The following is a 57,671-nucleotide window of genomic DNA, read 5'->3' as shown; positions in this document are numbered from 1 at the left end:
CAGTCGTCCACGCCGCATCGCCCATGCGGATGTAATCATTGCCCGCGTCCCCGAAGATGCGGTCGAATCCCGATCCGCCGTCGAGGGTATCGTTGCCGTCGCCGCCATGGATCGTGTCGAACCCGGCGCCGCCTGAGACCTTGTCACTGTTCGCGCCGGCGTCGATAAGATCACCGCCGAACCCGCGATACCCGCCGCCATTGGCGTCGAAAAATACCGTGCCGTTCGACTCGTCGCCACCATGGAGGGTGTCCTGGCCGCCCTCCCCCGTGATGGTGTCATTGCCGCCCAATCCGCGGATCAGGTCGTCGCCTTCGAGCCCGATCAACACATCGTCCAGGTCCGTCCCGATCAGCCTGTCGCCGTGATCGGTCCTCATCTTCGTGACGCCGGTGGACATGCCAGGCCTCCCCTGTCGATCTGGTGTATCGGTTAACCAATAGACGGCTTTCGATGTAGCTTATTGCACCGCACAAGACAACAAAAAGGGCGCTCCAATCCGCAAACCGTGACTTGGCATATGCGGTGACGGAAGTCATACTCGGCACAGGCGGTGGGGCTAATCTCTCAAGGGAGACGACGATGCCGACACATCCCCATATCACCGCAAACGAACAGTTTTTCGCCGCCTATGCCGCGCAGGATGTCGGCGGGGTACGCCAGCTTATGGCGCCTGACGTCATCTGGTTCATTCCCGGGCACCACCCCTTGGCCGGCACAATCGCAGAGTATTTACTATTGGCATTCCATAATCATATCATCGCCCGGTAGATATGCAGAAATAAGAAACGACCATGCAGGCGCCCTCAGATCAACGCATTGTTTTCACGATCGACGAGTTCCTGAACTACGGTCCGGGAGGCGTGCCGCTGATACCGGAGATCGCTTATCTCGGGTGGTGCCGCACCGAACGCGCCGATCGCAACCATCTGGCACCGCACAGCCATCGCGGCGTTTTCGAAATCACATTAGTGCTGGAGGGGGAGGTCGACTGGATCGGTGGCGGAGAATTCTACCAACTGAGGCGGGGAGACGCTTTTGTCACTCTGCCAGATGAAGTGCACTATTCGCGCGACCACTCCCTGCAGCCTTGCTCTCTTTACTGGCTGCTGCTTGGCGATCCGGAAAGCGGGTATAACTGGCCAGGCCTAGATGCCGATGTCGTTGCAGATATTGTCGCGACATTGAGGACGCTACGCAGCCGCAGTTTCAAGGCGCGCACGGAACTATATGAATCGTTCAAAATGCTTTTCGACATCCATCAGCGTCCGGGCGCAGCGGCAGAAGATATAGCCTTGAAACGTGTCGGAGCAAGGGCATCGCTTCATAGCCTAATGGTCAACCTGGTACAGTCCATCCGTGATGACGTGTCTTGCCATACACCGGATACTTCAACTTTGGAGCACATTTCCCCAACGATCAATCTCTTGCGTTCCCGACTAGGTTCCCAAGCCTCCGTTGCAGAGTTGTTGCAGCTAAAGGGGGGCAGCCTTGACCGGCTTAATAAGGAATTCCTCAGCAGCACCGGCCTTTCACTGGCAGAATTTCGTGCCCGAGAACGCATCCGATCCGCCCGTGATCAGCTGATCGGCGGCATAAAACCAGTGAACTTGATCGCTCTGGACCTCGGATATTCCTCAAGTCAGCATTTCGCCACGGCTTTCAAACAGGCGACGGGATTCACCCCGAAGGAATATCGCAAGCGCCATCGGCCTGTCGAAACCCGTGATCAGGTGCGCGGTGCAGGATGAGATGCAATTGTACATAAAATGCATTCAGAATACATGTACAAAGTATTGGATGGACATTGTACTTGACCGCTTGACATCTTCACTCGCTCATTCAATTTAATATCAATCACTCATCTTGTTATGCAGTGTTTGAATTCTGGCGTTAACAAGAATGATTCGTGTTCAGGCAGAGGTGGAATGTCAAAATTTGATTACACATCCGCAGTGTCGCGCCGCGCGGTCCTTGCCGGCCTGGCGTCGACGCCGCTGGCCCTTCCAGTCGCCGCCGCAACTCCCCCACCACGTTTGGGCCTCGCCCACTGGCTTACCTCAGAACGCCTGCCGGCTGTTCGCTACCAGGGCCCAATACGTTTCCATATCGCGGATGTTCCCGACGATCCCTATTTTTTGCTCGGCAACCATCGCCTGACCCTTTTCGTGCATGCCAGCGGTCACTACCGCATTATAACCGGCGATCGCGGCTGGGCGCGTCTGAATGCCGGCAAGGCGCGTGCGGCCGGAGACAATGGCGCGGCGCTTACAGTCGACGGCACGGTCTTCGATCTCATAGGCCTCGACAGCACGGCGGCAAATGCGGCTGACAAGGTTTTCGGCGTCGGCAGCGCGCGGTTTTCCTACACCCCCATGGGCGGTGTCAATCTGCTGCGCGCGGTTTCGGTGGCGCCTTCCCTGACACTCGGGTCCGGACCGGCTGCCTTCCAAATCCAAGTCACACTCAGAAACCTTTCGCCCAAGCGCAAAACCGTGGTTTACGACGAATGGGTTGGCACACGCTATACGCCCGTCTTTCCGCCCTGGGACAACAGCCTCGAACGCGTGAAGCTCACGGCGGTCGACGAGACCTCGGCCGCAGCACGTGTTGCGATGACGCGGAATTACCTTCAGGATCTCGAGGCGCTTCCGGATGCACCGGCGACCGGAATGAGCTTGTTCGACGTGCGGCCGCCGGCCCTTGCCATGGCCGTGGCTGACGGGCCGGCACCTCTGGCCGGTGGCGGGCGGCTGGCGATGCGGCGTGAACTGGAGCTGAAGCCTCACGCGACAGAGACCTTCGTGTTGGTTATCGGTGCCGCCGATGCGGGGACGCCTGACGCGTTTGCCACAAGCGTCGCGCCCCTACTTAATATGAAGGAAAATGAGTTTGCGGAGGCGTGGCAGCAGCTTGTTCCAGATTTTTCAGCCGAAGGCGATGCACAGCTCCGTGCCGAAATGCAATGGAATGTCCATGCGCTTGAAGCCATGGCGACCTACAAGCAGTATTACGACGAGACCATAATTCCGGAGGGCACCGACTACGATTATGACTGGGGTTGGGTAGCCAGCAGCCGCGACCTCTGTCAGCACGCGCTGCCGATGTGCCATATTCGTCCGGAATTAGCGCGGTCAGTCCTGCGCTATGTCATGAAGCGCACCCTGCCCGATGGCGAAATCAAGCTGGTCGATCAGGGATATGGATGGGTGCCGCAGGCAAGCTATATCAACAGCGACGCACAGCTGTTCTTCTTCCTGATCCTTGCCGAGTATCTGAAAACGACGGCAGACTACAGCGTTCTGACCGATGAGCTGTCATGGTACCCTGCGGAAAGTGCGGGCCAGGCGTCCGGTGCCAACCATGTTCGCGCGGCTTTCCAATATCTGCGTGAACGCGTCGGCACCGGGCCGCACGGGCTTATCCGGCTGTGGAACTCCGACTGGAACGACATGTTCTACTTTTGGCCGACCAGCACACCCTACAATATTCTGTTCGACCAGGCCGAGTCACATCTGAATACGGCCATGGCATTGACGATTTTTGAAGACCTGGCGCCCGTCATGCGTAAATGCGATGTCGGCCTGGCGGACTGGATAGATGCTTACCGCATGCAGCTGATGACCGCTTTCCGCGCTGATCTCAACGACAGGCGGTTCCCGGCTCGTGCCTATTTCGCCGACAAGGGGCTGATAGGCAAGGACGATATGTGGCTGGAACCCCAGGGTTACGCCATGATGATAGACGATATGCCCATGTCCTGGCGCTTGGGTATATGGCAGGACATTCAGAACCGCCTGATGCGGGGAGAGGCCTTGGGCGCGCGGCAGATCGAAAGAACATCCAAACAAGGTGACCTGTTGCCGGGACAGCGTGAAAACGGCGGCTTCTGGTATGCGCTTAACGGACCGGTTATTCTGGGTCTTGTGGAAATCGACAAGCCTGCCGCGGCCGCCTTGATAAAAAAGATGTCCTTCGCAAACTACGCGAACCAGTTCCCGGATCGCTGGATCGGGCAATGGAGCGCCCCAGACTCCTTTGAATCTTCCCTGGCGCCGAAGCCGGGATGGAGCGGCTTCGGCATCTATTGCGCCCACGCCCACGCCTGGCCGCTGCACGGTTATCTCAAATTGAACGGTTACGGGGCCGGAACGGACCCGGCACGTCTGGCGGGGCTTTAAGATGTCAGTTTCAATGGTCTTTTCCTGTTCTGGGCTCGTGTGGTCACAGCGACGGTCTTCGCGTCTGCGCTATCCGGTGTTGCTACTGGCTCTGGCCGTGAACCTGGCCGCCGTTCTGGCAATAGCTCCGACCGTTAAGGCCGACACAGTCGATGACTATATTCGGGCGCAAGCTACGGCCCAGCACCTACCGGGGGTAGCATACGCCGTCATGCGCGACGGCAAGGTGATCAAGAGCGGGGGCTATGGCTATGCAAGCCTGGAGCTTAAGACGCTGGTCAATACGCATTCGGTATTCGAAACCTGTTCGGTAACCAAGCAATTCGTCGCCGCCGGCATCATGCTGCTAGTGCGCGACGGCAGGCTGAGCCTGGACGATCCGATCGGCAAATATATCGATGGCGCCCCTCCGACATGGAACGACGTCACGATCCGCCACCTGCTGACCATGACATCGGGGATCAAGGACTATGTCAACGATGCGCTGACGCCGGGCGGTAAGTCGCTGGACGAGACGCGCGACTTCCCACGCGGCGACACGACAGCCGCTCAGATCATCGACAGCGTCAAGCCTCTGCCGCTCAATTTCGCGCCGGGTGAAAAATTCTCCTATAGCAATACCGGCTACATCATCCTGGCGCGGATTATCGAAAAGGCCTCGGGCAAGTCCTGGGACCGTTATCTTTCAGAGCGGATTTTCGCGCCGCTGGGAATGGCTGATACCGGTCTCGACGCCGAAGGCCCGCTGATCGCCGGCCGGGTGGCGCGCTACGATATCGGCAACGCGGTTCAAAATCCCGGCTGGAGCAACAGTCCCTATACCAATGCGACCTTTTACGCCCAGGGCGGCGCCGGCATCATGAGTTCGGCCGCCGATATGGCGAAATGGGACGCGGCCCTCCGCCACAATACGATCCTTACAGCCCAGGAGCTGGCGCAGATGCGCGCCCCTTACCGGCTGAAGGACGGCAGTATGTCAACCTACGGCTTCGGTTGGGAATTGGATTCCTATCAGGGCCACATCCGCATGTGGCACAACGGCAGCATCACCGGCGGAAGCAGTCATTTCACGCGATTCGACGACGGCGGACTGAGCGTCGTGGTGCTGGCCAATACAAAGGCGCGAATGGATGCCATTGCCGACGGCGCGTTCGGACCGGATATCATCGCCAACGACCTGGCCGGATTCTTCGAACCCGAACTGGCGCATGCGTCATTCATCCTCGATGCTGAAGTGGCCGCGGTCACAGCAGGAAAGCCTGTAACCGTCACCGTGACCGCGACGGCGTGGGGAAAGGTGGCGCCGGACTCCGAGCTGACGATCGACATCCGCCGTGCGCCCTTTGGCGGCGGAGATGTTGTCAACCATCAGGACTCCGGAACGCTTTATTTCACGCCCGGCAAGGCGCGGGCTGTGAGCTTCAGCTGGACACCGCAGGAACCGGGCGTCTACCGCGTCTATGTCGGCGCATTTTCGAAAGACTACAAGCAACTGTACATGTGGAAAAACGCTGCTGCAGAGGTGACCGTTCCGTGAGTCAGGTGAGCACTGTTCCCAGTGCGATACCCAGTGCGATACAATGTGGGAGGCAAAGCATGAATTCTTCGATTAGAGCCATGGTTCTGGCTGTTCTCGTCCTGTTGGGGTCTAATGTTCAAGCGATTGCGGAAGAGCAGACGCCGCAACCCGCCGTCACAGCAGAAGTCGTAACGATTCACTCGAAGATTTTGGGCGAAGACCGTAATATCATTATTTATGACCCTGAAAAGTTCGGCAGCAACCATTTGCCGTCCTACCCCGTCCTGTACATGCTGGACGAAAACGACTTCAACATGGTGTCCGGAACGGTACGATATCTGTCAGCCTATTCGCCCCGAATGTCGCCCATGCTGGTGGTTGGCATTGATGGCGGCTCGACCCGCATGCGCGACCTGACGCCAAACCATTCGCTTATCGACTATCTAGGCCGAACGGACACGAACCCGAACTCTGGCCTGAAGGATAGTGGCGGTGGTGAGCGGTTCGCCCTGTTCATGCGCGACGAAGTCATGCCCTATATTAAGGCGCATTACCGGACGGGCGTATTCAACATGCTGGCCGGTCATTCGGTCGGCGGTCTTGAGACCATCTACTGCCTCAACGAACATCCGGAAATGTTTGACGCCTATTTTGCCATAAGTCCCGCTCTGTGGTGGGACAAGGGTTCGTTGATTTCGCGAACGGAAGCGAAGCTTTCCGCGCTCCCGGCCCGGAACAAGCTCCTGTTTCTTGCGGATTCCCCAGAAGACGGACCATTTACGACCTATATCGCCAAGTTCGACGAGGTCATGAAGACGCGGCCCAAGTCCCTGACCTATCAACATACATTTTATCCAACGGAAAATCATGGAACCATCGTCGCCAAGGCCTATTACGATGCCATCCGGTTCGCATACCCGGACTGGGATGTCGGTGACGACAGCGTAAGCGCAAAGCGAATTGAAGGCCATTTCGCCAAGATTGGCCAACGTCTGGGCTATGATGTGCAACCCCCAAGTCAACTGGTCGCCGATTGGGCCGAGGACTTCATGGCCAAACCAGAGACCATGACCGACGCTATCGAGCTTTACCAACTGAACGTGCGCAATTTTCCCGATGATCCCTCGGCCTACAAAAGCCTGGGCGCAGCCTACGCCCGTGCGGGCAACAAAGCCGCAGCGATCGCTGCCTACTCGAAAGCCCAAGCGCTTAATCCGAAGGATACCGACATTAGTGCGCGATTGGCCGACTTGCAAAAATGAAACTGTCCGTTTGCTTGTCGCTCTCAACGGGAAAATCGACGGTTAAGCGTCCGGTGACATCGAGCAAGAAATGGGGTCGGAAATGGGGTCAGAGACAAATTCTGAACCCTTCAAGGGGCGCTGCGAGTTTATAATGGTTCTGCCCCCGTATTTTCACATCGGCGGCGATCACACTTTGAGATTTTGTTATAATTGGCCAGTGGTAACGACTTTTCCTATGGTCCACCGACGACTCGATTTCATTGTTTTTCAAGTTTTTCGTAAAAATATCAGTTAAACCATGTGCCACTTCATCACCCTGATCGTTCCATCCGAGGACACCCCCGCGCTCGCTGCCGTCATGAAGCGTCACGGCCGTGGCGCAATGCCTGTCAGCAATCCGTCGCTCGCTAAGGCTTTGCGAAACGGCGAGCGCCAATACATTACATCACGCCATCTTTGCGACTGTGGGACAGTCCTCGGTCAAAAAGCGGACCCTACCGCCGCCGAAGCCGTGGCTGCAAGCCAGGCCACCCGTCTGCGCCACAAAGGCTGGTCCGAGGCGCGCATCGCCCGTGCGATCGCCGACAGTACGCGCGTCGAAAAAGCGCACGCCGGTCCCGATAGCCTGGATCTGTGGACCTCAATCCTTGGAGATTTGGCCAAAGACCTGCGCCTGCCGTACGCAGCCCTGTTCGTACATGGATACTCAGGCGGCATCGAAACAGAAGACCTTAAGCCTGTCCGGCGCGAGCCCGGCAAAAACAGCGATTGGCGCCAATCCCTCGAAACCATGTCCGAAGACGAGGTGACCGTTTTCGGCTTTTAACGTGATACCAAATCTCTGATCTTCTCATTGAGCATAAGTCAGTTGTCGCCCGAAGACATTCTGAAGCGTTCAAAGCCATCGAAACCCTGTTGAAGGCCGTCAGCTTACGGCGCCTGCGCCTCGGTCGAATGGTCCGGCATCTTTCGGCTACCATCATCCTGCGCCTTTCCAGCGCTGCGGGCCGCGAAAACGCTCTTGTTAAACACTCTTGGACGTTCAGCAGTTCTTCGGTCGCCGCCATACTTCCGCGCGGCATCTGATGTCTTCCATGTAATTTTTCGCTCTTTACAGTACCTAAGGTACGGCTTAATTTTGGATTTCGCACGGAGAGGTTGCCATGGCCAACTACGCCCGCCTGAATCAACTGGTTCTAAGCCAACCCGCCAACGCGACGGCTAGCGATCTGGCGGCGAGTATCACGCCCTTTCTGATCGAGGTCTGGATGGACGACTACGCGAGGTCGGCTTCTGTAAAGGACGTTGTCGAGACCAGTTCTGCGGGCTTTTCGTACCTGTTTGACGTCTCTGCCGGCAGGTTGATCGCCGCCTGGGGGGTGTCGCGGGGAAAACATACCGCACCACGCGACAAGGCACGCATGGCCGGTCATCCAAATGGCATGGGACCAAGGTACCATCGAGGCCACGCTATTCCGCATACGCTGGGCGGACCAACCGACATAAATTTGGTGGCACAAAAGGGGGAGATCAATATTGGCCCCTTCCGCGAGCTGGAGAGAAGAGCCGTGGCCAATGAGGGGGCGCTCTACTTTTCGCATTGGATATATCGGGACGCAACAAACCAAACTCCGGTCAGTGTAGAACAAGGGCTGGTGATGCGTGGGCGGGCGGTGGAACTGCGCTGGTTTACCAACTGAATGAGAGTGTGCACGCAAATGTTCGACACGCTGCGCCCACAGCCCTCTCGCCAACAATTCTAAACGCTATCGGCCAGCACCTGATACAGTTCCCGCGCTCGCTGCCGTCATGAAGCGTCACGGCCGTTGGGAACCCGTGTCTCTGCCCCCTTTAGCTCACAAGCTCATGAGCGGGCTTGCGCCCCGGGGTGACGAATGCGTCTGACCGCTGGTTCAAGGGGCCGCGCCGGTTGCCGGTTCGATGACAATCGAGATGACGGTGTCGTCCTTGAGGTAGCGCTGCGCCAGTTCCATCAGGTCGTTTGGCGTTATGTCTTCAAAATGCTTGCGCCGTTCGAGCCAGTCCGTTCGCATTTCGGGATGATTGCCCAGTCGCGACAGCACAAAGGTCCAGTAACCGATCGTCTTGCCCTCATTATCCATGGTGGCCAGCACCGGCTTGCGCGCGCGGTCCAGTTCATCCTCGCCAATAGGCTTCGTCTTCAACTCGGAGACAATGGTAGCCAACGTCCTGCGAAAGTCGCCATCCGCGCCGGTGCGGACGGTAGATAATACGCCGATCATGCCAACGTGCGAATAGACCTCGTCATTATGGGAGAAAGCCATAGGCGCATAGTCTGCCCCTTGCGACTCGCGAAGTTCGTCTTGCAGCCGGTTGCTCATGACGGCAGCAAGAATGAATTCCGCCCGCGCACGCCTGGGGTCGGACTCAAAATCGTCTGTCGGCCAAAGGGCGATACTCATGGCCTGGTCACTGCGGCCCTCGTGATGGAGCGTGACATTATGCTGGGCCGGCGGAAAGGCGACGCGCGACGCGCCCTCCACCACGGCCGGTTTTGCGGGACGCGCAGGCAGGGTACCGAATGTTTTGCCGATCTCAGCCACCACCTTGCTTTCGTCGACATCGCCGACAATCGTGATGTGGATCGGCGTATCGGTCAGGCTTTTCTGAAAAATGGCACGGACATCGCCGTAAGCGATAGTGTCGATCTGGTTCAGCCGCGTCTCATCGAAGCGCGGATCGCCGTCGTCCAGGATATGCGCCCAGTTATGCGCGCGCACGCCCTCCGGTGTCGCCTTCGAGGTCCGCAGGTATTCGGGGACCCAGGCGGTGTAGCGGTCGAAGGGGTCGGGCCGGTAGGCCGCATCCGTCGCATAAGCCAATAGCGTCTCGATCTGATAATTGATACTGCCGGGATTGGTCGTGCCGCTTAAGGTCGCCACGTCGCCGGTCAGGGCATAGCTCACCCCCACCTGATAATTGCGCATGACATCGTTGAGTTCGGTCGCACTCAGCTTGTTCAGACCGCCCGATATAAGGAAATCGCCCACCGCCAGGAACAGAGGCGGTGCGCTCTTCGGGTCGAATAACAGTTGACCGCCGGCGAAATCGACCTGCACATTGATCTGACTGGCCGCCAATTTCGTCGGCATGATGTGCAGCGTCACGCCATTGGGCCAGACGTAGCGGGTGAACCCGAAATCCTTGTCGCGGGTCTGGCTGACCGGCGCCACCTTTGCCGAAAAGAAACGGCCATAGGGCCACGACTTGCTTTTGGCCGTCGTATAGCTGTCGGCTTTTGCGCCGGACAGGGCATCATAGTCCGCGCGCAAGGCGGCATCGTCAAAACCGTTCAGGCTCTCGCCAGAGTGGGACAGGATCGGTCCATCGCCGCTGAACCACGCGCTCAGCCGGCCGTCGAGTACCGCCTTCGACGCCATGTCCTTCCTGTACATCTTCAGCAGCAGGATACTATCCTCGGGCCCCTCGACCACGACGCTAGTGTCCAGACTTGCCACCAGCCGGCCGGCCAGCGCCGTGGAATCACGGGTCGCCTGGCTGCCCTGCATGAAGCGAATATTGGCGTCGACAATCTGGCCCAGCTTCTTGATCTCTGCCTTGGTCACGCCCTGGTCGTGCAGCGCATGGATGACACCATAGGCCTGGGCAAACGCTTCCTTGGCGCGCCCCGGCTTCGGCACAATCGACAGGGCGGCAACCCTGGCGGTCTTGGGGACATCATAAAGTCCGACCGATCCCGAGAAGAAGGCCGCATCTCCCTGCAGGGCCCGCTCCCTCAGTCGCGTATTGACGATACTTACCAAATAATTGTCGATCACCAGCTCGCGTACCCTCTCGGCCGTATCGCCCCGCGCCTCCGGCGGTGCGATCCAGCTCAGGCCTATCTCTTCGGTCAGGCCTTTTTCTTCGTAGGAAAAGCTCTGCACCCCGGACGGAGGCCGTGTGCCCCATGCGGGCTCTTCCGGCATAGGCCCCCGGCCCGTCCAGTCGGAAAACCGTGCCTTGATCCTGGCTTCCATGGCATCGGCATCGAAATCGCCAACCACGACCAGCGTCACCAATTCCGGCCGATACCAGGCGTCGTAATAGGCCTGAAGCTGTGATGGGGGCGCAGACTTGATAATATCGACCGTGCCGATGGTATTGGCGTGGTCGGCATAGCGCGTGCCGGCATAGAGCCACCGGTTCCATTTGTCGTTGCGGCGCGCGACGGCGTTCGTGCGCAGGCGTTCCTCTGCCAGGATGACGCCGCGCTCACGGTCCACGGCTGCCGCGTCGAAACGGATATTGCCGGCGACTTCGCGAAGGATGAACAAAGCTTCGTCCAGCGTTTCCCCATCGGTCTTGGGCGCCTGCAGCATGTACAGCGTCTTGTTGTCAAAGGTGAAAGCGTTGGTGTCTGCACCGAAAGCGAAACCATGCCGTTCCAGCCGCCGGCGCAATTCGCCTTCGGGGATATTGATCGTGCCATTGAACGCCATGTGCTCGACAAAATGCGCCAGGCCCTTTTGCTCGTCGCTTTCCATTAGCGCGCCGGCAGACACACGCAGGTAAATCGCCGCAGTGCCGGCGGGCGTTTTGTTCGCTTGAATGATATAGGTCATGCCGTTAGGCAAGCGGCCATGGCGCGCCGTGGGGTCCGGTTTGCGCGCTGAGGTTTCCTGCGCAAACCTGATGGCGGCAACCGGAGCGCCTATGGCGGCAAAGGGGCCAAACGCGAAGGCAAGCCCCATGACAGCCGCAGTCAGATTCCTGAATTTCATATCATCCACCCCCGGTTCTGAACATATAACGGCAGTTTCTATGTCGTGTAAATGGCGCGGCGTTTTTCGGAACCTCAATGACAGGCAGGCGATTTATTACTCGGATTTCGAGGGCAGGATTGTATAAATACTTAGTTATACACTCGCTTCCTATTCGGGCGTCGACCGGTAATTTGATACCGCAGCGTCGTCCAGGTTTGCGTTGCCCAGAAACTGTAGCCAATTCATCATGTCTTCGATCGTTTCGAAAAAGGCCAGGAAACGATAGGGCATGGTCTGTTGCGCCTTGCCCGGCAACGCCTGGTATCTGGAATCCAGGCTGGCCTTTCCGTTATGCACAGGCGACTATTTTATTCTACGCCGCCATGATCTCGATAACGGTGTGGATGAAGTCCATGGGCTTGAATGGCTTCTTGATCTCCGCGTCCGCCCCTGCCCTGACCGCCGCCGAGACGGCGCGTTCCGGACTGACGCGCGCCTCCAGCCCGGCCGACATGGCAAGGATTTTTACCGCAGGCCAAGTGGCCTTGATCAGTCTTATGCCTTCGAGCCCACCCATGCCGGGCATGAAGATATCGCAAACCGCAAGATCGACGTGCCCGATATCGACATCGGCCAGGGCCTCTTCCATCGATCTGGCGACGCTGACACGAAAGCCATGGTCGCCCAGCATCTGTGCCGTGAGGCCGGCAACGACCTGGCTGTCATCGACGACCAGGGCGTGGCTGCGACGTTTACCGTCGGCGATATCCTGCTCCGCAGTCTGGACGATGGCCCTCACCTGCTTGTGCGAGAAGGGTTTACGCAGAACATAGTCGGCATTGGCCTTGCGCGCGGCATCGAGTGTTTCGCCGATCGACTCTTTCTGGCCGCCGGCCGTCATGACTGCGATGGTGGAGTCCTGTGCCAGATCGCGAATCTGCGGCAGGCAGGCCAGGCCGTTTTCTTCACCGAGGAATATATCGACAAAGATCAGGTTGGGATGATGACGGACCAGCAACTGGCATCCTTCCGTGACCGTCCGGGCGTGAAGATAGGTCCAGTCGTCATCATTCAGCATGCGGCCGATGATCTGCGCCTGGGTGAAACTATCTTCGATGATCAGCGCCAAGCCTTCGGCCATGGGTCTCTCCTGTAATGTGTCTTATATCAGGCCGTCGGCGTCGCGGCGGAAGGGTCCGGCAAAGCCGGAATCCCTGTGCCGTCTGCGGTCGGGGCCTGGTAAGCAGAATCAGATATTCTACCCAAACATGTATGCTGCTGGACGCGGCGAACTGTACGATGTGTAACGATTGCAGTGTGTTGAGGCCTTATGCCGCCTCGCCCAGAAGCAGCCCCGTCAGTTCGACGAGGTCAGACGGCGCAAAAGGCTTGGCGATCTGGCCGTCGGCGCCGAACTTGCGCGTGGCGTTCAGGGCCTCCGCCTCGCTGACCTTGTCCTCGATGCCGGCGGACATGGAAATGATGCTGACGCGCGGCCAGGTCGACTTGATGGTCCGCATCCCCTTGAGACCTCCCATGCCCGGCATGAAGACGTCGCACAACACCAGGTCGAGGTGAGCGATATCGACATTGCTAAAGGCTTCTTCCATCGAATCCGCCTGGGAGACACGATAGCCCGCGCCTTCGAGGGCACGCGACGCGATGGTACGCACAGTCTGGCTGTCGTCGATAACCAGCACGTGCTTGCGGCGTTTACCGCCCGCCGTATCCTTCACCAACGATGCCAGGACGTCCTTGAGCATGGTTTCGTTGAAGGGCTTGCGCAGGACGTAGTCGGCGCCGGTTTTGCGGGCGTTCTTCAGCGTAACCTCGATCGCCTCATGACCCGCTCCGGCGGTCATCAGGACAATCGGCACATCTGGCGCCAGCTTGCGGAAGCGATCGACGTGCAGCAGCGTATTGTGAATGCCGACGAAGACGTCGAGAAACAACGCTTGAACATTCATTTGCGTCAGGGAATCGCAGGCGTCGCGTATGGTCTCGACGTGGACTGTCGACCAGCCTTGCGCCTCCATCATCCTGGAGATGATTCGCGCCTGCGTCTGGCTGTCCTCTAAAATAAGGGCCGTCGTTTCCATGAAGCACTCCCGGATATGCCACTTTTAGGGCCTATTGATACGCTCGCATGTTTACCCAAACCTTAAGGCAAATATCGTTCTTAAAAACAACGGCAATACCAGAAAAACAAAAAATCGTTTGCATAAATATCTATACTGCGTTTATTTGTTGTAACAAAATATATAACTGTATATTGTTGGCATTCCATAAGATTAGATTAAAATTACGCTGCGTAAACATGTGAGAACAATTTTATATTTAACTATTAAATTTATTTTTTATTTTACATAATTTATTGAATTTTTATTTTTTAAACCAAAATTTGCCGCCTTCATCAACCCTTCTGCGTAAATTAACCACCGGTTAAGGTCTTTGCATCCATATAATACCTATCCGAATTTAAGGAGATACGGACATTATGGGCGGTTTTGCCAGGCTACCAGTCGGCCAGGCGGCGGACGTCACGCTCCGGGAATTGGAAAGGATCCAGCTATCCGCTAGGCATGCCGAATATCCGCTGATCGAACAGATCAAGCAGTTGGCGCCCTTTCGCTATATCGCTATCTCAGGCCTCGCCGTGAAAGGCCACGACGTGGGCACCGGCGCCTTTCTCCTCAGCGACTTCCCAGCCGCCTATCTCGCCGAGTACTATGCCGGCGACTATATGGACAACGATCCCCTCGTCGACATTTTCAAGACAGGCGCCGTCATCTCGCGCGACAGCGATGCCTATGCGACGCCCGAGGCCCGGCGCCGCGGCGCCAATGTTCTCGATGTCCTTCGTCGCCACGGCATCCCGGAACGCACGATCATCCGCGTTATCCGGGCCGGCGAGACCTGCGGCACCGTGAACCTGATCAGCGACAAACCGCTGGACGATCAAGCCTGTCAGTTGCTGCAGCATTTCGGGTTGTCGCTGCACGCCGAGGTGTCCCGGCCGCTCCTTACTGAACTCAATGACGCCTTGAAACTGACGCGCGGCGAGCTCTACTGCCTGCAACACGCGGCACGCGGACGAACCAGCGAAGAGATCGCACGTGACCAAACCTATGCGCTGGACACGATCAACACCTATCTCAAAACCGCCACGCGCAAGTTGGGGGCGCAGAACCGCACCCAGGCTGTCGCCGAAGCCCTGCGCCGCCAGTTGATTCGTTAGAGCGAGGTTTTGAAGGCCGGCGCTGACCTCCTTGATGGGGTCGAGCGTCCCTGTTGCCAGGACGCCCTTTATCTGCCTCTCTCAGGACGCGAAATGGCAAGACTATCTTTGGGCAAACATAACCAAGTTGACAAAGTTGCATAGGCGGGCACAATCTGTGCGGCAAGGAGTCCAAAATGGTTCAGTCCGCCCCATCGACGCGTCCGACCCAATCCCAGCCGGCAAAGGCAAAAGGTCGGGCCCGCCCTGTTGTGTCCTACCTGATTACAGGCGACGCCGAGGCTCTGAAAAAATTGGTTGTACCCAAGGGTTTGAAACTCAAGCCGTACAAGAATCTTCCTCGAACGGCAGATTTAAGAGGGGCGAATGAGAAACCCGCGCGGACGGCACCGGTTCCACCGAAGGCTTTTGAGCCCGATGCCAAGGCCAGAGCGCTTCTTGCCGGCGTCCGCGTCTCGGAGCAGATCCTGGCTGAGGCCGGCGGCGCGTTCGAGCTCAAGGACGTCGTCCTGCTGCTGAACAATATCTCGCGTCAGGCCGTCGATCGTCGCGTGCAGGACAACAATCTGCTTGCAGTACCCGGCCCGGGAAACCGCAGGTGGTACCCCACCCTGCAATTTACGGATCAAAGGCAGGTCGTTGACGGGTTGAAGCTCGTGCTTGATGCCTTGCCGACGGACAATCCCTGGGTGGCGCTTAGCTTCCTCTCGCAGCCGAATGACCAGTTGGATGGTGCCCTCCCGATCAAACTTCTCAAGGCGGGGGATGTAGATCGGGTGGTTCGGGCCGCGCATGGCCTCAGTGAGCAGGGTGGGTGAGTCGTCCGTTACCGCCCTCGGACCTGGAAAGCAGAAAGCCAGCGCTTCTAACCCTTCCCGAAGGAGCCATGCTGCATCGGTTCTATACGGCCGCATTCGCGCCGCTTTATTTTGACCGGTCCCAGGGCGGCCGTCTGAACGCGCCCGATGGTTCATATGGCACGCTCTACACAGCCGAAACGACCAGGGGCGCTTTTGCGGAAACTTTTTTGCGGCGGCCAGGCCTGAACCTGATCGATGCGAAAATCGTGGCAGCGAAAGCTCACGTCAAGATACAGGTGAATGCGCCTCTGTCCCTTATCCAATTGACCGGGCCAGGCCTTGCCATTGTCGGCGCAACGGCCGAGGTTACGCATGGTGGCTTGCCTTACGACCTGCCCCAGCAATGGTCTCGTGCGCTCCATACACATCCATGCAAGGCGGACGGCATTGCCTACCGATCGCGCCACGATGACGATGAACTGTGCTTTGCGCTGTTTGATCGTGCGTCAACCAGGATCGCTGTCCATACGGCGACCGAAGATTTGGACCAGACGTGGTTTTGGAATTTGATGGACGTATATTCCGTAGGGCTCGCGCCTTGAATTTGGTTTCTAGGACGCCCAGCCTCCTGAGCACGGTCGCGCAGAAAGATGGCAAGATCAGTCGGAACCCTTAAAAACCTTGGCTATATTCGCAATGCTTGACTGCACCCACGCGCCCCAGTGCTTGCTGAAAGGAACGGGGACGAAATAATAGCTCAAAAATTCATCCGGCGTTGCCGGCATTAACTCCCAGTCCCAGGCCCCATCAACAGAATATATGAGCCCGGACGTAAGTTCACCCAGGCTGCCGGCAATCAAGCCGCGCACCAGGCGAATTGTATCGGGTTGCCCTGCCGAGCAGCGAAAAGACCAGTAATGGTCCTGCTCAGAACATTTTTGAATGAGCGCCCTGTTTGCCTCCCCCCTTGCAGGCTCCAGCAACATCTCCTGAATATCCATACCGCAAGTCTTGCCGTCTGTAATTTCTCTTAAATAGGCATCCGTCCCTCCCGGAACGCCATCAAGAAAAAACCACGCATAGCAGTCGTCTGACCACGTAAATGGATCGGTAAGTGCGAACGGCACAAGCTCGTGGTCGGCATGTCTCTGAATACAAACCTCGATATTAAGGCGCGCCGCAATATCGACAGATTGGAAAAAGCGGTGCAATTCCACGTTTACCCGGTTCAGCAGTTGCTCAAAGGTCGGAATGTCCGCGACACTGGGATAGACTTCAAATGTCGAGCTCATTTGTCTCTTTACGCCCGGTCACGGGGAAAGACGGCAAGGGTAAGCCGTGAAATACAGATCAGCTTTTGCGCTTCGTCAAAGATGCGGACGGACCAGACCTGCGTGCTGCGGCCGAGCATTTCGGCCGTGGCGACACCGCGAACAAGCCCCGAATAGACCGGACGCAAGTGGTTGCCGTTGATTTCAGCGCCAGCGACCGCGAACTTGGACGGATCGACCACCAGCATGCCCGCCGTCGAGCCCAGGGTCTCGGCCAGCACCAGCGAAGCGCCACCGTGCAGCCGGCCGTAGGGCTGCTGCGTGCGGTGGTCGACGGGCATGGTCCCTTCCAGCCAGTCGGGTCCCAGCGCTGTAAAGTTTATGCCCAGCCACTCGATCATGGTGCCGGCAAAGCCGGTGATGCCTGAGACCTGTTGCTCTTTGTCGAACCAGACGGGTGTTTGCACGCGTGTCCTCCGCCGGTTTATCGTAAGCAAAAATATTGTTCGGGCCGGCGATGGCCCGCACGCCAACATACTGACTTTTCACAGGTTGGCAAAGTCCGTCGGTTTGGCCGGACCACCGAACTTCCGTTAAGCCGCCGGAAAACGCGCGGTATTAGTGTGGAAGGACCCTAAAACGCGCATTAGAGGACAAGCAACCTCGCGGCCCCGTTTCCCCGGTGCGCCCGAATCGGACATTCCCGCCGCTATAGCGGATTCTAATCTTGCCGACATTCACGGCTGTCGCCCGTGTTTACCACCTGAAAAGCCCACATCTAATCAGATAAGAGGGCAGAGTCATTGTTGGTTGTCGTTCGGCGCGTCGGCTGCGAGCCTTGACAGGTGCAAGGATGAAGACAAGCTGGCATTAGACTGACTGCATCGGCAAAGGAGACGCCCCGCCATGTCTATTCCCGCTCGGCCTGTTTGCCGCCCCCCAGGTGCATGCCGCGTACGCCGCAACGTTTCGCGCCTGATGGCCTGCGCGCTATCGGTCGCAGCCTTGACGATCGCCATGGCCGCGCAGGCACGGGTGACGAAGATCGTCATCACCGGCCGGCAGAGCCCGGTCTTCGCAGGTTTTAGTTGGCCCGGCGTCGGTCAGTACGAAAGGATCTCCGGCAAGGCCTATGGCGAACTCGACCCGGCGGACCCAAAAAACGCCGTCATCGTCGACATCGCGCTGGCGCCCCGTAATGCCGTAGGCAAGGTCGAGTACGCCTTCGACTTCTACATACTCAAGCCGATCGATCTCAGCCGCGGCAACCACAAGATGGTCTATGAACCGCCCAATCGCGGCAGCAAGACGATCAGCGTCCTCAACCGCGGCGTCGGCGGCAACGATCCGGGGGCAGAAACGGATGCGGTGTTGCTGCGGAACGCCTTCCTGATGCCTCAGGGCTACAGCCTGTCGTTCAGCGGCTGGGATGCCGCCGCCGGACACGACACCGCCAATTTCAATGCGACGATCACGCTGCCGATGGCGAAAAACCCGGACGGCTCGACGATCACCGGCCCGTCGTACGAATATATCGTAACGGGGGGAACCTCGTACGCGCTGACCTACCCCGCGGCCACGCTCGACCAATCAACAGGGACGCTGACGCATCGCGTCCATCTCGATGACCCGACGCAAGTCGTGCCGGCGTCGGATTGGGCATATAACGCCACCGGCACGTCGATCCACCTGCTGCCCGCCGGCACGTCCTTTATCGCCAACGATATCTACGAGTTCAGCTACACGGCGAAGGATCCAAGCGTTAACGGCATCGGCATGGCGGCTGTGCGCGACTGGAACGCCTTCCTGCGCTTTGCTGTGCGGGACGACTTCGGCACGCCGAACCCGATGGCGGGCGACATCACCCGCGTCTACACGGAGACGGTCTCGCAGCCTGGGCGGCTGCTCAATGACTTCCGCTATTATGGCTTCAACCAGGACGAACAGGGCCGCAAGGTGTTCGACGGCATGATGCAGTGGATCGCCGCCGGCGACGGGTTGAACCTGAACCAGCGCTGGTCGCAGCCGGGGCGCACCGAACGCAACCGCCAGGACCACCTCTATCCGGAAGGTCGCTTTCCGTTCGCCAACGTCCCTACGACCGACGGCGTCACCGGCCGCACCGACAGCCGCCTGGCGCGCTGCGAAGCCACGGGTACTTGCCCGCTGGCGATGGAAATCTACTCGGCCAACGAATACTGGGTGAAGGCGGCGTCGTTGATGTCGACCGATCCGTCAGGCACGCGGGACCTTCCCGACTCGCCCTACTCGCGCCTGTACCTGATATCCAGCGCGCAGCACGGCACTGGCAGCGCGGCCAAAACGGGTGCCTGCCAGCAGCTTCAGAACCCGCTCGATTCGGCGCCGGTGCAGCGGGCGCTTTTCGTGGCGCTGGACCAATGGGTGACAAAAGGTACGACGCCACCGCCGAGCCGGGTCCCAAAGCTAGTCGACGGAACGCTGGTGGCGCCGTTGCCGCAAAGCGGCATGGGCTTCCCAAGCATTCCTGGCGTGACGTACACAGGGCTGAAAACGACGCGCTATCATCTCGACTCGGGGCCGGGTACCGACGCGACCGGCATCCCGACCGTCAACCCGCCGCGGATTGGCGGGCCGATCTACCCCAGCTTCGTGCCGCGCACCGACGCCGACGGGAACGACATCGCCGGAATCCGGCTGCCGCGCGTCAGCGTGCCGCTGGCCACCTACACCGGCTGGGCGCTGCGTTCGGGCGTCTGGGCCAATGACGGCTGTGAGGGCGCGGGCCAATTCATCCCCTTCGCCAGGACGTCGGCTGAGCGGCGGACAACGGGTGATCCCCGGCTGTCGGCGGCCGAGCGGTATGAAAGCCTCGACGCTTACGCGCGCGCCGTCGACCAGGCGGTCAAGACAATGATCAGTGAGCGCACCTTGCTGCCATCTGACGCTGCGGCCGTGACCAAGGATGCGCTCGACCTCGGCCGCACGATGTTGCCGTAGCTGTGTGAGGTTGGGGCCCGCCCTTTCGTGACTGGGTACAACAGATAATCGCTAACGGTGAAAAGACCGCAAACCAGTTTCACGAGATCGCAACGAACTTTGTACCCATAAACGATAATCATGCACAGGCCTTTGAGACATATAAGCGTCTGTATACACTGGAAATTTGTACGCTGGATATGTGCATAGAGCAGCACGCGAGGTATAAGAAGTTATTGCGCCAATATCTCGAAACGCGAAATGCACGGCAAATGACTTTTTACAAAGTTTGTTAGGTCATAACAGGTTGGATGGAAGGATGACGCTGCGAGCCAAAGCCTTTGTCGTCGGCCTTCATGTCCTGGCCGCTGCCGCGCTGCTGGTGGGCTCTATCTTGTCGAGGTCTACAACATCGGGACGAATTTTGCCTCTGAGATGCCGACAGCAACCCAGACCGTGAAAGTCTGCCACAACAGTTGCCGTTATCTCGCGCCTGAGATCGCTTTTCGCCTCCATCTCGGCCTTGGTCTCTCCACTGCGGGCAGCTTGATCCTGGTGGTATTGATCAATTGGAAGCGGTTCATGGGAGAAGACTAGTCCACCTAATTCACGGTGGCAGCAAATCTAGCGGGTGTAGCGTAACGCGTTGTATTGGAAATAAAGCGGCTGGGGACACATCACCGCAAAAGGAGTGGGGGGCAAAATTACGCCGGCGTAAGCGCGAAACCGCGCCTTCCCCACCCCTAGCGTCCCCGCCCGGTTCCATCCCGGCGGGTGATACATTCAAACCCTTATAAAATATGGCGACCCCTGAGGGATTCGAACCCCCGACCTCTGCTTTAGGAAAGCCTTGCTCTATCCTGCTGAGCTAAGGGGTCGTCGCGGAACCCGTTTACACATTCCTGATGGGGATGAGAAGCAAGTCAGCGATATTTTTTGCGGGAAGGGAATTAAAGGAAGGGCCCCGCCCGGCGCTTCGCGCCACCCTCCCCGTAAACGGGTTGGGCGAAGAATGGCATAACTCGGGATATCGGGGCGAAGAGGAATCATCCCTGCATCGGCGCGGGACCTATGGTTAACCTCGATTTGGCCCACCAGATATGGTATAGAATGGAATCGGAACGAATCACTATCGCTGATTCGTACATGGTTTGTTTTCGTCTCGTTCAGCGCGACGGTAACACCCTGTTTACCTCTGGCCGGACGTGCAATTTGGCTTTGCAATTCTGTTCCGCCAAGCCTATCTAGGCGGTGTGTCAGACCATTCCCTCACCCGCCCTTTGATCCATTCCGCCAGCGACGCCAAGCTCGCTGCGGTCCTTGGCCCCACCAACACCGGCAAGACCCACTACGCCATAGAGCGCATGTGCGGCTACGCAACCGGGATGATGGGACTGCCGCTGCGCCTGCTGGCGCGCGAGATCTACGATCGCGTCGTCGCGCTGAAAGGCAAGGACGCCGTCGCGTTGATCACCGGTGAAGAAAAGATCATCCCGCGCCTGCCGTCCTATTTCATCTGCACGGTCGAGGCCATGCCGCTGGAACGCCAGGTCGATTTCCTGGCGGTCGATGAGATCCAACTGTGCGGCGACCTGGAACGCGGCCACATCTTCACGGATCGCCTGCTGCACGCCCGCGGCCGGTTCGAAACCCTGTTCCTCGGTGCGGCTACCTTCGCGCCGCTGTTCCACCGCCTGTTTCCGGCGGCCGAGATTATGCGCCGCGAACGGCTGTCCAGCCTGACCTATTCCGGCCCCAAGAAGCTGACCCGCCTGCCCAAGCGCACGGCCATCGTCGCCTTTTCGACCGAGAAGGTCTACGCCATCGCCGAACTGATCCGGCGCCAGCGCGGCGGCGCCGCCGTGGTCATGGGCTCCCTGTCGCCGAAAACGCGCAACGCCCAGGTCGAGCTGTTCCAAAAGGGCGAGGTCGATTTTCTGGTCGCCACCGACGCTATCGGCATGGGCCTGAACATGGATATCGCCCATGTCGCCTTTTCCGGCCTGTCCAAGTTCGACGGCAAGAATACCCGTCACCTGACCGCACAGGAAATCGGCCAGATCGCCGGCCGCGCCGGACGTCACATGAGCGACGGCACTTTCGGCGTCACCGGCGAATGCCATGACCTCGACGAAGACCTGGTCCACGCCGTGCAAAACCATGAGTTCGCGCCGCTGGACGCGGCTCAGTGGCGCAATCACAAGCTCGATTTTTCGACCCTGGACACCCTGCTGAAGTCGCTGACCCAACCGTCGACCGTTATCGGCCTGCACCTGGCCAAGGAAGCGCTGGACGAACGCGCCCTGCGCATGCTGAGCCAGGAAGAGGATATCGCCGCCAAGCTGCGCAATCCGGTGACGCTGCGCACCCTGTGGGATGTCTGCCAGCTGCCCGATTTCCGCAAGACCGGCTTTGACGAGCACCTGAAGATGGTCAGCCATCTGTTCTGGTCGCGCCTGTCACCGGACGGCTTTGTTGCCGACGAATGGTTCGAGACCCAGGTCGCCGATCTCGACAAGCTGGAAGGCGATATCGACACCCTGTCGTCGCGCCTGTCGGGCGTACGCACCCTGAGCTACATCGCCAATCGCGGCAGCTGGCTGAAGCGCAATGAACACTGGCGCGAAGCCACCCGTGACCTCGAAGAACGCCTGTCGGACAAGCTGCACGAAGCCTTGATGCAGCGCTTTATCGACGCCAGGACAAGTGCGTTGCTGAAGGCGCTCGATTCCGACGAGGCGCCGCGCCCCGAGGTTACAGCCGACGGCCAGGTGATTATCGAAGGCCATGCGGTCGGCCAGCTGAAGGGCCTGTGCTTCACGGTCAGCAATGCCGACAGCCTGGTCGGCGACAAGGCCCTGCGCCAGGCCGCCAACCGCGCCGTCCTGCCTGTCCTGCACGACCGACTGCGCGCCCTGGCCCAGACGGCGTCGAAGGCCCTGCATATCAAGGGCGACACCGTGACCTGGAACGGCCAGGCCGTGGCGAAGATCGAGCCCGGCGACTGGTTCGCGCCGCGCCTGAAGCTGATCTGCGATATTGACCATCCGGCCCTGGCGGAGCGCGCCTTGAAGCGCGTCACCGACTATGTCCGCGTTCTCAACCAGCATCAGTTGCGCGGTTTGTGGAAGGCCAAGCAGGCCGCCGACGCCGAAGCGACGCCAGCCCAGGTCCGCGCCATCGCCTTTCAGCTGTATGAAAACGGCGGGCTGGTCTATCGCGACGAAAGCGTGAAACTGACGCCGGAGGATAAGGCGGCGTTGAAGGCCCTGGGCGTGGCCGGACATCGCTACGCCTGGTTCCTGCCGGAAGCGCTGAACCCGAAACTGCGCCAGCATATGCGCAGCTTTGGCCCAGGTGAAGGCCAGCGGGCCCAAACCATTCGGGGGCATCTCCTGGTTGGTGATTACGGCCCGGTCAGCATCAAGACGCTGTCGCAGATCGACAAGCTGGTGAACGGCGCCGTGTTCCAGAAGGGCGTGCTGTATATGCGCGAGGCCGACTTCAACGCGTTGGGGCTGAATGAGAAGCAGCGCGATGAGTTGATGCAGGCCCTGGGTTTTGTGAAGATGCCGGCCATGACGGTGGCGGTGCCGGTCGTGAAGCCGAAGGTGGAAGCGGTCGTACCGCAAGCTGAGGCTGCGGTGGATGAAACGCCGATGCCTGAAAGTGAAGCGGTTGAGACGGAAACGGTTGAGGCAGAAGCTGTTGAAGCCGCCCCCGAAGTCATTGAAGACGTTGTCGAACCTGTTGAAGATGTCGTCTCGGAGCCCGTAGCTGAGGTTGCGCCGGAGGCGCTCATTGAGGTCGAACCGGCACCCGTTGTTGAGGCTGTATCGGCCGAACCGGTCATGGAAGAACGCCTGGGCTGGCGGCAAAAGTCGCTGGAGCCGCGCCCGCCACGTCCCAAGCGTCATAAACCGGCCGCCAAGGTTGAGGGCGCTAAGACCGAAGGCGATGGCAAGCCTCGCTACGAACGCGACCGGCAGCGCTATCGCAAGCCGGACGACAAGGGCCAGGACGCACCAGGTAAAAAGGGCGGCAACAAGCCGGACCGCAAGGGCCAAAAGCCGCACCATGGACCGAAGCCCGAACCGGCGCCCTATTTCAACCCCTACTCGCCGTTCGCCATCCTGCGCGAAAAGCTGGGCCAGGGTTAAGGGCAGAAAAGGCCCCCACCACCACCCTTCGCCAAAGCTACGCTACGCTTCGCAATGTCTTGGGCGGTCCCCCGCCCCGCTCACGGGGCGGTATAAACTACTGCTTTATTGAGCTTTCGTTGCTTTTCCTTATACCTCCCCGCCACGCGGGGAGGGGGACCATCCGAAGGATGGTGGTGATGGTGGTGATGGGGTGGACGGCCCCACGCGGCATCTAATGTGCCATATTGAGGTTTGTTATCATCTCAATAGAAGGAGCCGCCCGTGGATAATATTACTCGCATTGGCTTGGATACGTCCAAGCAATTTTTCCAGGTTCATGGCGTCAATGCTGCTGAGCAGGTTGTGTTGCGCCGGAAACTTAACCGCCGTCAGATGGAAGCCTTCTTCGCGAAACTTCCACCGGTTGAGGTTGGTCTTGAAGCTTGCGGGGCGAGCCACCATTGGGCTCGCTGGCTGGAGGGACTGGGGCACACTGTGCGGATGATGCCACCGCAGTTGGTCAAGGCGTATATCCCGCGCAACAAGAATGATGCCGCCGATGCTGAAGGCTTGTGCGAAGCGATGAGCCGACCGACCATGGGTTTTGTGCCGGTGAAGACACAGGCACAGCAGGCGGATTTGATGTTGATGACGCATCGCGAGCGCCTGATTTGCGAGCGGACGCGTCTGTCCAATGGCATTCGCGGCCATGCAGCCGAGTTCGGATACTGCGTCTCGCGCGGCTTGGCGCATCTGGAAGGATTGCTGGCGAACCTTCAGGCCGATACGGATTTACCTGAACTCGCGAGCAGACTGTTTGAGCGGTTGGGCCGAGATTACCGTCGCCTCAACCAGGAGATCGCAGAGGTGGAAGCCGAACTTGCGGCCTGGCATAAACAGAATGAATGTAGCCGGCGCCTCGACAAGATCCCAGGCGTTGGACCGGTCTGTTCGACCTTGCTGGTCATGAAAGTGACCGATGTGGCTGCCTTCAAATCCGGGCGGGACTTCGCTGCTTGGCTAGGTTTGACGCCGCAGGATCATTCGACCGCCGGCAAGCAAAGGCTTGGCGGGATCACAAGGGCGGGCGATGAGACCTTGCGAAGTAAGCTGGTCGCCGGCGCCACCGCTGTTATCCAGCACGCACGTAGAAGTGGCAAGGGCTCGCCCTGGCTCCTCAACCTGCTCAAGCGCAAGCCGCCCAAGCTGGTTGCCGTCGCTCTCGCCAACAAAAACGCCAGGATCGCCTGGAAATTAATGATGACCGGCGAAACCTATAACGATAAACCCGCGCAGACACAGATCGCCTGCGCCGCCTGACAATCTGCCGGATCGGGAGCCTTAATACCCGAAATGGTTGGTGCCGGACCTTGCAGGAGAACACGCAGATGGTGTGATCAAGCGATCCAGAACAAAGGACACTCCGCTGCCCCCAATGGCTATAACAAAAGCCGCGGTGGTGATTGGAACTTTTGTCGCGGAAACCATCTTGGCCAGCGTCACTTAAAGCGCACAAACAGGCCGGACATATGGATGCAAGCCTACCGATCTCATCACTAAATGAAATCTTGCCAGGAAGGGGCCGTCCACATATGGGGGCCTTAACGCACTTACAGCACGTTCAAAAGACCGTTACGCTCGACCAGGCGGCCGGCGGTGATCAGCATCCCTATCCCCGCCTCGATTCGCGCCTTCATGGTCGGGCCGGTGCGAGAAAAGCCCAGCCGACGCGCTACGGCTGGCACCAGATCCACCCGCGCCGCGCCGTAATTTTCCTCGACGGTCGCCAGGATCGCAGTCTCGATATCGGCCGCCGACACCGTGTCGGGCTTTTTCACAGCAATCGGCTCAGCCACATCCGCTTCGATCATCAGATCCTGCACCGTCATGGCCGGTGCAACAACCACAGGCTCCAAACGACTGCGCGCTGCCTGATAGGCCGCTTCGATCTTGCGCAACTCTTCCTTGGGCCGCAGATACCAGTCGGCGCTCCAGACGCGGTGCAGGGCCCAGCCATGGTCTTCCAGCACCTGCTGCCGCAGACGGTCGCGGTCACGCGCCGAGCGTGAGGCGTGATACTGCGCCCCGTCGCATTCGATCCCCAACACATACCGCCCCGGCTGATCGGGATCGGCAAGCGCCAGGTCGACGCGGAAACCCGACGCCCCGATCCGCTGACCCACGGTATAACCCAGATCACGCAGGCGTTTGGCCAACTGCTCTTCGAAACCACCTTCAGCCTCACCGCCCTCGGCCACGCCGGCGTCAAACCGGCCCGTCTCGGCAAAGGTCATAAACAATTTCAGCGCCAGGACGCCGCGCGCCTGGCTCCGTTCCGGGTCGATATCGGCACCGCTGAAATTGGCAAAAACCTCGCAGCGCAGCTTGGCGCGCGAGATCAGCACGTTCAGCCGGCGCTCACCGCCCTCCTGGCTCAGCGGCCCGAAGAAATGCGACAGCGTGCCCTGGGCCGTCTTGCCGTAACCGACCGAGACAAAAATGATGTCGCGTTCGTCACCCTGGATGTTTTCCAGGTTCTTGACGAAGAAGGGTTCGGGCACCTCGGCGGCGAAGAAGCTTTCGGTGTCCGGATTAGCGCGGCGCAGCAGTTCCAGCTCTTTCAAAATGCACTGGCGCTGCGACACCGAAAAGGTGGCGACACCCAAGGTCTGGGCTGGATGTGTCCGGGCGTGGCTCATCACCGCCTGGGCGACAATCCTGGCTTCCTGCGGATTTGTGCGCGTATTGCCGCGATCATAGACCGTGTCCAGCAGGTGGAATTTCAGGCCCAGGCCAGCGCGCAGGTCGTAGGGCGACGGCACGGTGAACAGGCGGCTGTCGTAGAATTCGCGATTGGACACGGCGATCAGCGATGGATGCTTCGACCGGTAATGCCAGTTCAACATCCGGTGCGGCGCGCCCTTGGCCAGGCACAGTTCCAGTATGCTTTCAACGTCCTTCGCCTGGACCGTGACGCCCTCTTCGTCCTCGGCGATATCGTCCTCGCCGGTCAGCTTCTTGAAAAAGGCGGTCGGCGGCAATTGCCGTTCGTCGCCGACCACGGCCAGTTGGCGGACGCGGGCAATGGCGCCCAGGGCATCGACCGGTTCGATCTGGCTGGCCTCGTCCATCACCAGGAGGTCGAAATCGAGCGCGCCGGGCTTGAGGAACTGCGCCACCGACAGGGGCGACATCATGAAGACGGGCTTCAGGTCCTGGATCGCCGGCCCGGCCTGGTCGAGCAGGACGCGGATCGGTTTGTGGCTGCGCTTCTTGGCCAGTTCGGCATTGAGCACGCCCAAGGGTCCGATGCCGGCCGCGCCCTTCGGCCGACCTTCGCTGTGCCCGGCGGCGATCGTCGCCTTGGCCTGTTCCAGGCTGGCCCGATCGAGTTGGCGGAACTGCGCCACCTGTTTCGCCAGGCTATCGCCATCGAAGCCCTTCAGTTGCGGCCATTCGTTGAAGAGACTATCGCGCAGGACACGGGCATAGGCGCCGTCGAAGGCCGGGACAAGGTCGTTGGCCTCGAGCTTGCCGCTATGCAGGTCTGTGACCAACTGCGACGCCCCGAGCGCAGCCAGTTCGCGTCCCCGCGCCGCAAAGGCGATAAAGCGGCTCAGGCTTTCGAGATCGCCGAGCCAGGTCGCCAGACGCTCCAGGCGCCCGGCTATGGTTTCATCGGAAAAGGCCGCCGCCGTATCGAGCGACAGCGTGTCTTCGATACGCTCGAAGGTCAGGTTAAAGGCCGACCAGACCTTGTAAAGCGCCTGCCGCGCCGTGTCGGCTTCCCGGAGACCCGCCTCGTCCATGGCGGCCACGATGGGCCAGACCTCGGCGCGCATGCGGTGCGACGTCCGCCAGCGCACCAGGTTATCGAGATCGCCCCATGGACTGGACGCACCTTGCCACAGGCTGCCAAAGGCGCTGCCCAGGCCCTGCACGGCGGCGAAGTCGGCCTCGGCCGCCTGCAGTTTGATCACCTTGTCGATCAGCTTCAGCCGCGCGTCGGGATCCTTCGGCAACAGGTCGCGGACGTAGCTGCCAAGCAGGGCGATATGGCGTTTATAGCCACCGTCGAGGAAGCGGAACAGGTTGCGGCTCTTGGTCACCACGTCATTGCGGATCGCCGTATAGTCGGCCGCCAACCCGGCTTCGTTGATCAGCGGGTGCACCTCCTGTCGCAGACGCAGCAGGTACTGCCCCTTGACGATCAGGTCCTCCAGCCCCTTGGGATTGTGCCACGCCGGATCGGCCAGGGATGACCGGTCGCAGACCTGCGGCAGGGGCGTAATTTGCAGATAGGCCAGGGCGCGTTTCAGGTCATCGAGCGTGATGGCCTCCGGCACACCGAACAGGCGGCTGGGGACCTCCGTCAGGTCCAGCGACGCCTGCAGGGCCTCGCGCGCCGCGGCGATATCGCGCGCCAAGGTATCGCGGGTGGCCGGATCGAGTGGATCGGCCCCAACGCCGCGCCACGGGCTTTGCGGCACCGGGCCGATGGCGGCCAAGCGCGCGGCTATATCCTGCGCCAGGTCGCGGCGGCGGGCGACGGCGGCGACGGTCCAACCCTCCGCGCCGTCCAGCGCATAGTCCGCGCCGATCTGGCCGTTCCATTTGCCGGTCTCTTGGGCGATCAATCGGCCGAGAATTTGGCGCGGCGTCAGGCCGGACGGTTCCAGCGCCGTGTGCAGGCGATCGGCGAACTCGTTCAGGGTCGCCGTAGCCTCGCTGAGCGGCTCAATGATTGCCGCCTCGTCGCGCGCAGCCACCGGCGCGGCCTCACGCGTGCGGCGCAGTTCGTCGAGGACGGCACGTTTGCTGGTCTTGTTGGAGTGCAGTTCCAGAGCCAGGGGTCCGAGCCCGGCGGCTTTCAGCCGGCGATGGACGACATCAAGCGCCGCCATCTTCTCGGCGACGAATAATACCTTTTTGCCGGCGGCCACAGCGCCGGCGATGATGTTGGTGATGGTCTGCGACTTGCCGGTGCCGGGCGGCCCCTTGATGACCAGGGTGCGACCGGCGACGACCTCAGCGATGGCGACCGACTGCGAGCTGTCGGCATCGACGACGTGGCGCATCTCATCGGGTTCCAGGACGTCGTCAATACGCTCAGAGTCGCCGATCAGCGGGTCGCTGGGCGCAAAGCCGTCACGCAGCAGGGCGGCGATCAGCGGATTGTCGAGCAGGGTTTCTTCCGGCCAGGTGTCGGGATCGAGGTCGCGGTACATCAGGAATTTGGAGAAGGAAAAAAAGCCCAGAACAACGGCATCGGGCAGGACTTCCCAACGCTTTTGCCCGCGCACGGTTTCGGCCACGGACGCCGCATAGACGGCCAGGTCGATCTCGTCCTCATTGTCCGCGCTTTGCGGGAAATCGGGGATGACCAGCCCGAATTCGCTTTTCATCTTGGCCTGGAGCGTCAGGTTGGGCGACGGCGGCTCGTCGCGGCCACGCAGCTTGAAGCGGTCGGCGGCGCTGGAGCGTTCCAGTTGCACCGGCAGCAAGACCAGCGGTGCGTGGCGCGGTGTTTCGGCGTCATTGTCGTCGTACCAGCGCAGCAGGCCGAGCGCGAGATACAGGATATTGACGCCCTGCTCCTGTTCCAGAGTCTGGGCGTCGTACCAGACGTCGAACAGGCGCTTTTGCAGGCTTTCGGACGCCAAGCGGGTCTGCAGTTTCAGGTCGGTGTGGCGGCCATCGGCACCGGGTTGCGGCACGAAATCGCCGCCGTCCGCATCGGTTTCGCTGCCGGGCAGGAAGGTCATGGCCTTGCCGTCGGCCAGGATGCGGAAAATCTCGGCGGACTTTTCGTCGACGATCTCGATAGCGCGGTTGTTGCGCGTGCGCAGGGGCGTGTTGAGCAACCGGTTGCGCGTCGACAGGTCGAGCAACGCATGGCGTTCCTTCAACAGGCGCTCACGCAGCGAGATGGTGGACGTAGGTTCGGCCATGTCAGTGTCCTTGTCTGTCCCGGACTCGGGCATATCGGAATGCCTATCACCTTTACAAGCGCCATTTGGCGGAAGTGCGCCATGCATTGGCGGAAAAGGCCTATGGGAATTTTACCGGACTCCGGATTATACCGACCGAAGTCAGTTTTGAGTAGAAAACACGCCCCCTCCGTCGCCGACAAGCGGCGACACCTCCCCCGTAACGCTTCGCTACGGTGGAGGACTGGCCCTTTAGAACGTGGGCGTGATCGCGGGATTTAAGGAGTTCTCATGTACGAACTGCATATCGGTAACAAGAACTATTCGTCGTGGTCGGCGCGGCCGTGGGTGCTGCTGACGGCGCTCGATATTCCCTTTGTCGAGCACCAGCATTTCTTCCAGCCCGAAAACTCCGCCTTCCGCAGCTTCTCACCGACCGCCCTGGTACCGGCGCTGATCGACGGCGATGTCACCGTGTGGGATTCGCTGGCCATCGCCGAGTATGTCGCCGAAACCTTCCCCGCTGTCTGGCCGGAAAACCGCACCGCCCGCGCCTGGACGCGCAGTGCCGCGGCCGAGATGCATTCGGGCTTTTCGACCTTGCGCAACCATTGTGCGATGAGCGTCGGCGTGCGTATCAAGCTGTTCGACACGCCGCCGGCCCTGTTGCGCGATCTGGCGCGACTGGACACCCTGTGGAACGACGGCTTTGCAAGGTTCGGCGGGCCCTATCTGGCCGGCGGGAAATTTACCGCCGTCGATGCCTTCTACGCCCCGGTCGTCTTCCGCATCCAGACCTATGGCATAGGCTTCGACCTCAGCAAGCCGGCGCGCGCCTATGTCGATCGCATGCTGGAAGAGCCGGCCGTCAAGGCGTGGTACGAAGGCGGACTGACCGAAACCGAACGTGATACCCCGCACGAGCTCGAGATGGCACAGTTTGGCGAAGTCATCGCTGATTATCGCGCCAAATAACGACTTGCCTTAATTTGTAGTACAAAATAAAACCTTGCTATAACTTTAAAAAAAGCAGGGAGCCGACCATGTCACGTGCGGGTATCAGTCTTATCGCCTTAGCCAGCTGTCTCGCGGCCGGATCGGCCAATGCGGAAGCGGTCAAGGTCAGTTCGCCCAATGGCCGCATCGCTATCACGGTCGATCAAACCGAGGCCGGCCTGACCTATGCGGTCAGCGTCGACGGCAAGGCCATCATAGCGCCCTCGCCCCTGCAACTGAACCTCGATATCGGGCAGCTCGGCGCTGCGTCGAAGGTCCTGGGTCACACTGAGACCTCGGTCGATACGACCTGGAATCCGGTTGTCGGCAAGACGTCGGTTGCCCCCGATCACTATAGCCAGAGCGACATCGCCTACCAGGCCGGCGGCGACAAGGGCCTGAAATACGACGTCATTGTGCGCGCCTATGATAACGGCGTGGCCTTTCGCTACGTCATGCCTGAACAGGCAGGGGTCGTCGACTTCAAGGTGATGAACGAAGGCACCCAGTTCTTCTTCCCGGCCGATTATGACTGCTGGGGCGCCAATATGGGCAGCTTCTATACCAGTTTCGAAGGCGAATACGACCAGGTCAAGGCGTCGAAGATCCGTGACTTCAACAACTATATTGCGCCGCTGGTGTGCAAGACCGGCGCCGGCAGCCAAACCTTCGCCATTGCCGAGGCCGATGTCGCCGACTACCCGGGCTTTTACCTGGCCGGCCGCGGCGACGGTTCGCCCGGCGTGCGCGTCAACCTGCCGCCGCGCTTCGACAACAACCGCGGCTATCGCTTCCGCAAATCCGTGTCGGCCGATGTCCATATGCGCGGCAATGGCTTCAAGACACCATGGCGCGTTGTGATGATCGGCGACGCACCGGGCGACCTGACAGCGTCTATGCTGATCCCGACCCTGGCCGCGCCGTCGCAGATCGCCGACACGTCGTGGATCAAGCCGCAGAAGACCGCCTGGGACTGGTGGAATGACTGGGCGCTGGATATGCCGAATGCCGGCATCAACACCGCCAGCTACAAGGAATTTGTCGACTTCTCGGCCAGCATGAAGCTGGACGATATCCTGATCGACGAAGGCTGGTCGATCGGCAGCGACGTCGAACCCAACCCGAACGCCGACATCACGCGCGCCAAGCCCGAACTCGACATGCCGGCCGTGGTGGCCTACGCCAAATCAAAGAATGTCGGCGTCTGGGTGTGGGTGCAGTGGGAACAGCTCGATGTCCAGATGGACGATGCGCTCTCGGCCTATGAGGCGTGGGGCGTCAAGGGCATCAAGGTCGACTTCATGAACCGCAACGACCAGGAAATGGTCGACTATTATCATCGCCTGCTGAAGAAGGCTGCCCAGCACCACATCCTGGTCGACCTGCACGGCGCCTATCCGCCCAACGGCCTGAACCGCACCTGGCCCAACTATATCACCCAGGAAGGCGTGCTGGGCGCTGAGAACAACAAGTGGAGCGCGCGGATCACCGCCACCCACAATGTCACCCTGCCCTTTACGCGCATGATCCTTGGCCCAATGGACTATACACCGGGCGGTTTCCGTTCGTCGACCGCGGCCGATTTTGAAAAGGTGCGCCGCTATCACGCGCCCTATGTCATGACCACACGCGGCCAGGCTGTCGCCATGTATGTCGTCTATGACAGCCCGTTCCAGATGGTCTCGGACTCGCCGTCGGCTTACAAGAATGCCGACGGGAGTTGGGCCGACGGCGCGACCTTCATTCAGGACGTCCCGACCTCCTGGGACGAAACGCGCGTCCTGGCCGGAGATATCGGCCAGTATATCGTCACCGCCCGCCGCAAGGGCGCGACCTGGTATATCGGCGCCATGACCAATGAGTCCGGCCGCGACCTCACCGTGCCGCTGAACTTCCTGGGCGACGGTGCCTTTACCGCCAAAACCCTGCAGGACGGCGCCGACGTCAATCACCTGAACAGCGCCGAACAGCCGGTCACCGGTACAACCAGCCTGACGCTGAAGCTGGCGCCGTCCGGCGGAGCCGTGGCGGTGATTTCGCCCGATGCAAAGGGCAAAAAGAACAAGCACCGCTAGCAATAGCGGTCGCATCTTTGTCAGCTCAATCGCCGCATGGCTCCTCGCATAAGCTCGGACGGGCAGTCGCCCTTGCCAAGCCGCAATGAGTCAGCGTCATTGCGGCTTGGAATAAATCGTCCTACAGGGAGGCATGTCTGAGCGTGCCCCCCCTAAAGCCCCGCACTTTCCCGAGTTTGTCGCCCTGATCGCCAGTCTGATGGCGCTGGGCGCGCTGGGCATCGACTCGATGCTGCCGGCCCTGACGGTCATCGGCAACGACCTGCATGTCTCGGTACCCAACCACCTGCAATGGATCATTTCGATCTATTTCCTCGGCATGGGTGTGGGACAATTGACCTTCGGCATCCTGTCCGATTGGCTGGGGCGTAAACGCATCCTGCTGGGCGGTGTGGGATTGTATGTCCTGCTGGCCCTGGCTGCGGCGGTTACCCAGAATTTCACCGCCCTGCTGATCGTGCGCCTGCTGCAGGGCTTTGCCGTCTCGACCTCCAGCGTCGTGACGCGGTCCATCATCCGCGACCTGTATAGCGGCGCGCAGATGGCCAAGGTGACGTCGATCAGCCTGGTCGTCTTCCTGCTGGTCCCCATCATGGCGCCCAGTTTCGGCCAGTTGGTCCTGCTGGTCGCGCCCTGGCAGGTGATCTTCCTGGCCATGGCTGCGTTCGGCGCCTGCGCCGGGCTATGGGCTTGGCTGCGCCTGCCCGAAACCCATCCGGTCGAAAAACGCCGCCGCCCCGATCTCGGCCACCTGCGCCGCGTCGCCTTCTTCGTCGTCACGGAGCCCGGTTCGCTGTTCTACACCCTGGCCATCACCTGTCTGATTGGCTCGCTGCTGGCCTATGTCTCGCTGATGCCGCAGATTTTCCACGACGTCTTTCATCGCCCGGAGTTGATGGCCATCATTTTCGCCGCCTGCGCTGCCACCATGGGCGGGGCGTCGATCCTCAACGCCTCGATCGTCGAACGCCTGGGCACCAAGCGTATCTCGCACCTGGCCCTGTTCGGCTTTATCCTGGTCGCGGTGATACATTTCGCCTGGTCGCTGGCCGGCCTGGAGACGATTGTCAGCTTCCTGATCCTGCAAGCCCTGACCATGGGCCTGATGTCGCTGACCACATCCAATTTCGGCGCCATTGCGATGGACAGGATGGGCCACGTCGCCGGCACGGCTTCGTCCCTTCAGGGCGTGGTGTCGACCATCGGCGCCGGGGCGATCTCGGCCCTTATCGGCCAGGGCTGGACCGGCGGCGTCTGGCTGCTGCCGCTGGGCGCCGGCCTGTGCGGCCTCGTCGCGCTGGGCCTGGTTGCGATCAGCGAAAAGGGCCGGCTGGCGGCGCGTATTTGAGTCCAGGTTGCGAGGACGATGAGTCATCCGGGTTCGGTGAAGGCTTATACCGACGTCGTTTGTTTTGATCTCTGATAGTATACCCGGGCTGGCGGCCACTGCAGGGATACGTTTAGATAGGTTTGCCCACAGATTTTCACAGATTAGCACAGATTTTCAATGGCTTACTTGTCCGCGACAGCGGCTACGACAGATTAGGATCGCTACGCGACCAAGACAATCCAGATGCTGAAAATCTGTGCTAATCTGTGAAAATCTGTGGGCAATATTCTTTTTTATCAACCGCTTGATAGACGTTTGAATCCAATAGTCCGGCAAGCGGCTTGGGCGAAAAAGGTCAGAATCTCCTGCTGCGGGTATTACCTATCTCCCGCACCCGGTAGGGCGCGACTTATTCGTGTCTATTCGTGTTCATTGGCTTCGCCGAACGTTGTTTCGTGTTCCAAACCTTGCCGATGGTTCAGCCACACTTGTCCCACGAGGCTAAGCGCTGCCTGTCCTTTCAGCATAACAGGTTGGTCAAATAAGCCCCTGGTCGCGGTAGGCGCGTTCAAGGACGTCGAGGCCGGTCGAGCCGGCGCCCAGGCCCACGGCATGGAATTTCCGAATATCGAAGCTGGCGCCTTGGCGCGCCTTCATGGCGTTGCGCAGCTTCAACCACTGCATCTTGCCCGTCATGTAGCCCAGGGCCTGGCCCGGCCAGACGCAATAGCGATCGATCTCGTTTTCGGCTTCGGGCCGTTTACCGGTAACGCCCGTCAGATAGTCGACCGCCTGGGCGCGCGTCCAGCGCAGGTGGTGCAGGCCCGTGTCGACCACCAGGCGACCGGCCCGCAGCAGGGCGTCATTTACATAGCCGATCCTTCCGAAGGGATCGTCGGCATAGAGCCCCATCTCATCGGCCAGTTGTTCGGCATATAGCGCCCAGCCTTCGTCGTAGCCGTTGAAATCGGAGATCGGCTTGGCCAGGACCAACTTGCGCACCAGCGGTATGGCTTCGTTTTCGATCAGCAGGGAATTCTGAAAATGGTGCCCGGGTACGGCTTCGTGCGAGGTCAGGTCGGCCAGGGTCCACGACGGCGTGCCGGCCGTATCGGCCAGTTGCATATAATAGGCACCGGGGCGCAGGCCATCGACCGTACCCGCCAGATAATAGGGCGCGCCCGCACCTTCGTTAATCGGTGGCGGGCGCCGGACGATCAACTTCGCCCGGGGCATGGTCGAGAAATATTGCGGCAGGTAGGCCGATATCTTGTCGACTATGGCCCGAGCCTCGGCCATCACCTGTTCGCGGCCGGCATCGGTATTGGGGGCGATAAAACGCGGATCCTCATACAGCGCCGCCATGCGTTCGGCCGGCGTGCCGGTCGTCAGGCCCTGGGCGCGCAGCAACTGGTCGGCCAGGGCGTTCAGTTCCTTGACCAGATCGAGTCCGGTCTGGTGAATCTCCCCGGCGCTCAGGCTGGTCGAGGTGCCGGTACGCACCATGTGGGCGTAATAGGCGTCGCCCTGCGGCAGGCGCCAGACACCGGCGTCCTCGCCCGCCAGGGGCAGTTCGGCCTCAAGGGCTGCGATCTGGGAATCCAGGGCCGGGAAGATCTTTGCCGTGACGACAGCTTCAGCGCGGCCGGCCCACTCGCCGTCGATGGCCTTGTCCCGGGTGCGCCGCGCCACCGAGGTGATCAGCAGGTTGCCATCGGCCGGCTGGGCCCGCCAGCGTTTCAGGCCGGCAATGGCGCGTTTCAGCAGGAAGGCCGGCGGCCGTGCCCCGGCGGCGACATCCTCATGGAAGTGACCGGTTTCCTGCGTCAGCACATCGCCGAAACGATCAAGACGCGCCATATAGGCCTCGGCGTCGTCACGCGTTTCGATTTGGTGGTTGCTGTCGAAAAAGTCAGGCAGGGCCTGGGCCATTCCGCTGAGATGACTGATGACATAGGGTGATTGCGGCTGCGACGGGCCTTTGACGCCGTAGGCGAAATCCTTCACGCCGCTCAGCAGGGTCGACCATTGCCAGTCGAGGGTGTCGTAATTGATCCGGTCCATGCCCGACAGTTTCGCCCGGCCGACGGCCTTCAGATCCTTCAGCGAGGTTTGCAGCAGGTCAGCATAGGCCGCGCGATCGGCGGGCGCATCGCCTTCCAGCCGGGATTTCTGGGCAACATAGACGCCCTTGTCGACGCCGAAACTGGTGCACAGGATAGGCGAGAGTTTCATGAAGCCGTCATAGGCCCTGTCGCACACGGCCTGCATGGCGGAGGCGGCCGTCTTTGACAGTACGGGCGCTGCAGTCGCCGCCAGTCCCAGGCTGGCGCCGCTCATAAGAAAGGTCCGGCGATCCATGGTCAACTCCTGCTGCAAAGGTTGCGGCAGATGATCACGGGCCGCTGAAAGATGCAACCGGTTGCGCTGGAAACTGACATGACTCAAATTTAATTTGCAAGATATGCTGCTTTGCCATATACCTTGCATAACAAAGTATATGGTTTTGGAAAGCAACATGCCGCCCCCCATCAAAGACCCGCCTGACAAGACGACCGAAAGCCGGCGTACCCAAATGTACAAGGGCGTGCTGGAGCTGGCCCTGATGAGCCTGCTCAGCGAAGGCGCGCAATACGGCCTGCGCATCCTCGACCAATTGCGCGATGAAGCCGGGCTCGATCTGGCCGAAGGCACACTCTATCCGCTTCTGCACCGGCTGGAAAAAGCCGGCCTGATCAAGGCGGAATGGCGCCATGAAGCTGAGGCCAGCCATCCGCGCAAATATTACGGCCTGACCGAAGCGGGCGCCGCCGATCTCAATGATCAGCGCCAGGTCTGGCTTAACCTCACCCAACGCCTCAACGCCTTTCTGCAAAGGACGACCGCATGACCGAGCAAGTAACTGTCGAATCCTGGCTGAAGGCACTGGACGCGGCCCTGGTCTCCCTCCCCGCCGATGCGCGCGCCGATATCGTCGCCGAAGCGCGCGGCCATCTCGAAGAACGCCTGGCCGCCGGACTTTCGGCCGATTCTGCCCTGCACGGATTCGGAACCGCCAAAACCTATGCGCAGGGATTTGTCGACCAGCACGCCCTCGATACGGCGCTTTCATCCAAAAGGATAATACCCATGATCAAGACTCTCGCCGCCTTTACCAGCCGCAGCATTATCGCCTTTTTCGGCCTGATGGGCGCCCTTCTGTTCGGCGGCATCGCCCTGGGCTCGATCGTGTCGATCGTGCTCAAGACCATCAAACCCGATGCGGTCGGCCTTTGGGTTGAATCCGACACGCGCTTCAGTCTGGGCACGATTTCCAACCATGCCGGCGCCACCGAGATTGCCGGCAACTGGGTTTATCTGATCTTCCTAGCCCTGATCATCGTCGGCAGCTTCCTGGCGCGCGGCAGCCTTATCGCCGCCATCCGCAGCATCAAGGGCCGGATGCCGATCACGGGCTGACATGAGTCTTGCCGGCCTTGCTTTCGCCTTTCATCAAGCGCAATCTTGGCCGACATCAGCCATGTTTGGGGGAATATCATGAAGATCACGATGTGCCTGGCGGTTGTGTCCGTCGTCTGCCTTGCCGGGCCTGTGAAGGCTCAGGCCACAACGCCGCCAGCCCCGTCCTCCGATTGCGTTATTCCGGAAAACCTTCTCAACGGAGCAGGCCTCTATCTCGGCGAAATGCACGGGACTCAGGAATCACCCGACTTGGCGTTATGTCTCGTCAAGGACGCCTTGGCGCGACGGGACGGCCCTGTCGTGGTGTCGCTGGAATTGCCGGCCGATGCCGGTGATGCCCAATCGTTATTCTGGAACGGGACCGACGGACGATCGTCACTCGCTATGCAGGGCCTGGTGGTCCAGCTTATGGTGATGACGGCAATCGAACCGCGCCTCAGTGTCGATTTTCATGCCGAATGCCCGATGTCCGAAATGCCCACCGATTTCAACGCCTTCGTCAATGAATGCTACGGCCGCAACTTGGTCGCCTCCGCCGCCAAGGGCTATCTGATCGCACTGAGCGGCAATGTCCACGCCTTGCGCACCCTTCCCGCCTATGTGGGCGGTACCTACAAACCCGCCGGCGGCTACCTGCCGGCAAATGTCAGAACGGTCGATATCGTCACTGTGGACGACGGCAGCTTCTGGGGCTGCCAGGACAATGGTTGCGGCGTCCACGTCCTGAAAGGTTCGCATGATCTGGCGGGCCTGAGCGGCTTCCAGCCAGACACCGCGCGTGGTTATGACTATCTCTATGTGCTGCAAACTTCCACCGCTTCACCGCCGGCCGCGGCGCCTTAGGCCGTCTTTAGCTGGGTTTCCATCCAGTCCATGTCCTCGTCGGCCAAACCAAAATGATGGCCGGTTTCATGGATCAGGATGTGGGCGACCAGGTCTTCTAAGGTCACGCCGCCTTCCGCCCATTCGTCGAGGATCGGACGGCGGAACAGATGGATCATGGCCGGCAGGTCGCCGGTCATGGCTTCCAGTTCGGCCGGGCGGCCGGTATAGAGTCCGGTCAGCTCGAACGGGTCGTCGATCCCAAGATCCGCCAGCATGGTTGCCGAAGGAAAATCATCGACCCGCACAACGATATCGCGCAGATGACGGGCGAAGGGATGCGGCAGCTTCTTCATCGCCGCACGGGCGATGGACTCGATATCATCGAGCGTGGGGGCGGTGCCGTAGGTCATTCGGCAGCGGTCTTCGTCTCGTCCGGATGGACTTCGACGACCTTTTCACCATCCCATTCGACCCAATACTGACCCAAACGGCGCTTGCGGTCCAAGGCTTTGTCGACTGCTCTTTGCAGAGCTTCGAGGCCGTGATCGGCCCATTGCGACAACTCGGTTTTACTCATCTCATAATCCCGCCAGACGTCTTATGTGGTCGAAAAAGGCCTGATTGCCGATGACTAACATGTCGCCAGACTGCTCAAAAATCTTGTCAGCCTGGCCATCGTCATTCATGTAGCAAACGCATCTATCGACACGTATTCTATAGTCATTCAGCAAATTTCGCAAACTGCGCGGAAAACGGCGCTCAATATCCGAAACCGGAATATTGTGGCCACCGTGGGCGACCCGCTCGATGACGCGGCGTTTGGAAACTTCGACACTCGGTAAGGCGAGATAATACAGTTCGACTGACCATCCAGCGCTACGCAGCCGGTCTATCAATGCCAGATAACCGCGCCCGGCAAGCGTTGTTTCAATGGCAAAGTCTTCGTTGGCGACAATGCGGGCCTCCACCTCTTTCAGGAATAACCGGCCGGCAGCAGCCGCTTCCCTTTCGGGCGCGAAAGGCGACAGCCCTGAGGCGATCATGTCCGCATTGATGAAGCGGAAGCCGCTTGCCAATTCCGGCAGATATTCCATAGCAAAGGTCGTCTTGCCGGCGCCGTTGGGGCCTGCGATGATCAGGCATCTGGGCATGTGCAGCCTCCATTAACGCGCTCCGAGCCGAAAATCGTGAGATTTGAGTCGAGAAGCAGGAGGCTAGCGCCGCCTGTATGCTTATACAGGCAAGCGACGACGACGCACCCTCCCCCTTAAACGATTCACTGGATCGTTTAAGCGCTCGATGGCCAAAGACCGCGATTTTCTAACTCTCCTGGTCTTCCGACAACCCCATTATATGGAAGCCGGCATCGACATGGACAACTTCGCCAGTGGTCGAGAAGCCGAGGTCCGAACACAGCCACAGGGCCGAGCCGGCGACGCCCTCCATGGAGGTGGCTTCCTTCATGGCGGAGAACTGGCCCGACTTGGCGTGCAGGCCGCGGCCGCCGGAGATACCGGCCAGGGACAGGGTGCGCATGGCGCCGGCCGAGATAGCGTTGACGCGAATGCCCTTGGGGCCCAGGTCGCGGGCGATGTAGCGTGTGGAGGCTTCCAGGGCAGCCTTGGCGACACCCATAGTGTTGTAGTTGGGGATGACGCGTTCCGAACCGAGATAGGTCAGGGTGACCATGGAACCGCCATTGGGCATCAGTTCGGCGGCGCGGCGGGCCGAGTCGACGAACGAGAAGGCCGAGATATTCATGGCCAGCAGGAAGCCTTCGCGGGTGGTATTCTCAACGAAGGAGCCTTGCAGTTCATTCTTGTTGGCGAAGGCGACCGAATGGACCAGGAAGTCGATTTCGCCATAGACCTCTTTCAGCTTGGTGAAGGCGGCGTCCATCGACGCGTCTGATGCGACGTCGCATTCGATCAGGTGCTGGACGCCGATCGATTCGGCCAGCGGTTGGACGCGGCGCAGCAGGCTTTCCCCGAGGTAGGAGAAGGCGATGTCGGCGCCTTGAGCCGCCAGTTGACAGGCAATGCCCCAGGCGATGGACTTGTCATTGGCGACGCCCATGACCAGGCCTTTTTTGCCCTTCATCAGGTCGCCCTTGGGGAAGTTCCATTCATCGGCCATATTCGCAATCCTCGTGTGAAGTGGTGGCCGTTAAGAGCAAATAACGTGTGACGGGTCAAGGGTGCTTGCACCCTTGCCGCCGGAGGCCATTTTTCAGCTTTGACTCGTGAGTAAAGGAAGCCCCCTCCGTCGGCTTCGCCGACACCTCCCCCGCAAGCGGTGGAGGACTGCAGGAAGAAGCGACTTGTCTTAAATTATCTACAGGTCTTCCCGGCTCAGGATAATCGACCCGTTGGTGCCACCAAAGCCGAACGAGTTCGACATGGCGGTACCGATCGGTCCATCATGACGGGCGCGCAGAATCGGCATGCCTTCGAAGTCCGGATCGAGATTGTCGATATGGGCGCTCTCGGCCGCGAATCCGTTCTGCATCATCAGCAGGCAATAGATGGCTTCCTGCGCACCGGCCGCGCCCAGGCTGTGGCCGGTCAGCGACTTTGTGGAGGATATCTTCGGCCCGCTCTCACCAAACACCTTACGGATGGCGTCCATTTCCTTGGCGTCGCCGACCGGGGTCGAGGTGCCGTGCGGATTGAGGTAATCGATCTTGCGCCCGCCCGCTTCGGCCAGGGCAAGCTTCATGCAGCGTTCGGCGCCCTCGCCGCTCGGCGCCACCATGTCGTAGCCGTCGGAATTGGCGGCATAGCCGACTATTTCAGCGATGATATTGGCGCCGCGCGCCTTGGCGTGTTCATACTCTTCGACGACCACCATGCCGGCGCCGCCGGCGATGACGAAGCCGTCACGGTCGCGGTCATAGGCGCGCGAGGCGACCGAGGGCGTAGCGTTGAAGTTGGACGACATGGCGCCCATGGCGTCGAACATGTCCGACAGGGTCCAGTCCAGCTCTTCCGTGCCGCCGGCGAAGATCATGTCCTGCTTGCCCATCATGATCTGTTCGGCGGCCGCGCCGATACAGTGGACAGACGTCGCACAGGCGCTGCTGATCGAATAGTTGATGCCGCGGATTTCGAACCAGGTGGCAAGCGTCGCCGAAGGGCCGGACGACATGGCCTTGGGCACGGCAAACGGCCCGATGCGCTTGGGCGAGTTCTTTTCGCGCGTCACGTCAGCGGCTTCGACAATGGCCCGTGTCGACGGTCCGCCGGCGCCGAAGATGATGCCGGTGCGTTCGTGGGAGATATCGGTCTTTTCCAGGCCGGCCGACGCAATCGCCTGTTCCATGGCGATATGGCCATAGGCGGTGCCGGGCGCCAGGAAGCGCGCCGCACGACGATCGACCATCTTGGTCCAGTCGCCGATCTTCGGCGCCGCATGGACCTGGCACTTGAATCCGAGGCGAACATAGTCGTCGGCAACGACGACGCCCGAGCGCGCCTGACGTAAAGACTCTGTGACCTCATCGACACCATTGCCGATCGAGGAGACAATCCCCATACCCGTTATCACGACTCTACGCATGCAAACGTCCCAGCTTAACCACCACTGTACTTGTCTTCGACGGGAACCGGTCCGGTTCCACCTCCGGGTTTATTCCCAGGTCCTTGTCTAACCGAGGTCCTTGGCGTCAAAAAGGCCGACGCGCAGCCCCGATGCCTGATAGATAGTCTTGCCATCGGCTTCGACAACCCCATCGCCGATACCCATGATCAATTTGCCCGACATGACGCGCTTCATATCGATCCTGTACGTCACCTTCTTGACGGCCGGCGTTACCTGGCCGGTGAACTTGACGTCGCCGACACCCAAGGCACGGCCGCGTCCCGGATTGCCGCGCCAGCCGAGATAGAAGCCGACCAGTTGCCACATGGCGTCCAGCCCCAGGCAACCCGGCATGACCGGATCGCCGATAAAATGGCAGGCGAAGAACCAGAGTTCAGGCGTGATATCGAGCTCGGCCACGATGTGGCCCTTGCCATGGGTGCCGCCATTGTCCGTGATCTCGATGATTCGATCGAACATGAGCATCGGCGGAGCAGGCAACTGGGCATTGCCCGGCCCGAACATATCGCCGCGCCCGCAGGCCAAAAGGGCTTCATAATCAAACGAGTTCGGGCGATCCGTCATGCGAAATAAGGGCTCCGGGGCACATGGGCGCAACCCTCAGGCCGCGCGATCACGATGCACGTAACAATAAAGAAGTGTGCGTTACACGACGGGGCGCAATGGCTCAATGTTTTTTTATGGTTGGGTAGGTCGCTCGCGCTGCTACTGCGCTGCCAGCGGGTTGGGCCGGGCGCAGATCGGCGCTGTCGCCGTGCCCCACAGGACATTGCGCGGCGCCCAACCGGTCTGGCCGCCGACCGATATACGGCACCAGTCCTTCTTGCACTTGTCGAGCTGGGCCAGGGCGCGCGGCCGGACGATGGCGCGAACACTGGAGTCGGCATCGGGTCCGGAGCGCAGTTCCAGGTTCTGCACCGGGGTTAGTACAGTCCGCGGCGCCTGCAGCATGGTCTTGCTGACCCAGGCGACGCCGCCATCGGGATCGCAGACCAGCCGCCAGTCGCGGGTCTCGGAAATGATCTGTACGGGCAGCGACACGACGCGATAGGTCCATACCTTCGGGTTGTCCTTGCTGGGGCCATTTCGGGCATAGACTTCCGACCGGCGCAACATAGCCCAGCGCGGCACCGGCGCCTTGGACGGCGTGTCGTATTCCGGCTCACCGGCGTGAACCGGCACGGCCAGCAGCCCCAATAGGGTCAAAGCGGCCAGAAGACGGCCCGCGCGCGGCGCGAAATGGCAAAAGGGGGCTTGTAAAGTCTGGGTCAAGGCGTTTATGTCGGGGCGATTGTCGGACAGGGCTGAGATGCCGGGCAAGCTTGTATAATCGCCGGGTTTTGTTCAGATTTGGTTAACCGATAGTTGACGCGCATGCCGGGCCAGCCACGGGAAAGGGCTGAACCTGCGTATAACGATCAAAAAAAGGCTTTCATGAGCACTGCAAAACTCAAGGTCGTGCTGACGATCAAACTGCCCGAAGCCGTGGAAACGCGGATGCGTGAGTTGTTCAACACCACCCTGTGGTTTGAGATGTCGCCCATGCCGCCGGAAAAAATCCTTCTGGCAGCGCAGGACTGCGACGTCCTGGTGACCTCGATCAACGATCGCATCGACGCCGATTTCTTCGACCAGGTCGGCGACCGCCTGAAGATGATCGCCAATTTCGGCGTCGGCTACGACCATATCGACGTCATCAAGGGCACCGACAAGGGCATTGTCATCACCAATACGCCGGGTGTCCTGACGGAGGACACGGCCGAAATGACCATGGGCCTGATCCTCGCCGTATCGCGGCGCTTCGTCGAAGGCGCCGCCATCGTGCAGAGGGGCGAGTTTTCCGCCTGGTCGCCGACCTTCATGCTGGGCCGCCGCGTCTATGGCAAGCGCCTGGGCATTATCGGCATGGGCCGCATCGGCCAAGCCCTGGCCAGGCGCGCCCGGGCGTTCGGCATGAGCGTACATTATCATAACCGCAAGCCCGTTTCGGCGCGCATTTCCGACGAACTGGGCGCGACCTACTGGGACGATCTTGACCAGATGATGTCGCGCATGGACGTTATCTCGATCAATGCGCCGGGCGGATCCAGCACCTATCACCTGCTCAATGCCGAGCGCCTGGCCAAGCTGCAACCTCACGCCATTCTTGTTAACACCGCGCGCGGCCAGATCGTCGACGAACGCGCCCTGGCCGCCATGCTGAGCGAAAAGCGCATCGCCGGCGTCGGTCTGGACGTCTATGAACGCGAGCCGGCGATCAATCCCGAACTGATCGGCCTGCCCAATGCGATCCTGCTGCCGCACATGGCGTCCAGCACGGTCGAGGCGCGCACCGACATGGGCGACCGGGTGATCATGAATGTGAAGACCTTCCAGGACGGCCACCGCCCGCCGGATCGCGTGATTCCGGCCATGTTATAGGCCGTTCACACTTTTTCACAGGTTTTGGCAAAAAGGCGCTTGCCAAGTTTTCGGCCTTACGTCTATAAGCGCCTCCTCTCCGGCGGGGTTCACCCCTGCACCTTACGGAATGAGCGGGCGTAGCTCAGCGGTAGAGCGCCACCTTGCCAAGGTGGATGTCGAGAGTTCGATCCTCTTCGCCCGCTCCAATCCTTTCAGACCCTTCGTACTGAGTGCGCCAACATGAACCTTGATGGTAAGTGGCGTATTGTCGAAATGCCCGATTTCGACGCCGATTATCCCGATCTGGTCGGCCCCGCCTATATCCTTTTCGAGGACGATGGTTCGGGAGAGTTTGCCTTCGGCTGCTGTACCGGCCACATCTGGGCAGCCAGCACTACAAAGGCGACCATCATCGACTTCTCATGGCGTGGCAGTGATGAAATGGACGAAGTCAGCGGAGACGGCGGAGCCGAACTGCAGCCTGACGGCTCAATCCGGGGCGAAATCAGCTTCGAAAGTGGCGACGAATATACATTCATTGCCCGAAAATGGACGTCTCCAACAGCCGGCTAGCTAAGCTGCATCACTTATACCGCCCCGCTTTGGCTGCCGCCGAGGCCGGGGCGGTATAATTTTCACCATTCACTCAAGTCTACGTTATCGTGGAAACCTATCCCGTGTCGCCCTTCAGCCAGTCCAGCGCGTCGTCCATGTCGGTAAAGCCGTAATAGACTTCCTTCGGAAAATAATGGCCGGCCAGGCCCGCGCGGTTGGCCGATATCGGATCAGGATGCACCACCGCCACCTTGGCGCTGTAGGCGATATCACGGGTCAGATCGTTCCACCAATTGGCATAGGCCTGAATGTCTTCGAATTCGAGATAGCCCGTGCCTTTGCGCAAATCGACCAGGCGATTGTACAGCCACGGCTCGTCGATCGTTTGATACAGACGAACGACTTCATCAAAATATTCACGGCTACTGTAGCTGCCACGCACATTGATAAAGAGGAGTTTGCTCTCCTCCACCGCTGTCATGCTCATGGCAAAACGATCTGGCATTGCTAAGTCCATTTTGCTGGGCGCGCCACACGCGAGAAGAATATTGCTTGAATAAGCCACCGGCGCAACCATTGAGGTCTTGAACGTCCCAGACTTAATTTACCGGCGCGTGCATCGAAATCACAACGCCCTACGTAGACGGAACATGTTCTCGCCCAGAGCCTGGTCCGGATTTGCATCACGCCGCCTTGCGCAGCGCGCCGGCATCGCATGCGCGGTGCTGGCCGGACACGCCGCCATCCTGATGCTGATGGCATGGGAGATACACCCGGCGACCTCGGTTCAGCCGGGCGACAATGGCCAGGTCGTCACTGTCAGTCTGATCAGCGCCCTCCCTGCCGAGTCCACGCCGAAAGCCAACAAGGCCAAGGTTGAAAAGGCGGTAGAGGCCGAACCCGTTTCGGATCCCGTCGGAACGCAGCCCGCAGATCCGGTCGAGGCAAGCGAACCGGTTGATGACTCGCCGATGCTGTCAGAGGCTGAAACTCAGGCTGTCGAAGCCTTCGACTTGGCATCGGCCACAGGCGAGCCCGACGCACCGTGCAACCTGACCCAAACCCTCTCCGGCGTCCTCGCACAAAGCCCGGCCGTGCGCCTGGGTCTCGACGAACTGCCACTGGAGCAGCGCTCGGTCGCCAATGCCGTCATGCTGTGGGACGGACAATGGCCCGGCGACACCCGCATCGGCGGCAAGGCCGTGTTACGCGCTCTGCTGGTCAAGGCCGTGTCGACCGCGCAGCCACCGTGCCTGACGGCGCAGCAGCGCGGCCCGGCACTGTTCCTTATTCCCGACAACGATCGCACCGTCGTGCTGGCGGTCGGCTCCGGCCTGTGGACCTGGGGCGACCTGCTGACCACCCCTTCAGACGTTGGCGGAGATTATTTGCTGACCGCTGCATCCGGATTTCCGACGCTCCCGTAGTCAGTGCAGGGCCGAATTCAAGATCAAACAGAGATCGCAAGACAATCAGGAGGGTTGACGTGAAACTACCGAACCGAGGTGGCATAGCCATCGTAACCGCTGTAAGCGCACTCGCCTTGATCGTGGGGGCTCCGGCGCTGGCTTCAAGCCACCGGGAAGCGCCCGGCATCACCAAGTCGCCCAAGGTTGACGCTACGGACTTTTACATGTTCCGCAGCTATGAGCCGGGCCGCGAAGCCTATGTGACCTTCCTGGCCAATTATCAGCCATTGCAGGATCCGGGCGGCGGACCGAACTATTTCATGATGGACCCGGACGCTGTCTATGAAATCCACGTCGACAATGTCGGCGACGCCAAGGAACACCTGACCTTCCAGTTCAAGTTCGCCAACACCCTGGCCAATAGCGACAAGGGCATCCAGCTCAATATCGCCGGCACGACCAGTTCGATTTCTCTGCGCGACGCCGGATCGGTGACCGCGACAGCCAATCGCGCCGACAGCGAAAACTATACGGTGACCCTGATCACCGGCGACCGGCGCACCGGCACCAAGGCCGCGGTGACCAATGCCAGCGGCGGCGGCACTTCGTTTGGCAAGCCGTTCGACAATGCCGGCACCAAGACGGTCTCCAACTACGCCGCCTACGCCAACAGCTACATCTATAACGTCAATATTCCGGGCTGCAGCACGCCGGGCCGGGTCTTTGTCGGCCAGCGTGCTGAAGCTTTTGCGGTGAATCTGGGCGCCATCTTCGACCTGGTGAATTTCGTGCCGATCGAAGGCGACAGCGCCCCCGGAGCTCATGACGGCGGCGGCTTTCCGGGCGGTATCACCCAAAGCCATAGCCATGACGAACTTTACGGCAAGAAGAACGTCACCACCCTGGCCCTGGAAGTGCCGATCGCCTGCCTGACCGGCAGTGGCAACGGCGTCATCGGTGGCTGGACCACAGCCAGCCTGCCTCAGGCCCGCCTGATCGATCCGAACCCGACCTACGCCCAACCGACCGTTTCGGGTGGCGCCTATACCCAGGTGTCGCGCCTTGGCATGCCGCTGGTCAATGAAGTCGTGATCGGCCTGCCGGACAAGGACAAGTTCAATGCCTCGGCGCCATCGGGTGACGGCCAGTTTGCGGCCTATGTCACCAATCCGACCTTGCCGGCCATTCTGAACCTGCTGTTCAAGGACCCGGTCAATACGACCCTGCATGCCTCGATCCCCGACCTGGCGCCGAACAACTTCCCGCGCAACGACCTGGTCGCCACCTTCCTGACCGGCTTCCCAGGTCTGAACCAGCAGAAGACGGTGACGGCGTCTGAAATGCTGCGCCTGAATACCGCAGTGTCGCCAACCCCACGCGCCACCCAGAAGACCCTGGGCGTCGCCGGCGACGACCTTGCCGGCTTCCCCAACGGCCGCCGTCCTGGCGACGACACGGTCGATATTGCCCTGCGCGTCGTTATGGGCGCCCTGTGCTATCCGGTGCCGATCAACGGAACCCCAACCAATCTCGGCCTGTGCACGCCGGCCCAGGCGCCGGTCGGTAATGTGCCCTTCACGGATGGTGCGCCGATCTCGGCCACCGAACTGCAGGACAGCTTCCCGTACCTCAACACCCCGCTTCCCGGCGCCCACTGATCAAGGAGAGAGATGATGAAGAAACTTGTCATAGCCAGCGCCATCCTCGCCCTCGCCGCCAGCCTTTCGGCCTGCGGCGGTGGTGGGGGCGGCGGAGGCGGCGGTACCGTGGTGGTGACGCCCCCCGTTGCGACCGATCCCAATGCGAAGTTCGGCGCCAAGTTCGCGGCGGACTTCAAGGCCGATTCCAATGCGACCCCGGCCTCGGTCAGTGCTTCGGATGTGGTGCCGGTCGATCCGGCCGCCTCACCGTCTGCCCTTCACTAAGGCGAGGTTGGAGTCAAAGAAACGGCCCGTCAGTTTCGGCGGGCCGTTTTGCTATGTGTTACAGCGCGCCCAGTTATCTGATGATTTCCCAGGGGCGGCTTCTTCTTCAGGAGACCCTTTGATCTTACGGTTATTTTCAACGCGGAAAGCGCCGAAAAGTCGGAAAGACGCGGAAAAAGAAAACATATATGGTCTTCTACGCCCGAAGGGCATTCATGCCACGCTTGCGGCAACACTCTCGAACAGAAAGCGCTGCGCGCGATAGAAACAACATTCTAGATTTCCGCGTCTTTCCGACTTTTCGGCGCTTTCCGCGTTGAAAATATCTTTAAGTTCAATATATTACGCGACAATCCATGCAGTGCACCGGCGAGTTACGCCCGTAATAGCAGGACGCGTTACTTTCCGGCCGAATAGCCAAACGTCAGGCTGGAGAAGGTCGTCATGAAATCGGCCTTGGGATCCTTGATTGGCTGCGTCCAGATAACGTTCATCTGCCACAGGCCGAGGTGCGGGAAATGCACCGTCGCCCGCCCTTGCGCATCGGTCAGCAAGGTTTCCACCGGTCGCGCATCAAAGTCGAGATTGTTGAGCTTGACCGTCGCGCCCGCCAGCGGCTTGCCCTGATAATAGACATGGACAGGCAGAATACCCCTGAAACCGGGCGCATAGGGATTGAGGTCCGGTACGATTTCCAGCGCCAACCCCGTCGCCCGCGTGGCGACGGCGTCGTCGCCTTTGGCATAGCTCCCGACCTGTACCAGCGACTTGGCGCAGCGGCTGTAGACTTCACGGCCGGGCGCGTCGGTCTGACGCGACTGACGACGCAAATTGATCGCCAGAACCAGCCCCTCGGCCTTGAGGTAATCGGTAAAGCGCAATCCGGGCAGCTCCGAATAGGTGCCGTTGGTCGAAAAGCTCAAAACCTGCAAGCCCGGCTTGGCAAAGCGCAGGACGGAATCGGCATTGGCGTCGCCCATGCGCAACTCAGCCCGCCGGTCGATCTGACCGGTTGCGGTCGTGGCGGTAAAACGCGTGACGCGATCGGCGGTGATCAGCGACTTCTGCCGGTTCTCGCCATGCCCGACCAGTATCATCATGCTGGTGCTGCCACCCGGCGCGACGGCAAAGGCATGCGGCTGAAGCCAGAAATCGTGGGCGATCGCAGGCAGCGGCGCCAGTAACAGGACCGCCGCTAAAACAAAATATTTAAGGGATGGAGTCATCGCTTTGCCCACCAGGTTCGTAGAAGCTGCAACATCCGGACTGGACCGCACAGCATGTCGTCATCGCCTTATACGAACCAAACCGGCGTTCAGGCGCAGCGACACGCACAATTTTCACCACCGCCAACTCTGATCGCCATCGCGCTGGCGGTCAGCCTGATGGCCTTGGCCTCGCCGGCCTCGGCGCATTCCGGCACTGGCCTGGCCGGCGGGTTCATCTCAGGCTTCCTGCACCCTCTCACTGGCTGGGATCACCTGCTGGCCATGGTATCAGTGGGACTGTGGGGCGCCATATTGGGCCGGCCGCTGATCGTCGCCCTGCCCGTCATCTTTCCTGCCATGATGGTGGTCGGAGCCTTTTTCGGCATACTGCACGTCCCCATGCCACCGGTAGAGATCGGTATCGCCGTCTCGGTCCTGGTCCTGGGATCGGTGATCGCCCTGGGTTACCGGGCGCCGGTGTGGCTGGCCTGCGGGATCGTGGCGTTGTTCGCCCTGTTCCACGGCTATGCCCACGGTAATGAACTGCCCTCGGCTGCCGATCCGGTCGGCTATTCGACCGGCTTCGTGCTCTCGACCGGCCTGTTGCATGTCTGCGGTATCGGCATCGGCCTGATCAACGATCGCAAGATCGGTCCCGTCGACGGCAAGCTAATCATCAAGGCGCTGGGCGTGGCTATCGGCCTGGCCGGCCTGGTGTTTCTGTATCAGGCGGTGTTCTAATGCGCGGCGCCGCCCTGCCTGATGCCCTGCTGGCCGCGTCCCTGGGACTGGCGTTGAGCTATGCCGCGCCGAAGGTCGCACGTCAGGCCGCCGGCGTCATGGCGGTCGTAGCTCTGGCCATTGCCTTTTTCCCGATCGCCGGCCTGTCCGACGATACCGCCTTCACCGGCTGCTGGATCGGCATCTTGCTTTCGGCCGCCAGCGTCCATTTACCGAAAGGCCCAGGGCCGTGGGCATCGCGGGCCCTGGCGCTGAACGCAGGCGTTTGGGCAGGGCTGGTCACCCACGTCGAGGGCGGCGCCATGGCGGCGGTCATGGGCCTGCCGCTGTTGCTGCTGGCGGTCGCCGGTCAGATGGTCGTCAAGCGCGGCTGGGGCGTCGCCATCAAGGTGGCGTGCAGTTGGCTTATCGCGATTGCCCTGCTGGAAATGGGTCTGATGTTGGTGCCTACGCCGGGGTACGCGCCGGACCACATGGACTGAGGGTTGGGTAAACCGCAGGCTGAAGACAGATCATGAACCGTCAGTATGCCGAGTCAAACGTATAGCGTTTGACCTCCATGCGCTGATTGACGCAGATTTTTCAGAGCTCGTTCTGCTAATGCGGACAGGCCCAATGGCTTATTGCCGCTTCGCGGCGAACATGTTCAATCGGCGCTTCGGTAAGACGATAGTGCATTGAAAAATCTGCGTTAATCTGCGAAATCTGCGGTCAAAAAAATCAAGGCTGAAACTGCAGGTCGCCGCGGATATAGACCAGGGCGCCGCGCGGGCTGCTGAGCGGACTGTGGCGCGTGCCGGCAAAGGCCATGTGCAGGTCGCCGGCACGAATGGTCACGCCATCGATCTCGATCTCGCCTTCCAGCACCAGACATTCCTCGATGACGGCATGGCCATGGCTCGGCACCACCGTGCCCGGCGCCACGCGGTACAGCACGCCGCTGATCGCGCTTGCCGTATCGGCGAACAGGATCTTGCGCTCGACGCCCGGCAGGAAGTCTTCCCACGACAGGCTGGTGGCGCGCATGGTGCGGGTCTGCGGTGATTGTTCGAGATCGTCTATGGCCTGGTCGATGCGGTCCCAGACCGATGGTGGCGGCGTGACGCCGGCGCCCGGCCGTTCCAGCCCGGCGAAAATCTGCTCGTAGTCACCGACCCGGCTGGCCAGCGCCTTGTCGCCAGGCATGCGCTGTTCGACGCTGGCGATCTCGGTGAAGTCGGCCACGCCGAAGGCGTACCGCATCGCCAGAAGGTCGTCCGAATCGTTCATGGGATCGTCAAACACTCTCTCAGTTGCGCCAGGCCCCGGCGGACCCAGCTCTTGGCGGTACCGACCGGCACCTTCATCTCAACGGCCAGCTCTTCGTGAGTCAAGCCGTAGGTGTAACATAGCTGCAGAGCCCGGTGAACCTCCGGTCTCAGGGTCTGCAGGCCGCGCTTCAGCGCGATATGGTTCTCGGCCTCGGTCCAGCGCGTATCTGGCTCGGCGTCGAAGCAGATATCATCACTGTCACCGCCCAGCACTTCACGGCTGGAGATACGCAAACGGTCAATCGCCTTGCGCCGGGTCATGGAAAACAGCCAGGCATAGGCATTGCCGCGCGCGACATCGAACAAATGCGCCTTCTTCCACACCGTCACGAAAACGTCCTGGAGCAGGTCTTCGGCCACTTCGCGTCGCCTTACCATACGCAGCAGAACGGCAAACAGACGCGGTGAAATCAAACCGTAGAGCGATTTTAACGCCGAACGGTCATGTTCCGCCACGCGCTCGATCAGGAAGTTGAGATTGACTGCATCCTGGTCGTCGCGCGGCCTGTCCGGTGCAACCGTATCCCTGTCGAGGCCATCCTTACCAGACATAGTGGCCTGCCCGGCGTGGCGTTCGAGGACAATTGCGGTCATGGGTGCGTTCCTCCGCGATACCCCGATGTCGGCTTGTGACGGGTACGTGGTCAATGCGGAGCGCGTGACGCGATCTCGCCACCCCTACGCCGCCCATCGATGTCGCACCCCGGATAATCATGAATATAGGTCAGCCTCTTGCGCGCAGAATGCGCGAAGTGCGGAGAGCGCAAGCTCCCCGCACATGACCGGGGCAATAGAATCAGCTCGTCACGTCGCGAGGGCCGCTGCGGGACACGGGAAAAACCATTGATCGATCATACTGCCGCAGGGACAGTTGTTCTGATACGATGGTAAGCCGCGTGAGGATTTGTCCCGGCTGCGAAATAATGCAGATTATGTGCAAAAAGCCGTCTCTACATCATCGGCCCGAAGCGATACGACAGGCTGACCATGACCGTATCGATCTCGAGACGGTCTTCGCTGCGTCGGATGTCGGTGCCGGCGGCGCTGGTCGTTACGAACATATTGGAGGCAAAGGTAACGGCGCCGGGACCGGCGTGGACGACGACGCCTTTGTCGTCCAGGGAGGTGCGCAAATATTCCACGCCGATGGTCCAGCGCGCGTCGAACCGGTGCTCGAAACCCGCCCCCGCCTGGTAACCCCTGGCATCCTCGCCGTCAGTCGCTGTAAAGGTATTGAGCGCATTGCTGGTCATGAAACCGCGGTCCATATCGGCCGAAGCCGCGCCGCCGGTCGCATAGACCAGCCAGTCGCTGGCCGCATAGCCGACACGGGCACGCAAGGCGGTGACACCATCGATATGGCGCGTCAGGCTGTAACTGTCCGGTCCCAAGCTGGGATCGCTGGCGAAACCTGCCACACCGTCGGTCAGGTCGAGACTGTTATAGTCGGCGACCAGCCCCAGGACGACGGAGCCGATCTGCCAGTCATAGCCGATACGCGCCGCCAGGGAGGCGCGGTTGGCGTCCTCATAGCAGCCTTCCGCGACCGGCGGTCCGTTGGCCGCGCCGTTGCAGAAGCCCGGCGCGAATGCGTCTGCGCCATTATAGGTTTTCACGGTGTCGCCAAAGGTGCCGTCGGCATTGCTGTCGAAAATCAGGCTTTCGCCGCGGCTTGGCGCCTGATTACCGCCGGCCAGCACGGAGACATAGGGCCCGGTCCAGTTTTGCGCATGCAATGGCGACGCCATGGCAAGGAGCAGGCCGGCCCCAATTACGTAAACACCGGAAAGGGACGCTGCGACCGATAACTTTTTCATGGCATGACCTGTGATGAGAGCGGCGCCGAACTGCGGCTTGACCTCCTCTACGGGCCATCACGGTTCTCAGATGCAGGGTTGGGGTGTTTTTTTGTTCGCCGTTTGCGGAGCGGTCCGCGCCTACAGTCCGCTCCGCCGTGCGACAAGGGTGCCGGGTCACCGGCCATTACACCCACACCTTTCGTCAAGCGGCGCAAGACCGCCATGTCTTTGCTGAAGGCAGATTGTAAGAAAGCTGTAAGCCTTTCGAAAACCTTGCAAAATCAGGGCTTAAACGTATCCCAAAATACCTTCTGGCGCATTAACCTGACAGCAATCCCCGACGATCGGGGGGCATGGTTTTTAAAGAGGATACGCAAATGCAAGAACAATCCATTGGGTGGCTGTTGGCCATTATTGTCGGCGCCCTTGCCGGCTGGATCGCCGAACAGATCATGAAGTCAAATCAGGGCCTGTTGATGAATATCGTCCTGGGCATCATCGGCGCCATCGTCGCCAATGCCATCTTCTCCGCCATCGGCATCGGCTTCGGCGGTGTGATCGGCTACCTCATTGCCGGCGTCGTCGGCGCCTGCCTGCTCATTGGTGCAGGCCGGATGTTCGCCGGCCGCAGGGTCTAAATAACCCGACTAAATTCTATCTACAAAGCGGCGTGTCCCCGGACGCGCCGCTTTTTCGTGTTTCCTTGACCGTTTTTCTTTAAGCATTTGTGTTGTAGGGTGTAATTGTCGCGGCCCGGAACTTGCTTGGGTACCCGTGACGGGTGGAGTCTGTAGCGAATTGCGGCAGGTGACAAACACCCGGGCAGAAGGTCAAAGGCGGAATTCAGGCGCATGTTTTTTCGAAACGAACATGATTTGATCATCCTTCTCTGGGTGGTCGTGGGTGCCTTGCTGCTGCTGGCCATGGTGTTGGGCTTTATTACCGTCCTCAGGACTTTCCAGGTCCGCCAGTTCCAGGACCTGCTGTTCAAGGCCGAGCGCAAGATCGACACCCTTGAACGCAGAATGTTCAACGTTCTCAATGCCGTGCCCGTCGCCCTGGTCGAAACCGACACCACGGGCAAGTTCACCTTTGCCAACAAGGCCGCCCACCAGTTGCTGGGGCGCAAGGATTCCGAGCTGATCGGCCTGCGTTTCCACGCCGCCACCTGGGGCATCGCCTATCCCGACGGCCGCGCCGTCCCCGCCGACCTGATGCCGATAGCGCGCACCCTGCGCGGCCAAACGGTCAAGGGCTTCCAGCATCTGCTGACCAATCACGGCAGCCACGAAAAGGTCCTGGTGTCCGTCACCTCCATGCCGATCACCAACAATTCGCATGAGGTCATCGGCACCACCTCGGCCATGGTCGAAATCGAGACCTATTCCGGTGAAGGCGTCAACGACCTGACCGGTTTGTGGCGCGGCCACTGGTTCGGCGCCGCCACCGTGCCATTCTGGGGCCTGGACGCCCAGGGCCAGATCCTGGACGTCAACAATGCCGCGCTCGAGGCGTTCGAGATGAAGCGCGAAGACGTGCTGGGCAAGAACTGGGCCCAACTGTTCGTCGAGGACGGCGACTTCACCGCAGCGATCGATTATCTGGGCGATATCCAGGACACGGCTTCGACGGGCGACCCTTCGGTGCAACTGCGCCTGAAGGCGCCGGGCGGCCATGCCCACACCTGCGCGGTTACGGGTTGGGTGGTTCGCGCCCAGGCAGGCGGCGAGAATGGACTGACCGTCATGGCCATGCCGGCAGAGGCGGTTCAGACCCCCTACACCATACCGACAGCCGTCTTGTTGAGTGACGACGAACGTCAGGAACTGGACGACTTCCGCAGCGGTGAGCAAGCCCTGGCGGCCCTGGGTATCGGCGTGTGGCAGTATGATCCGGTGGCCGATACCATCGTTGAGGACGCCGGCATGCGCGCCCTGATCGGCCGTGAAACGCCGGGCGGCCCGACCCTGATTTCCGATGAGGATCAACTGCTGGCCAATGACGCGTTTGCACGGCTGAAGTCGGGCCAGGACAGCGAGGTCCAGCTCGATATCCTGATCACGCCGAAGGACGGCGACCAGCGCTGGATTACCCTGAAGGGCCAGTCGCGTTTCGAAGACGGCGAACGCGAAATCTACGGCATTGCCTATGACAGCACGCAGTGGAAGCAGGCCTCAGCCCCCGCCCAGGCCCAGCCGGTCGAGCCGACCATCAGCGAAGAAATGTTGCAAGCGGCACGGACCGAGGCCCGCGACCAGGGCCGCCAGGAAGCCCACGACGCCTTTGTCGCCGGGCTCGACGCGATCAAGGCCGAGGCGCGGCAAGCCGCCATGGATGAATTTGCCGCGGCCCAGGTTGCCGCCCAACTTGCCAGACATGCCGACGATGATGTCTATGCCTGGCGCAGCGCCGGCGACACCGCAGCCGGTGAAACCATCGTCGTGCGCGAACCGGACCCGGCCGTACTGGCCGAAAATGCTGCCCTGAAAGCCCAACTGGCCAGCGCAAACAGCGAAGTCGAAGCCCTGCGCAACGCCCCGGCGCCGGAACCCGTCGTCGTTCGCGAAGCCGATCCGGCGACTGCCGAGGCGAACGAAATCCTCAAGGCGCAACTGGCTGTATTGACGGGTGAAATCGAGACCCTGCGTACGACGCCTGCAGCGCCCGATCCGGCGGCCGTGGCCGAAATGGAAGCCATCAAGCAGCATATGACCGATCTGGAAAGCGAACTCGAGGCCGTAACAGCGGCCCGCGACGCCATCCAGGACGAACTCGACACGGTCCTGGCGCAGCCCGCGCCGGCGCCCGACTTCAGCGAGCACGAGGCCCAGATCCAGGCCCTGCGCAACCAGGTGGACGCGGCGCGCGAACGCCATGATGACCTCGCCCAGCGCTATCATGTCCTGGCCACCACACCCGATCCTGAACCCGACGTCAGCGAGCACGAAACGCGGATCGCCACGTTGGAAGCCGAGCTGGAACAGGCGCGCAACGACATGGCGCGGGTAACGGCCGAAGCCGAAGCCTTGGCTGCCCAACCGGCGCCCGAGCCCGACTACAGCCGCCATGAGGCCCATATCGCCGACTTGAAGGATGAGCTTCAGGAGGTGCGCGACGCCCACAATGTCCTGAAGTCGCGCTACGCCGAACTGGCCAGCACGCCGGCGCCGCAACCCGATTACAGCAGCTATGAGGCGCGCCTGACCGCCGCCAATGGCGAACTGGCCAAGTGGCAGGCTGCGCACCGCGACCTGCAGAACCGCCTCGACCAGCTAAGCCAGGCGCTTGAACGCAACCAGGCCGAGGCCCAGGCCCAGGCGGCCGGCCTTCAGGCGCGCATCGACCAGATGACGGCGGCGTTAAGCAATGCCCAGCGCTTCGAGACGGTCGGCCGCCTGACCGGCGACGTTGCCCAGGACTTTGCCCAGATGCTGCAGGTGGTCAATGGCGCGCTCGACGTGATGGCCAGGACCAGCGAAAGCCCGGAAAGCGTGCGCCGCCTGGCCGAAGCCGCGCTGGCCGCCGGCAAGCGCGGAGAGCGCCTGACGCGGCAATTGCAGGCCTTTCAGTCGGAAGAATACTGACAGGTCAATTTTTGACTTTGGGGCATGGCAGTAAGATAGCAAGACCCCCACCACCACCCTTCGCCAAAGCTGCGCTACGCTTTGCAATGTCTTGGGCGGTCCCCCTCCCCGCGTGGCGAGGAGGTATAAAATATTATTTTTTAGCTTTTTATACTCCACCGCCGCGCGGCTAGGGTATGCACACATCTCGATTTGTCTATGACTCACAAGTGATTAGCGTGCTTTGGGTTTGATATGATTGACTTGCGCCAATTCCGATTAGGAGATGTCGCGATGTTTTCATGTGACTATGATCTCGGGACGTTCGGTGACGAGCGCCTCGAAAAAAGGGGGGCCAACTTCTTGAGCGGATGGTGGTCCGTCAGAGCGTGTGCCTTCGTCGATTGGCTGGGGGAAAGCGGAGCGGCATTATCGGCTT

Annotated in this window: 50 protein-coding genes and 2 tRNA genes (1 of these 52 running past the window's edge); 30 read left to right on the top strand and 22 right to left on the bottom strand. The window is 60.4% G+C overall.

Annotated elements, in window-relative coordinates; translation table 11 throughout:
- A protein-coding gene (locus AC1DXO_RS17790) for a calcium-binding protein (RefSeq protein ID WP_476979517.1) crosses the window boundary here: on the bottom strand, window positions 1–400 show its beginning. 1,616 nt of this gene lie to the left of the window's left edge; only the first 400 of its 2,016 coding nucleotides appear in the window; its start codon is at window positions 398–400; its stop codon lies beyond the left edge, outside the window.
- 182 nt (window positions 401–582) lie between these two features.
- Here AC1DXO_RS17790 and AC1DXO_RS17785 point away from each other — a divergent pair, with 182 nt between their 5' ends.
- The 7 genes from AC1DXO_RS17785 to AC1DXO_RS17755 all read left to right on the top strand — a co-directional run bounded on the left by AC1DXO_RS17785 (window position 583) and on the right by AC1DXO_RS17755 (window position 8,644).
- Window positions 583–771, top strand: coding sequence for a hypothetical protein (locus AC1DXO_RS17785; protein ID WP_476979516.1), 189 nt, complete (start codon window positions 583–585; stop codon window positions 769–771).
- 23 nt (window positions 772–794) lie between these two features.
- The gene (locus AC1DXO_RS17780; RefSeq protein ID WP_476979515.1) at window positions 795–1,751 is read left to right on the top strand and encodes a helix-turn-helix domain-containing protein; all 957 of its coding nucleotides are present in this window, start codon (window positions 795–797) and stop codon (window positions 1,749–1,751) included.
- A gap of 177 nt (window positions 1,752–1,928) precedes the next feature.
- Entirely contained in the window at window positions 1,929–4,181 is a 2,253-nt protein-coding gene (locus AC1DXO_RS17775) for a GH36-type glycosyl hydrolase domain-containing protein (RefSeq protein WP_476979514.1), read from the top strand.
- Between the two features lies 1 nt (window position 4,182).
- Window positions 4,183–5,718, top strand: a complete 1,536-nt coding sequence (locus AC1DXO_RS17770) for a serine hydrolase domain-containing protein (RefSeq protein WP_476979513.1) — start codon at window positions 4,183–4,185, stop codon at window positions 5,716–5,718.
- A gap of 80 nt (window positions 5,719–5,798) precedes the next feature.
- A complete protein-coding gene (locus AC1DXO_RS17765) occupies window positions 5,799–6,962 on the top strand; it encodes an alpha/beta hydrolase-fold protein (protein ID WP_476979512.1) in 1,164 nt (387 codons plus the stop codon).
- 280 nt (window positions 6,963–7,242) lie between these two features.
- A complete protein-coding gene (locus AC1DXO_RS17760) occupies window positions 7,243–7,770 on the top strand; it encodes a hypothetical protein (RefSeq protein WP_476979511.1) in 528 nt (175 codons plus the stop codon).
- A gap of 337 nt (window positions 7,771–8,107) precedes the next feature.
- Window positions 8,108–8,644, top strand: coding sequence for a DNA/RNA non-specific endonuclease (locus AC1DXO_RS17755; protein ID WP_476979510.1), 537 nt, complete (start codon window positions 8,108–8,110; stop codon window positions 8,642–8,644).
- Window positions 8,645–8,857: 213 nt separating this feature from the next.
- On the opposite strand, the gene AC1DXO_RS17750 is transcribed toward AC1DXO_RS17755, so the two are convergent.
- The 4 genes from AC1DXO_RS17750 to AC1DXO_RS17735 all read right to left on the bottom strand — a co-directional run bounded on the left by AC1DXO_RS17750 (window position 8,858) and on the right by AC1DXO_RS17735 (window position 13,791).
- Window positions 8,858–11,710, bottom strand: a complete 2,853-nt coding sequence (locus AC1DXO_RS17750; protein ID WP_476979509.1) for a M16 family metallopeptidase — start codon at window positions 11,708–11,710, stop codon at window positions 8,858–8,860.
- Window positions 11,711–11,860: 150 nt separating this feature from the next.
- Window positions 11,861–12,049, bottom strand: a complete 189-nt coding sequence (locus AC1DXO_RS17745; RefSeq protein WP_476979508.1) for a hypothetical protein — start codon at window positions 12,047–12,049, stop codon at window positions 11,861–11,863.
- Between the two features lie 16 nt (window positions 12,050–12,065).
- The gene (locus AC1DXO_RS17740) at window positions 12,066–12,833 is read right to left on the bottom strand and encodes a response regulator (RefSeq protein WP_476979507.1); all 768 of its coding nucleotides are present in this window, start codon (window positions 12,831–12,833) and stop codon (window positions 12,066–12,068) included.
- Between the two features lie 187 nt (window positions 12,834–13,020).
- Entirely contained in the window at window positions 13,021–13,791 is a 771-nt protein-coding gene (locus AC1DXO_RS17735) for a response regulator (RefSeq protein WP_476979506.1), read from the bottom strand.
- Between the two features lie 398 nt (window positions 13,792–14,189).
- Here AC1DXO_RS17735 and AC1DXO_RS17730 point away from each other — a divergent pair, with 398 nt between their 5' ends.
- The 3 genes from AC1DXO_RS17730 (at window position 14,190) to AC1DXO_RS17720 (ending at window position 16,332) form a co-directional block, all read left to right on the top strand.
- Complete coding sequence (locus AC1DXO_RS17730) at window positions 14,190–14,930, top strand: helix-turn-helix transcriptional regulator (protein ID WP_476979505.1); 741 nt, start codon at window positions 14,190–14,192, stop codon at window positions 14,928–14,930.
- A gap of 176 nt (window positions 14,931–15,106) precedes the next feature.
- Window positions 15,107–15,748 (top strand): hypothetical protein, encoded by a 642-nt coding sequence (locus tag AC1DXO_RS17725; protein ID WP_476979504.1) that lies wholly within the window; start codon window positions 15,107–15,109, stop codon window positions 15,746–15,748.
- Between the two features lie 68 nt (window positions 15,749–15,816).
- Window positions 15,817–16,332, top strand: coding sequence for an RES family NAD+ phosphorylase (locus AC1DXO_RS17720; protein WP_476979503.1), 516 nt, complete (start codon window positions 15,817–15,819; stop codon window positions 16,330–16,332).
- 57 nt (window positions 16,333–16,389) lie between these two features.
- Here the strand turns inward: AC1DXO_RS17720 and AC1DXO_RS17715 are convergent, their stop codons facing one another.
- Both AC1DXO_RS17715 and AC1DXO_RS17710 read right to left on the bottom strand, forming a co-directional pair.
- The gene (locus AC1DXO_RS17715) at window positions 16,390–17,022 is read right to left on the bottom strand and encodes a hypothetical protein (protein ID WP_476979502.1); all 633 of its coding nucleotides are present in this window, start codon (window positions 17,020–17,022) and stop codon (window positions 16,390–16,392) included.
- Window positions 17,023–17,030: 8 nt separating this feature from the next.
- Window positions 17,031–17,468 carry a hotdog fold thioesterase gene (locus AC1DXO_RS17710; RefSeq protein ID WP_476979501.1) on the bottom strand — a complete coding sequence of 146 codons (438 nt, stop codon included), beginning with the start codon at window positions 17,466–17,468 and terminating at the stop codon, window positions 17,031–17,033.
- Between the two features lie 538 nt (window positions 17,469–18,006).
- On the opposite strand from AC1DXO_RS17710, the gene AC1DXO_RS17705 reads away from it, so the two are divergent.
- Complete coding sequence (locus AC1DXO_RS17705; protein WP_476979500.1) at window positions 18,007–19,980, top strand: alpha/beta hydrolase domain-containing protein; 1,974 nt, start codon at window positions 18,007–18,009, stop codon at window positions 19,978–19,980.
- 780 nt (window positions 19,981–20,760) lie between these two features.
- Here the strand turns inward: AC1DXO_RS17705 and AC1DXO_RS17700 are convergent.
- A tRNA-Arg gene (locus AC1DXO_RS17700) sits at window positions 20,761–20,837 on the bottom strand.
- A gap of 486 nt (window positions 20,838–21,323) precedes the next feature.
- Here AC1DXO_RS17700 and AC1DXO_RS17695 point away from each other — a divergent pair.
- Window positions 21,324–24,119, top strand: coding sequence for a helicase-related protein (locus AC1DXO_RS17695; protein WP_476979698.1), 2,796 nt, complete (start codon window positions 21,324–21,326; stop codon window positions 24,117–24,119).
- Window positions 24,120–24,383: 264 nt separating this feature from the next.
- Window positions 24,384–25,421 (top strand): IS110 family RNA-guided transposase, encoded by a 1,038-nt coding sequence (locus tag AC1DXO_RS17690; RefSeq protein WP_476979499.1) that lies wholly within the window; start codon window positions 24,384–24,386, stop codon window positions 25,419–25,421.
- Window positions 25,422–25,711: 290 nt separating this feature from the next.
- On the opposite strand, the gene AC1DXO_RS17685 is transcribed toward AC1DXO_RS17690, so the two are convergent.
- Complete coding sequence (locus tag AC1DXO_RS17685) at window positions 25,712–30,052, bottom strand: DUF4011 domain-containing protein (RefSeq protein ID WP_476979498.1); 4,341 nt, start codon at window positions 30,050–30,052, stop codon at window positions 25,712–25,714.
- A 270-nt stretch (window positions 30,053–30,322) separates the two neighbouring features.
- Here AC1DXO_RS17685 and AC1DXO_RS17680 point away from each other — a divergent pair, with 270 nt between their 5' ends.
- The 3 genes from AC1DXO_RS17680 to AC1DXO_RS17670 all read left to right on the top strand — a co-directional run bounded on the left by AC1DXO_RS17680 (window position 30,323) and on the right by AC1DXO_RS17670 (window position 34,450).
- Window positions 30,323–31,006: a glutathione S-transferase family protein gene (locus AC1DXO_RS17680; protein WP_476979497.1), complete on the top strand. Its 684-nt coding sequence runs from the start codon at window positions 30,323–30,325 to the stop codon at window positions 31,004–31,006.
- A gap of 68 nt (window positions 31,007–31,074) precedes the next feature.
- Window positions 31,075–33,102, top strand: a complete 2,028-nt coding sequence (locus AC1DXO_RS17675; protein ID WP_476979496.1) for a glycoside hydrolase family 97 protein — start codon at window positions 31,075–31,077, stop codon at window positions 33,100–33,102.
- A gap of 133 nt (window positions 33,103–33,235) precedes the next feature.
- Entirely contained in the window at window positions 33,236–34,450 is a 1,215-nt protein-coding gene (locus AC1DXO_RS17670) for a multidrug effflux MFS transporter (RefSeq protein ID WP_476979495.1), read from the top strand.
- A 519-nt stretch (window positions 34,451–34,969) separates the two neighbouring features.
- Here AC1DXO_RS17670 and AC1DXO_RS17665 read toward each other — a convergent pair.
- The gene (locus tag AC1DXO_RS17665) at window positions 34,970–36,793 is read right to left on the bottom strand and encodes a DUF885 domain-containing protein (RefSeq protein WP_476979494.1); all 1,824 of its coding nucleotides are present in this window, start codon (window positions 36,791–36,793) and stop codon (window positions 34,970–34,972) included.
- 157 nt (window positions 36,794–36,950) lie between these two features.
- Here AC1DXO_RS17665 and AC1DXO_RS17660 point away from each other — a divergent pair, with 157 nt between their 5' ends.
- From AC1DXO_RS17660 to AC1DXO_RS17650, 3 genes are all read left to right on the top strand, one after another.
- Complete coding sequence (locus AC1DXO_RS17660) at window positions 36,951–37,322, top strand: PadR family transcriptional regulator (RefSeq protein WP_476979493.1); 372 nt, start codon at window positions 36,951–36,953, stop codon at window positions 37,320–37,322.
- Entirely contained in the window at window positions 37,319–37,891 is a 573-nt protein-coding gene (locus AC1DXO_RS17655; protein ID WP_476979492.1) for an HAAS signaling domain-containing protein, read from the top strand. Before AC1DXO_RS17660 ends, AC1DXO_RS17655 begins: the two co-directional genes overlap by 4 nt.
- A gap of 78 nt (window positions 37,892–37,969) precedes the next feature.
- Window positions 37,970–38,737: a hypothetical protein gene (locus AC1DXO_RS17650; RefSeq protein ID WP_476979491.1), complete on the top strand. Its 768-nt coding sequence runs from the start codon at window positions 37,970–37,972 to the stop codon at window positions 38,735–38,737.
- Here the strand turns inward: AC1DXO_RS17650 and AC1DXO_RS17645 are convergent.
- The 7 genes from AC1DXO_RS17645 to AC1DXO_RS17615 all read right to left on the bottom strand — a co-directional run bounded on the left by AC1DXO_RS17645 (window position 38,734) and on the right by AC1DXO_RS17615 (window position 43,639).
- On the bottom strand, window positions 38,734–39,129 hold the full coding sequence (locus tag AC1DXO_RS17645) for a metallopeptidase family protein (RefSeq protein WP_476979490.1): 396 nt from the start codon (window positions 39,127–39,129) through the stop codon (window positions 38,734–38,736). The genes AC1DXO_RS17650 and AC1DXO_RS17645 overlap by 4 nt on opposite strands.
- Complete coding sequence (locus AC1DXO_RS17640; RefSeq protein WP_476979489.1) at window positions 39,126–39,296, bottom strand: hypothetical protein; 171 nt, start codon at window positions 39,294–39,296, stop codon at window positions 39,126–39,128. The genes AC1DXO_RS17645 and AC1DXO_RS17640 overlap by 4 nt, the downstream gene beginning before the upstream one ends.
- A 1-nt stretch (window position 39,297) precedes the next feature.
- Window positions 39,298–39,870, bottom strand: coding sequence for an ATPase (locus AC1DXO_RS17635; protein WP_476979488.1), 573 nt, complete (start codon window positions 39,868–39,870; stop codon window positions 39,298–39,300).
- A gap of 169 nt (window positions 39,871–40,039) precedes the next feature.
- On the bottom strand, window positions 40,040–40,855 hold the full coding sequence (locus AC1DXO_RS17630; RefSeq protein ID WP_476979487.1) for an enoyl-ACP reductase FabI: 816 nt from the start codon (window positions 40,853–40,855) through the stop codon (window positions 40,040–40,042).
- Between the two features lie 198 nt (window positions 40,856–41,053).
- Window positions 41,054–42,277 carry a beta-ketoacyl-ACP synthase I gene (fabB, locus tag AC1DXO_RS17625; RefSeq protein WP_476979486.1) on the bottom strand — a complete coding sequence of 408 codons (1,224 nt, stop codon included), beginning with the start codon at window positions 42,275–42,277 and terminating at the stop codon, window positions 41,054–41,056.
- Between the two features lie 87 nt (window positions 42,278–42,364).
- Window positions 42,365–42,883, bottom strand: a complete 519-nt coding sequence (gene fabA, locus AC1DXO_RS17620) for a 3-hydroxyacyl-[acyl-carrier-protein] dehydratase FabA (protein WP_476979485.1) — start codon at window positions 42,881–42,883, stop codon at window positions 42,365–42,367.
- 141 nt (window positions 42,884–43,024) lie between these two features.
- Window positions 43,025–43,639 (bottom strand): SH3 domain-containing protein, encoded by a 615-nt coding sequence (locus tag AC1DXO_RS17615; protein WP_476979484.1) that lies wholly within the window; start codon window positions 43,637–43,639, stop codon window positions 43,025–43,027.
- Between the two features lie 114 nt (window positions 43,640–43,753).
- On the opposite strand from AC1DXO_RS17615, the gene AC1DXO_RS17610 reads away from it, so the two are divergent.
- The 3 genes from AC1DXO_RS17610 to AC1DXO_RS17600 all read left to right on the top strand — a co-directional run bounded on the left by AC1DXO_RS17610 (window position 43,754) and on the right by AC1DXO_RS17600 (window position 45,295).
- A complete protein-coding gene (locus AC1DXO_RS17610; protein ID WP_476979483.1) occupies window positions 43,754–44,740 on the top strand; it encodes a 2-hydroxyacid dehydrogenase in 987 nt (328 codons plus the stop codon).
- A gap of 113 nt (window positions 44,741–44,853) precedes the next feature.
- Window positions 44,854–44,928, top strand: a tRNA-Gly gene (locus tag AC1DXO_RS17605).
- Window positions 44,929–44,962: 34 nt separating this feature from the next.
- Window positions 44,963–45,295 carry a hypothetical protein gene (locus AC1DXO_RS17600; protein ID WP_476979482.1) on the top strand — a complete coding sequence of 111 codons (333 nt, stop codon included), beginning with the start codon at window positions 44,963–44,965 and terminating at the stop codon, window positions 45,293–45,295.
- Window positions 45,296–45,392: 97 nt separating this feature from the next.
- On the opposite strand, the gene AC1DXO_RS17595 is transcribed toward AC1DXO_RS17600, so the two are convergent.
- Window positions 45,393–45,782, bottom strand: a complete 390-nt coding sequence (locus tag AC1DXO_RS17595) for a hypothetical protein (protein ID WP_476979481.1) — start codon at window positions 45,780–45,782, stop codon at window positions 45,393–45,395.
- Window positions 45,783–45,927: 145 nt separating this feature from the next.
- On the opposite strand from AC1DXO_RS17595, the gene AC1DXO_RS17590 reads away from it, so the two are divergent.
- From AC1DXO_RS17590 to AC1DXO_RS17580, 3 genes are read left to right on the top strand one after another with little or no spacing between them, the layout of a single operon-like run.
- Entirely contained in the window at window positions 45,928–46,704 is a 777-nt protein-coding gene (locus AC1DXO_RS17590; protein WP_476979480.1) for a hypothetical protein, read from the top strand.
- Between the two features lie 59 nt (window positions 46,705–46,763).
- Entirely contained in the window at window positions 46,764–48,344 is a 1,581-nt protein-coding gene (locus AC1DXO_RS17585; RefSeq protein WP_476979479.1) for a DUF4331 domain-containing protein, read from the top strand.
- A gap of 12 nt (window positions 48,345–48,356) precedes the next feature.
- Complete coding sequence (locus AC1DXO_RS17580; RefSeq protein WP_476979478.1) at window positions 48,357–48,611, top strand: hypothetical protein; 255 nt, start codon at window positions 48,357–48,359, stop codon at window positions 48,609–48,611.
- Between the two features lie 398 nt (window positions 48,612–49,009).
- Here AC1DXO_RS17580 and AC1DXO_RS17575 read toward each other — a convergent pair whose 3' ends face one another.
- The gene (locus tag AC1DXO_RS17575) at window positions 49,010–49,837 is read right to left on the bottom strand and encodes a DUF4198 domain-containing protein (protein ID WP_476979477.1); all 828 of its coding nucleotides are present in this window, start codon (window positions 49,835–49,837) and stop codon (window positions 49,010–49,012) included.
- 54 nt (window positions 49,838–49,891) lie between these two features.
- Here AC1DXO_RS17575 and AC1DXO_RS17570 point away from each other — a divergent pair, with 54 nt between their 5' ends.
- Together AC1DXO_RS17570 and AC1DXO_RS17565 are read left to right on the top strand one after the other, a co-directional pair.
- A complete protein-coding gene (locus AC1DXO_RS17570) occupies window positions 49,892–50,560 on the top strand; it encodes a HupE/UreJ family protein (protein WP_476979476.1) in 669 nt (222 codons plus the stop codon).
- Window positions 50,560–51,042 (top strand): hypothetical protein, encoded by a 483-nt coding sequence (locus tag AC1DXO_RS17565; RefSeq protein ID WP_476979475.1) that lies wholly within the window; start codon window positions 50,560–50,562, stop codon window positions 51,040–51,042. The genes AC1DXO_RS17570 and AC1DXO_RS17565 overlap by 1 nt, the downstream gene beginning before the upstream one ends.
- 238 nt (window positions 51,043–51,280) lie before the next feature.
- On the opposite strand, the gene AC1DXO_RS17560 is transcribed toward AC1DXO_RS17565, so the two are convergent.
- The 3 genes from AC1DXO_RS17560 to AC1DXO_RS17550 form a co-directional block, all read right to left on the bottom strand.
- The gene (locus AC1DXO_RS17560) at window positions 51,281–51,829 is read right to left on the bottom strand and encodes a cupin domain-containing protein (protein ID WP_476979474.1); all 549 of its coding nucleotides are present in this window, start codon (window positions 51,827–51,829) and stop codon (window positions 51,281–51,283) included.
- Entirely contained in the window at window positions 51,826–52,464 is a 639-nt protein-coding gene (locus AC1DXO_RS17555) for an RNA polymerase sigma factor (RefSeq protein ID WP_476979473.1), read from the bottom strand. The genes AC1DXO_RS17560 and AC1DXO_RS17555 overlap by 4 nt, the downstream gene beginning before the upstream one ends.
- 356 nt (window positions 52,465–52,820) lie before the next feature.
- Window positions 52,821–53,687 (bottom strand): outer membrane protein, encoded by an 867-nt coding sequence (locus AC1DXO_RS17550; RefSeq protein WP_476979472.1) that lies wholly within the window; start codon window positions 53,685–53,687, stop codon window positions 52,821–52,823.
- A 359-nt stretch (window positions 53,688–54,046) separates the two neighbouring features.
- On the opposite strand from AC1DXO_RS17550, the gene AC1DXO_RS17545 reads away from it, so the two are divergent.
- From AC1DXO_RS17545 to AC1DXO_RS17535, 3 genes are all read left to right on the top strand, one after another.
- Window positions 54,047–54,307 (top strand): GlsB/YeaQ/YmgE family stress response membrane protein, encoded by a 261-nt coding sequence (locus tag AC1DXO_RS17545; protein ID WP_476979471.1) that lies wholly within the window; start codon window positions 54,047–54,049, stop codon window positions 54,305–54,307.
- Window positions 54,308–54,544: 237 nt separating this feature from the next.
- A complete protein-coding gene (locus AC1DXO_RS17540; RefSeq protein WP_476979470.1) occupies window positions 54,545–57,253 on the top strand; it encodes a PAS domain S-box protein in 2,709 nt (902 codons plus the stop codon).
- Window positions 57,254–57,487: 234 nt separating this feature from the next.
- On the top strand, window positions 57,488–57,671 hold a 184-nt coding region (locus AC1DXO_RS17535; protein WP_476979469.1), incomplete at its 3' end, for a hypothetical protein.

This window comes from Asticcacaulis sp. P2_C5, from assembly GCF_056404555.1.
Note: the sequence above shows the minus strand (reverse complement) of the source record. Positions and strands in the feature narration are given on the sequence as shown.

Bases quoted from the DNA above. Each gene is read 5' to 3' on its own strand.
- AC1DXO_RS17785 (WP_476979516.1), top strand. From the start codon at position 583: ATGCCGACACATCCCCATATCACCGCAAACGAACAGTTTTTCGCCGCC.
- AC1DXO_RS17780 (WP_476979515.1), top strand. From the start codon at position 795: ATGCAGGCGCCCTCAGATCAACGCATTGTTTTCACGATCGACGAGTTC.
- AC1DXO_RS17775 (WP_476979514.1), top strand. From the start codon at position 1,929: ATGTCAAAATTTGATTACACATCCGCAGTGTCGCGCCGCGCGGTCCTT.
- AC1DXO_RS17770 (WP_476979513.1), top strand. From the start codon at position 4,183: ATGTCAGTTTCAATGGTCTTTTCCTGTTCTGGGCTCGTGTGGTCACAG.
- AC1DXO_RS17765 (WP_476979512.1), top strand. From the start codon at position 5,799: ATGGTTCTGGCTGTTCTCGTCCTGTTGGGGTCTAATGTTCAAGCGATT.
- AC1DXO_RS17760 (WP_476979511.1), top strand. From the start codon at position 7,243: ATGTGCCACTTCATCACCCTGATCGTTCCATCCGAGGACACCCCCGCG.
- AC1DXO_RS17755 (WP_476979510.1), top strand. From the start codon at position 8,108: ATGGCCAACTACGCCCGCCTGAATCAACTGGTTCTAAGCCAACCCGCC.
- AC1DXO_RS17750 (WP_476979509.1), bottom strand. From the start codon at position 11,710: ATGAAATTCAGGAATCTGACTGCGGCTGTCATGGGGCTTGCCTTCGCG.
- AC1DXO_RS17740 (WP_476979507.1), bottom strand. From the start codon at position 12,833: ATGGCCGAAGGCTTGGCGCTGATCATCGAAGATAGTTTCACCCAGGCG.
- AC1DXO_RS17735 (WP_476979506.1), bottom strand. From the start codon at position 13,791: ATGGAAACGACGGCCCTTATTTTAGAGGACAGCCAGACGCAGGCGCGA.
- AC1DXO_RS17730 (WP_476979505.1), top strand. From the start codon at position 14,190: ATGGGCGGTTTTGCCAGGCTACCAGTCGGCCAGGCGGCGGACGTCACG.
- AC1DXO_RS17725 (WP_476979504.1), top strand. From the start codon at position 15,107: ATGGTTCAGTCCGCCCCATCGACGCGTCCGACCCAATCCCAGCCGGCA.
- AC1DXO_RS17720 (WP_476979503.1), top strand. From the start codon at position 15,817: ATGCTGCATCGGTTCTATACGGCCGCATTCGCGCCGCTTTATTTTGAC.
- AC1DXO_RS17715 (WP_476979502.1), bottom strand. From the start codon at position 17,022: ATGAGCTCGACATTTGAAGTCTATCCCAGTGTCGCGGACATTCCGACC.
- AC1DXO_RS17695 (WP_476979698.1), top strand. From the start codon at position 21,324: ATGTGCGGCTACGCAACCGGGATGATGGGACTGCCGCTGCGCCTGCTG.
- AC1DXO_RS17685 (WP_476979498.1), bottom strand. From the start codon at position 30,052: ATGGCCGAACCTACGTCCACCATCTCGCTGCGTGAGCGCCTGTTGAAG.
- AC1DXO_RS17680 (WP_476979497.1), top strand. From the start codon at position 30,323: ATGTACGAACTGCATATCGGTAACAAGAACTATTCGTCGTGGTCGGCG.
- AC1DXO_RS17675 (WP_476979496.1), top strand. From the start codon at position 31,075: ATGTCACGTGCGGGTATCAGTCTTATCGCCTTAGCCAGCTGTCTCGCG.
- AC1DXO_RS17670 (WP_476979495.1), top strand. From the start codon at position 33,236: ATGTCTGAGCGTGCCCCCCCTAAAGCCCCGCACTTTCCCGAGTTTGTC.
- AC1DXO_RS17665 (WP_476979494.1), bottom strand. From the start codon at position 36,793: ATGGATCGCCGGACCTTTCTTATGAGCGGCGCCAGCCTGGGACTGGCG.
- AC1DXO_RS17660 (WP_476979493.1), top strand. From the start codon at position 36,951: ATGCCGCCCCCCATCAAAGACCCGCCTGACAAGACGACCGAAAGCCGG.
- AC1DXO_RS17655 (WP_476979492.1), top strand. From the start codon at position 37,319: ATGACCGAGCAAGTAACTGTCGAATCCTGGCTGAAGGCACTGGACGCG.
- AC1DXO_RS17650 (WP_476979491.1), top strand. From the start codon at position 37,970: ATGAAGATCACGATGTGCCTGGCGGTTGTGTCCGTCGTCTGCCTTGCC.
- AC1DXO_RS17645 (WP_476979490.1), bottom strand. From the start codon at position 39,129: ATGACCTACGGCACCGCCCCCACGCTCGATGATATCGAGTCCATCGCC.
- AC1DXO_RS17640 (WP_476979489.1), bottom strand. From the start codon at position 39,296: ATGAGTAAAACCGAGTTGTCGCAATGGGCCGATCACGGCCTCGAAGCT.
- AC1DXO_RS17635 (WP_476979488.1), bottom strand. From the start codon at position 39,870: ATGCCCAGATGCCTGATCATCGCAGGCCCCAACGGCGCCGGCAAGACG.
- AC1DXO_RS17630 (WP_476979487.1), bottom strand. From the start codon at position 40,855: ATGGCCGATGAATGGAACTTCCCCAAGGGCGACCTGATGAAGGGCAAA.
- fabB (WP_476979486.1), bottom strand. From the start codon at position 42,277: ATGCGTAGAGTCGTGATAACGGGTATGGGGATTGTCTCCTCGATCGGC.
- fabA (WP_476979485.1), bottom strand. From the start codon at position 42,883: ATGACGGATCGCCCGAACTCGTTTGATTATGAAGCCCTTTTGGCCTGC.
- AC1DXO_RS17610 (WP_476979483.1), top strand. From the start codon at position 43,754: ATGAGCACTGCAAAACTCAAGGTCGTGCTGACGATCAAACTGCCCGAA.
- AC1DXO_RS17600 (WP_476979482.1), top strand. From the start codon at position 44,963: ATGAACCTTGATGGTAAGTGGCGTATTGTCGAAATGCCCGATTTCGAC.
- AC1DXO_RS17595 (WP_476979481.1), bottom strand. From the start codon at position 45,782: ATGCCAGATCGTTTTGCCATGAGCATGACAGCGGTGGAGGAGAGCAAA.
- AC1DXO_RS17590 (WP_476979480.1), top strand. From the start codon at position 45,928: ATGTTCTCGCCCAGAGCCTGGTCCGGATTTGCATCACGCCGCCTTGCG.
- AC1DXO_RS17580 (WP_476979478.1), top strand. From the start codon at position 48,357: ATGATGAAGAAACTTGTCATAGCCAGCGCCATCCTCGCCCTCGCCGCC.
- AC1DXO_RS17575 (WP_476979477.1), bottom strand. From the start codon at position 49,837: ATGACTCCATCCCTTAAATATTTTGTTTTAGCGGCGGTCCTGTTACTG.
- AC1DXO_RS17570 (WP_476979476.1), top strand. From the start codon at position 49,892: ATGTCGTCATCGCCTTATACGAACCAAACCGGCGTTCAGGCGCAGCGA.
- AC1DXO_RS17565 (WP_476979475.1), top strand. From the start codon at position 50,560: ATGCGCGGCGCCGCCCTGCCTGATGCCCTGCTGGCCGCGTCCCTGGGA.
- AC1DXO_RS17560 (WP_476979474.1), bottom strand. From the start codon at position 51,829: ATGAACGATTCGGACGACCTTCTGGCGATGCGGTACGCCTTCGGCGTG.
- AC1DXO_RS17555 (WP_476979473.1), bottom strand. From the start codon at position 52,464: ATGACCGCAATTGTCCTCGAACGCCACGCCGGGCAGGCCACTATGTCT.
- AC1DXO_RS17550 (WP_476979472.1), bottom strand. From the start codon at position 53,687: ATGAAAAAGTTATCGGTCGCAGCGTCCCTTTCCGGTGTTTACGTAATT.
- AC1DXO_RS17545 (WP_476979471.1), top strand. From the start codon at position 54,047: ATGCAAGAACAATCCATTGGGTGGCTGTTGGCCATTATTGTCGGCGCC.